This window comes from Methanosarcina sp. UBA411, from assembly GCF_002495725.1.
GTDB lineage: Archaea > Halobacteriota > Methanosarcinia > Methanosarcinales > Methanosarcinaceae > Methanosarcina.
On record NZ_DAGK01000024.1, the window covers coordinates 134,225 to 191,795 of the forward strand.

Genomic DNA, 57,571 nt, shown 5'->3' on the forward strand with positions numbered 1-57,571 from the left:
AGCGTCTGTTCTGTTGGTCTTGATATGATTGCAGTGCCTGGTAATACTCCTGCTTCCACCCTATCAGCTATTATCGCTGACGAAATGGCAATAGGTGTAATAAATAAAAAAACGACAGCAGTCAGAATCATCCCAGCACCTGGAAAAGGGGTTGGAGATTCCGTAGAATTCGGCGGCCTACTTGGAAATGCTCCTATTATGCCAGTAAGCGGTTTTAGTTCTGAAGTTTTTGTAAAACGGGGAGGGAGAATTCCAGCTCCAATCCAGTCACTTACGAACTGAAATTTTCAGGATGGGTGAACCTAGCCGGTAAATCCGGCAATTTATTTTTTGTATTTCAGGGGGAGTCGACCCATAATCATTATCTTTTCAATATGGGAATTAGTGAATTTTGCAATTGAGTAAAAATTTTTGAAAAATTTCTAGATTTATAATTTTATGTCAAACAATTTTGTTTAAATACAATTTTTTGAATAATTAATTTAAAATAATTTATATTACTCGTATATTCTGGAGTAAGGGAACAAACTGGGGTAATAATAAATTAACCTCCTAAGGCTGCTGATCTATCTCCTCGAAGAAACGTGTTTGGGGGAACACAATATCTTCGGCGAGGCTGTATTGGGGGATACAGTGAAAGGATTAGCGCCTTTGGACCTCTTCTTGTTATTCTTTTAATTTATCTTTCTTTTTGATGAAAAATTCCCGGTTTTCATTTGATGAAAATTCCTCATACCTATACCATTAAGATCCGTGTACTGATAACTGGATACAATACAGATTGCGGAGGTTAGACACATGGGAAATAACTCAACGAACATTGAAAAGTTATTGAGAAAATGCAAGAAGATTAAAGAGTCTAAGGAAATTGAAAAATCAGCAATTCGAGTTAAAAATCGCTTCCTTGACCTTAAGGAGGCATAACAATGGGTAGAACTGCACCGAAAACATATATCACATCTGGACACAGCGCCTGTCCGGGCTGTTGTGACGTTTTTGCTGCAAAATTTACACTCATGGGAGCAGGTCCCGATAGTATTATTGTTAACCCGACAGGCTGTCTGGAAGTTACAAGCACACCTTTTCCTTTGACTTCATGGCAGGTTCCCTGGATCCACTCCCTTTTCGAAAACGGAGCTGCAGTGGCTTCAGGTATCGATGCTGGCTTAAAAGCCCTTGGCAAAAAGAAAGATACTAAGATTATAGTTATCGCAGGCGACGGCGCTACGATGGATATAGGCTTCGGGGCAATTTCAGGGGCGTTTGAACGGGGTCACGACTTTACCTATGTCTGTATGGACAACGAGGCCTATATGAATACAGGTGCCCAGCGTAGCAGTGGAACTCCTTTTGATGCAAGCACCACAACTACTCCAGTCGGAAAATTCTCCTTTGGAAACCCTTTCCCCAAAAAGAATATGCCTGCCATCATGGCAGCTCATGGTTCTCCTTATGTTGCAACAACCTCTATAGGTTTCCCAAGGGATATGATGCGTAAAGTCAAGAAAGCGACCGAAATCGTGGGTCCAACTTATATTCATGCCCATGCTCCCTGTACAACGGGATGGGGCTTTGATACTTCAAAGACTCTGGAGATCGCAAAACTCGCAGTTGAAACTTGCCTTTGGCCAATGTACGAGATGGAAAATGGAGAAATTACCCAGGTAAGAAAGGTTAAGGATCCCAGACCGGTTGAGGAATACCTAAGAATTCAGAAAAGGTTTAAACATCTTTTTACTATGGAAGGAGGAGAAGAAGAAATAAAAAAGATCCAGGCTACTGCAGACTGGAACATAAAGCACTTTGGACTTCAGTGAGTAAACACTTCGAACTTTGATGAAATCCAAAGGAACAAGCATGAAATTAAACTATAGATTTTAAGGACTGATTTGAGACAGTACAATATAATAGTAGTATTATAATAGCATTTTTATAATATCTAAGCATCTTTGCCTTAGATGTATGTTTACCGATATTCTTCGAACTGACGACTTCCGACATTTAAACAGTATAGATGACTACAAGTGTTATGCCGGAGTTGGAACGGAGACGGAACACATACGGATGTCGGGAAAAGAGATTCAATAGATCTGTCACAGATTGGGGGATCTGTATCCGTTTCGTCCATGGTTTTGACAGGAAAGTTCTTTTAAACCAAATTGTCATTTTTGGGGGAATTAGCTTATGAAATATGGGTTAATATTACTAATGACCATCTCGGCGATGCTGGTATTTTCAACTACGGTCTATGCCAGTGAAAGTGCCAAAGATAATACCATAACAGATAATGCCATAGCTGTCATGAAGGACACAAAGGGCAATACTGTGGGGCTGGCCACATTTACCGAGGATGCCAGCGGCCTTGTCCGGATCAACGTAGATGTGCGTGGTCTAACGCCGGGATTACATGGTATCCACATTCACGAAAAAGGTGATTGCATTGGGCCGTCGTTTACTTCTGCTGGCGGACACTATAACCCACTGAGTAAAGAACATGGGCTCAATAACCCAAAAGGCCCTCATGCTGGAGATTTGCCAAACCTCGAAGTGGGCAAGGATGGGAAAGGACATATGAATGTCACCACTAAACTTGTGACACTATCACCCGGGCCAACCACTCTATTTACAGCCAACGGCACTTCACTGATTATCCATGCTGGTCCTGACGACCAGATGACAAATCCTGCCGGCAACAGCGGCGCTCGGATCGTCTGTGGAGTCATTGAGAAAAAATAACTTTTCATTTACCCTCGAAAAAAAGCTGCTGAATGAGTCGATAAGCACCGAGGTCACCAACTGCGCAGTGAATATTTAAAGAAACAAGAACCAAATTAGATAAGGGATTTCAAGAGTAACTTAACATTCTATTGGGTCTATTTAGAACTCAAGATTCTTTATTTAGAATCAGCCCAAAGTTATCTCATCATTTCCCTTATTGCTTCTATCTTTTTTATGTTAGCTTCGTCATTTATTATGTCAAGCTCATTGAAAGATTCAAGGGCTAGCTTAGCTGCGATTGAGACATCGTTCAGATATTTGCTTCCTGCATTGCTTACAATAGCCTGGAGGGCGGAAGCTGCCTGGACAACGGCATATTCCATGTTTTCTTCCTCAGCTTTTTTCCCAATTTCTTCAATAGAACTTGCGATACTTCTTACCGTATTCTGGAGATTTTCCTGCATGGCTGCGGCAGCCATCTCCTGAAGCATGAGTTCTACTCCCACTGCAGCCTCTTCAAGGCTTTTCTGAGCCGTAAGTTTTCCCACATCACCAAGACATGAGATACATATTGCCGTATTTTCCGAAAGATCAGGAAACTTCATCTTGGAAACCGATTTTCCAATTTCTCCAAGCCCGATTACAACTGCTATGGTTTCTCTTTCCTTATTATAGAGAGCTGCTGTATTCCCACTTTTCCCGAGCACTGAGGCCGCTAGCCTAGCTACTACTTCCATTTGCTGTTCAGCAGCCGTTTTTTCTATCGCTCCAAATGAAAGCAACACCCGGACAGTTGTACCCTGCATATTTAGCTCCATGGAACGTTCCAGCAGTTTTTCAAGGGCGCGGATAGCGTTGACTGCGACATTCTCCATTCCCCGGAGAGCAGTAGCCTTTCCAATCTCCTTTATGGAACCAACTATTTTATCGGCTTCTAGCTCCTTTCTCTCATTTAGATAGACTGTGCCGATTTCGGTTAGAAAGTTAAGGGCCTGGTTCACTCCATCGTCAAATCCATCATTAATAGAATTAAACCCTGAACTCACCACTTTTTCCTCTTCCTTAGAAAGCATGGTATAAGACACTTCTTTTCGGTCGGTATAATTCCTATCAAAAGCTCGCAAGAAGATCATTTAAAGCTCTTCTCATAAATTCTTTTACTCTCGTTTGTTCCAGCTTCCATATTTCTTGCACACTATTTTTCAGATACTTTATCATATACCTTTTTAAAAGACTCTTGATTAACTATTTTCTGATTCAAGTATCTTCAAGCAGCCAGTGAGTTCAGACGGATTAATAAGACATTAAATTGATAAACTCGTTAGATAAAATTGACAAACTCACTAGAAAAGGATAGTTAGTTTCCTTTTCTAGGCATCTGTCAATTCGCATTACTTGAAGGCTATTAAACAACAGGAGGAAGGAGCTTTATCTGATGCAGGAAAGAAAAACTCCGTCTCAACAATCCCGATGCCAGGCAGAGAAGGACTCATTCAAGTGTGAGCTTGTAAGCTTTAAGGAAGTTTTGCGGCTTTCCAGGATCCTTGCCCGAAAAATCAAAACTTCTTGTTATATGCCTGACTTGATTGTCGCTATCGGTAGAGGGGGTTATGTACCTGGAAGGCTAGTTTCCGATTTTTTACTCTTCAATGATCTTACCTCAATGAAGATCGAGCATTACACAAGAGCTGCAGACATGCGGGAAGAGACAAGGCTAAAGTTCCCTATTCCTGTGGATATAACCGGAAAAAAGATTTTGATTATCGATGATATTACCGATACCGGTGAGACACTCAAGCTTGCAGTGGATTACGCCCTGAGCCTTAATCCGGCAAGTGTCAGGACTGCAGTGCTCCAGCATAAGATCTGCTCGGCTTACACACCTGATTTTTACGCCCAGAAAATTCTCAAATGGCGTTGGGTCATTTACCCATGGGCGAGGTATGAGGACCTGGCAGGATTTACAGAAAAAGTTCTTGGAGACAGGACGCTGAACCTTTCTGCAATCATAGATGAATTCAAGGACAGATATGAAATAGAGATTGGAGAAACAGAGCTACTTGAAATTCTGGATGATTTGGCCGAAAGGGGAGAAATCGAATGCCTTAAAAGGGATAAACTGAGGTGGCGTTTGAGATCTAAAATATAAAATTTCTGACTCTTTTGAATCAAAAATCTAGTCCATAAAGATAGGAATATTAAATAAAATCAGGAAAATAAATATTGTTTGTATATCGATATTCTGCAATCGAGAGATATTTTTAAAAAGTCTGCATCACGACAGATAAATCCAAAAGTGTGTCGATATGAAACACAATAGACTATTGTTGGTGATCTTTTTTGTACTGAGTTCTCTTCTTGCTTTTTATGGAGTTTGGATTTTCAGCCAAAATTAAATGAAGAGGAACCCTGGACTTTCGCTGTAATTTGTGATACTAGGGGTGGTAGCGAATACAGTAACACGGGCGTAAACGATATTGTTCTAAAAGCTATGGCTAAAGATATTGTTGAAAATGGCTGTGACCTTGTTTTGATTCCTGGAGATCTGATCAACGGGTATTCAAAGGACAATAATCTCTCTACAGAGAAACAATTTGAAAACTGGAAAACTGCAATGAGTCCGGTATATAATGCAAGAATCAAAGTCTATACAGTTCGCGGCAACCATGAATCTGGAGACTCTATTGATCCCGCGTTTAAAGATGCCTATTTTCAGGCTTTTGGTGCCGATAACCCCGACAATGGCCCCAAGGGTGAAAAAGATCTTACCTATAGTTTTATCCATAAGAATGCTTTCTTTATAGGGATCGATGAGTATGCCGATCATCACACTCATAAGGTAAATCAGGAATGGGTCGACAGTCAGTTGAAAAATAACAGTCAGTTGAAAAATAACAGCCAGCAGCATATCTTCTTTTTTGGCCATGAACCCGCGTTCAGGGTTAACCACAAAGATTGTCTGGAAGTTTATCCTGAAAATCGGGATGAGTTCTGGAATAGTATAGGTGATGCCGGAGGTCAGGTCTATTTCTGCGGCCATGATCACTTCTATAACAGGGCGCGCATACAGGACGACTCAGGCAACGAAATCTACCAGGTAATTAGTGGGTCAGGCGGGGCACCCTTTGCAGAGTGGGACCCTTCAAAAGGCAAAGAAAACTCTAGGTTTAAGCTTGAGTATCATAATCAGGTAGATTATGGATATTCACTAGTTACAGTAGATAGAGATAAGGTAAATATTGAATGGAAAGCCTGGAATGGATCAAGTGACCCAATATGGGTCACGAAGGATAGCTTTCAGTTGGAATAAAGTAGTAACCCGCACTAACATATATCTTCCCTGATCAGAGGGGTTTTAGTAACCCCGGAGAGTCTTACATTACTGTTTCAGTGACCAGTTCCAGATTTCCTTTTGGAAAGATTCTGGATACCCGGACTTTCCAGTTTCCGTCTGAGGCTTCATTTTCTGCCTGGATCAGGTTGTAACACTGTGTGGTCTTTCCCCTGGTTTTGGAAGAACAGAAGGTACCTGCATTTACTACAAGCATGTTATTGAGGTTCCAGACCCAGGGAATGTGGCAGTGCCCACAAAGGACTAGATTCACCTTACAGCGGTTTAGAAGGTCAAGGACGTCTCCTGCATCTACAAGGACAGTATTTTCCCTGCCTGCCAGAGGGATAGGAACAAGATGGTGGTGCAGGGCAAAGACCTTGAAATCATCCCCTGAAAAAGCTTCTTTAATCCAACCATAGTTCTCTCTTCCTACATGTCCTTCATCACGGTCAGGCTGTGAAGAGTCAGCCCCGACTACTGTGATATTCTTGAAATTCCGCGAAAAGTACCGATCAGTGAAAAGATCTTCAAAATGAACATACCCTGCATTTTTCGAATCATGGTTGCCCGGGACAAGAATCTTGTTTTCACATTCAATCCTGTCAATAAACTGCTTTACTCCCTCATATTCCGCTGAAAACCCATTTTCAGTCAGGTCGCCTGTAATCACGACAAGATTAGGTTTCAGCTGATTTATGCTGTCAACCATAGATTCTGCAATCTCTGGAACAAAATACGCTTCTGAATAATGAAGATCTGAAAGATGTACAATCTGTATAATTTTTTCTTCCTCTTATTTCTTAATTTGTAGTATGAGTAGAATTTTTTATACTCAGAGCCCAGTAGTTCGGTACCAATATATATAGGTATCTCATAAAACCTACATATTTGACAGTATCTAATTATAATTCATTAAAAAAGGAAGATTATATCTCAAAACCCTTTTGGGCACTATAAATATGTATTTAATTATTGTTCATAGAAAATGATTATAAAAAATTACAAAACCTTAATTACTCGAGAATTACATAGTCCATTTCAGCCCATTTTCTCCCATTAGTCAGGCTTGCGACAGACTCCATGTCATCACATTGTCACAAAAATACCAAAATGGGTAGGCAGAAAGACTTAAACTTTTAAAAATAGACTACTTAACCGTAACCGTTTCGCCGGTTGATCACACCGCTACTTGGGGATTTTCGATCAAACTTTTTTAAAAAAGGTTTGCGCTCAAACATTATCTCAAAAGGCTTGCAGGCAAGCAATTTTTTGAAATGGCTTGCGTTTCAAAACATAAGAACTTGCTTGCCGAGCCCTTTACCTATAGCTCTCTCATAAACCAGATGCGCGCTTGCAACATCCTGAATAGCAAGGCCTGTTGAATCGAAAATTGTAATTTCTTCTTCACTTGTCCTGCCAGGCTTCAGGCCTACAATCACTTCACCGAGCTCGGCATGAATATCATTTTCCGAGATGTAGTGTTTGGATAGAGGAACATTTACTTCTCCGGAATGAAGGGCCTGGACAATATCATCCACAATTATCTTGGATCGAATTAAAAGTTCAGGGTCAAGTTCTTCTTTTCCTACCGCATCAGCTCCTATCGCATTAATGTGAGTGCCTTCTTTTATCCACTGGGCTTTTACGATAGGTTTTCTTGTAGGAGTGGTCGTAATAAGGATATCGCAATCACAAACCTTCTCAATGCTTTCTTCATAACGGATTTCACATGGGGTAACATCTGCCATTTCCCGGATAAATTTTTCAGAGCTCTCTTTTGTCCTGGAAGTAATTCTTACCAGTTCGGGCTCAAAAACTTCACAGAGAGCTTCAAGTTGGGTCTTTGCCTGGTTTCCGGCTCCAACAAGGCCTATAACCTTTGAATCCTTTCTTGCAAGGTATTTTGCGGCAATCCCCCCTGCAGCGCCAGTTCTGACATCGGTCAGGTAGGTTCCATCCATAATTGCTACAGGAGCACCTGTTTCCGGGGAGATCAGGACAATAAGTGCCATTACCGTGGGAAGTCCCCGAGAAGGGTTTCCGGGATGGACGTTTACAATTTTCACGCCAGTAATATTCTCATCTTCAAGATATGCAGGCATTGTCCGCAGGTCTCCGTTATAGGCCGTATAGTAAAGGTAGGATTTGGGAGGCATCTGGACCTTGCCAAGGCCATGCTGCCTGAAAGCCCTTTCCACGACCTGCATATCAGAATTCATATCAATAACACTTGTTACTTCTTCCTGAGTCAGCCATAATATTTCCATAATATAACCCTCCAGCCGGAACCGTGAGCTGGCCCACAGCTGAACATCAAGATAAAACTGAATAGAACCGGAATAAAACCAAAGAGGCAAACCGACGGCCTGAGATCATATTATTGTTTTTATTTACGTAAATATGTATATATAACATATCTTCACTCATTTAAAGAACTCCCTTCCTAAAAGGAGAAAATCGCTAATGAGAGATCCGCATGTAAATTCAACTAATTTTTCCGGTTCCTGTCTGAAAGATGAATTACTCAAAGAAAAATTACTCAAACCTGCACGGGATATTCGGAGCATACTCAGATGGGGCTATCCCAAGTTTTCGACCATTCGCTTCGTGGCTGACCACTTCCAGCTCAGCCTGGAAGAACGACACATTCTTACAAGGGTGATTATGCCTCCGAACAAGATAGTTTCCAGGATAAATAAAAAAGTAGCCTGTGAATGCATAAAAGATAGAGATCTTCTCCTTGACGGGTACAATGTTCTGCTGAGTGTGGATAGTCTGCTAAAAAAAGAGACCATGTGGTTCTGCGATGACGGGTACATAAGAGACACGCGCTACTATTTCAGCAAGGCAAAACAGGCCGAAGATATAGAGGAAGCCCTCAACGCAGTCCTCAAATTTCTTTCCGAAACAGGTCCAAAATCAGTCGTTTTTCTCCTTGACGTCCAGATCAGCCGGAGCGGGGAGCTTGCAGGTTTCATCCGCCACAAAATGAAAGAATATGGGATTCCAGGCGAGGCAAAAACCTCAAAAATTGCGGATTTCGAGCTGAAAACGGAAGGGGGAAACTCGGAAAAGAAAATAGTTGTGGCAACTTCTGATGGAATTATTGTAGATTCGGTTCTTGAGGTACTCGATATCCCTGCCTGTCTGATGGAAAAAACGGGGATTGAACCGATCAGGCTGTACTAATCGGTCACTAGACACTCAATTATTAGGCACTCCGTTTAAAGAACCCAACCTGCCTGTAAATTTCTTCGGCATCTGCGTACTGCCCTTTTTCTTTTAGCAAATCCGCATACCCGCTCAGGGTCTTGAAATGTCCGGGATCAAGCTCAAGGGCTTTTTTGTACTGGACTTCAGCTTCATGCCTGTGCCCGAACCTAGCTAGCAGCCTAGCATATTCGCAATGAGCTTCAACATCCTCAGGTTTCAGTTTAAGAGCATACCTGAAGTGTATCCTTGCCCCGTGAATAAACCCATGTTCTGCAAGCAAACGGGCATAGAAAAGATGTGGACGTGGATCTTCAGGATCAGCTTTGAGGGCTACTATGTAGTGCTTCTCGGCGTCAAGAGGTTCTCCATTTTCTTCAAGGAGACGAGCATAGCGAAAATTGGATTCCACATGGTCAGGGTCAAGCTCAAGAGCTCGAGTATAGTGATAGCTTGCTTCGACTGTTTGCCCAAGTTTTGAAAGTAAAGTCCCGTAGCCGCAGTGGGCGCTTACATTATTCCGATCAATAATCAAAGCTCTGCTATATACTTCTTCGGCCTCATACAGTTTTTTGAGCTTGAAAAGAAGGCAGCCATAGTTGCAAAGCGTATCGACGTGGAAAGGATTGAATTCCAATGCCTTTTCGTACTGAACCTGTGCAGCATCGTTTTTTCCCTCTCTAGCCAGAACCTTTCCACACCCACAAAGTGCCTCGACATTTTGGGGATTCTGCTCAAGTGTTTCTTTGAATTCCCGTAGAGCAAGTTCATTAAAACCCAGTAGAAAAGCTATTTTTCCTGCCTCCATAAGGGCGTCTTCCCGGGCTTTTCCTGAGAAGAGCGAAGCACAGGCTCTGGAAATAACATACTTCTCCCTGTACATAGAGTTTTTACCAAAAATAGATGAAAGTTTCAGCAGGGTTTCCTGGGAAAGCGAATGCTCATCTGAGAAGGAAACGACAAACTCAATGACCTTATCAAAGTCACAGTTATCAGCTGCAACCTGTTCGATTACACGAAAAACCAGCTTGTCTACAGCATCAATCTCCATGCTTAAAAACCTCCTGAAATTTACCTATAAAGAGAGGTTACTCAACTGGATATAAATAGTTGGCTGTAAAACTGTATTAATAAAAACCTCAAGATAAATTCTGTACAATATAGAAAAAATTGATAGCTAAAATTTAGAAAAAATAAGAAATCTAGTTTATTCAGGCCCTTTTTACATGTAAACTGTAACGTGTTTCTACGTCATATGTACCTTGAAGCTCCTCTTCAGTAAGGATTCCTTTTTCTATCAGTTTGCTAAGAGTTTTCCTGTCAACTGATTCGACTACATCCCAGAGATCTTTTTTCATAAGATACGCTTTTAACTTGTTGATACGCCAGAGCTTCCACTCAACCTTCTGCCGCCTGAGTTCCACATCTCCTATTCTCAGTACATCGATGTCTTTTTCCGTCAGGGCATTGAGGATACGCGTTCTTAGCTCATCTCTGCGCTTTTCGAGAACTGAGATTGCAGAGACAATGTCATCGTATTCAAGCACAACATCAGTAAGATCCATGTCTTCAGGATCTTGCTCATTGATATCAAGTTCCAAGAATATGCCTCCCATATATAACGGATAAAAATTTTATTTATTTTATGACTCAATCAAATTTTTGGGAATTTTAATTGCCTGGAATACTTATTGCCTGGCTTTTTGATTATCTGGATTTCTAATTGCCTAGACTACTAAGTTCATAATACTTGATTTTATACTTTGGAATTTATAAGCCTGCCTTCAAAAACGAAAAATTCAGAATCAGAAGGCATATATGGGTAGTGGAAAGTTTCTCTCTGAGACCCTGGAAATATTTATCGCGTAAAAATTCCCTGTATACAAAGAACATTTTCAGATTAGCTTCCCTATCAATCCATATAGAAAAATTGAAATTGGCTCCCAAAGAGGGCCTTGAACAGGGGTGAGTCCATGGTATCAGAAAAGGTCTCCAGGAAAACTGCCGCAAAGGAAGAACTGCTTCTTCTTCTCCCTAGAATAGACCGCGTTTTGGAGGCAGAACCTGCCGTGCTTCGAATTGACGCCGATCCGGTAATGATTATTGGAGATATTCATGGAGATTCGCAGGCCCTTGAATTCGTAATAGGAAAAAGGAAAGAACTGAATTGTAAGAATGTTCTTTTTCTCGGGGATTACGTAGACAGAGGACCGCAAGGTACAGAAGTCCTTATAAGGCTTTTCCGATTGAAACTTGAAGATCCTGACCATATATTTCTTCTAAGGGGAAACCACGAAACTGTGGACATGAATCTCTACTACGGTTTTTTTGAGGAAATAGGTTTAGATCAGGAGTTTCTCTTGAGAATCAGCCGAACGTACGATAAAATGCCTATAGCTACGGTACTTTCGGGGCACACCTTTTGCGTACATGGAGGAATTAACGGAGCCGGTAGCATTGATAGTATCAGGAAGGAAGAAGCCTTTGCCTTTCCATATCTCTGGAATGACCCTTCGAAACGTCCCGGACTTACCGCTTCAATCCGAGGTTCGACTGTAAAAGAATTCGGGCCAGATATTGTGGATGGCTTTTTAGAGACAAATAACCTGAAAAGGATTATTAGAGGCCACACCGCCCTTGAAAACGGATATAAGTGGTGGTTTGATGGAAAACTACTCTCTCTTTTTTCCTGTCCTGATTACGTGGGACTCGGAAATACGGCAGCTTTTGCGCTATTCGAAAAGAAAGAGATTAAATTGTTCATCTTCGGAAATTAGCATTGATAAGATAAAAGCTTACTCAGAAAGAAAGCTTATTCTAAGACAAAGTTGACTCCTGTTAAACCGTTAAGATCTACGAAAAACTCTACTTTAGTATGTTCCGAATATGTCAGCCCATACAGAGAATTAATCAAAAGTAGAAAAGAAAATGCCGGGGTTGGATGTTTTTGATCAGAAAATAAGATAGGGATATATTAGGTAAAGTTTCTAACATTAATCTAGTCCATTATGATCCAGGTTTCTGTCATTTTGCTTCCTATATCCGGATCTAGCTGCATGGCCTTTGTGTATTCCTTTTTGGCTTCGTTAAAGCGCCCCATCTTTCTCATAAGAAGGCCGTAACTGTAATGAAGAGGAGGATAATACGGATTCAAGACAAGAGCCTTCTCATACTGGTCCTGGGCTTCTGAGAAGCGCCCGATCTCTGAAAGGAGATTTCCGTAACTGTAGTGTCCCTCCGCACTCTCAGGGTCTAGACTGAGCGCTTTCTTGTATTCCATTTCAGCTTCATACCTCCTTCCAAAACGAGCCAGAAGATTTGCATAATTGGAATGGACTTTTGCATCATTCTGATCAAGAGCAAGAGCTTCCATGTACTGCGCTTCGGCTTCAGAAACTCTGCCTTCTCTTGCAAGGAGATTTCCGTAGTTAAAAAGAGTCCGCCTATGTCTCGGATTAAGAGAAAGAGCTTTTCTGTACTCATCTTCAGCTTCTGAGTAACGCCCTAGGAAGGAAAGTAAAACCCCGCAGTTGTGATGGAGGCTGGGGTCTTCAGAATCCAGTCCTATTGCAAGCCTGTATTCCTTTTCCGCTTCCCTGAGCCTTCCCAGTTCGAAGAGCAGGTTTGCGTACCCGCCTCTCGCAGGAACATAGTCAGAATCTGCCGTAAGCGCCCTTGAGTAGCACTCTTCTGCCTCCCTTACATACCCGTACTCAGTCAGGAGGTAAGCATATCCTGTGTTCGCCTTTACATGCTCTGGAGAGGCTTCAAGTACTCTTTTAAATTCCTTCTCAGCATCCTCAGACCTTCCGAGTTCTAAAAGTAGCTCGGCATAGGCACACCTTACATCTCCGTTATCTGGATTTTCTTTTAGAGCTTCCAGATAGCTTGCCTCAGCTTCTAGGGAAAAGCCCAGAACATGCGCTGCAATACCTAGCGCAAAACAGGCGTCTTCACGGAGTTTTCCAGAGGCCCGTAGTGAACAGGCTTTTGCGAGAACATATTCTTCCGTGATCATTTTCTGTTGCTTGCAAGCATTTGAAAGATCAAGCAAGATGTTGGGGGAAAGTGAGCTTTTTTCCGCAAGATCCAAAGCGAAATCAACTGCAGAACACAGATTTTTCTGATCGGATCCTGTAAATCCAATAATACTATATACAAACTCGTCAACTACATCAAAGTCCATATACCCGGCACCTCAGAAAAGTAAATGTTTTTTTAGGGGATAAATGAAACTATCTTTGTAACATCCGGAGTATATTTTACATTTAATAGAATATATTAGTGAGTGAGTAGTGCGTAAAATCTCGAGTATAATATTAGTTTTATGGATCGTGCGTTATATTATGAACATAGTGTATTATACCAATCATATAACAGACTATCCTCTTGTATCGCTAAATAAAAAAATTGCCTGCTTAAAGCAACAACACTTTCCTGACAAAGCGAAGTTTGCAGAATAAAAGTAGATTTGTTAAAGGAAAAATCAAGAAAAATAAATATATAAAAATTGAAGGATTAATATCTTCAACGGAAAAGAAGATAATGTTGAAGTTTAACAAAAGATATAAGAAAAGTAGTAGCTTCTTAATGTAAGACTTAAAAACGTACTTTAACTATTAATAATGTTTATTGATATTTGTTATTAAGTACATATCAGTACTATAATAATTCAAAATTCTGAAAATGATCAGCATGTTTTTTAAACTCTTCTCGGTTTTCCTGATTATCCCCATTATTGAGCTTTATTTGCTCATTAAGATCGGGGGAATGATCGGAGCCCTAAACACTGTACTTATTATCCTGATAACCGCAAGTCTGGGCGCTTACCTTGCAAAATCTCAGGGTTTTCGCGTACTCCGCGAGATCCAGGAAGCAACAAGCAGGGGATACATGCCAGGGAACGAGCTCCTGCACGGATTCTTTGTATTAGTTGGAAGCTTTGCCCTTCTAACTCCGGGCTTCCTGTCTGATATAATAGGGTTCTCTATGCTTATACCGCAGATAAGGGAAATCTATGTGGCAATGGCGAAAGGAATTATAAGAAAAAGAATACAGAATGGTCAGTGGCAGATGAGAATGTACACGAATTTCCGATAACCTGAAAAAATCCAAAAAAACATTGGTAAAAAAGTAGTATTAGAGTAGTATTTGCACCTGAAACTGGAATTCAATTGTTTAAGATCAGCCATTTGCCGTTTAAGATATAAGTCCGAAAATGTAAAAAAGCAAAGGAACCAGAAAAACCGTAAGCAAGCCTGCAATACCTATTGCAAGCCCGCTCATTGCACCTTCGGTTTCTCCAAGTTCTATTGCCCTTGTTGTCCCAAGTGCGTGTGAGGCAGTGCCGATTGCAACACCGACTGCAACTTTGTCTTTTATCCGGAAGCAGCGACATATAAACGGACCCAAGATAGCTCCTGCGATCCCGGTAAATACGATTGCGGCTACTGTTAATGCAGGCAAGCCACCTATCTGTTTTGAGATTTCTATTCCGATGGGAGTTGTTACGGATTTTGGGGCGAGGGATCGGCTTATGACCTCATCAAGCCCTAAAAGGTTGGATAGCATAAGAATACTTGAAATCCCGGCTGTGCAGCCTACAATAATCCCAGCAAGGATAGGAAGGGCATTACTTTTCAACAACCGGATTTTCCTGTATAGAGGAACAGCAAGAACTACAGTAGCCGGTCCGAGAAAGAATGAGATGTAATCTCCTCCACGGTTGTAAGTCTCAAAATCAACTCCGAAATAGAGGAGGAAAGTAATCACGAGTATCGATGCCACAAGAAGAGGATTAAGGATAGAGAGACGGGTCTTTTTATACAGCAGGGTACCTATCTGGAAACTTATCAAAGAGAGTAAGATTCCAAACAGGGGCGTGTTGAGAAATTCGTTCAAAAATTCTATCTTCACCTTCAACTCTCCTCTTCTGCTCTTTTCTCGCAGGTATGCATTCTTTTTGTGTTGATTCCAGATCGGCTCTTATTGCTATTGCTTTTACTGCCTTTATTGCCCCCGTTTTCTATGCAGCAGGCTGCCTTTGCAGGCTTTCTCGCGAGGAACTTTTTAACAAGTTCCACTGTAAGTCCTGTCACAGCCATTGTTACCACGGTAGAGATAAGGGAAACTACAATAATCACAGTCAATTTTCCTTCAAGCAGGGTAAAACAAGTTATAAGGCTAATGCCTGCGGGAAGAAAGAAAAAAGCCAGGTTATCAAGCAAAAACTCACTTATTTTACCAATAAGATTGAGTTTAATTATGCCTGTATACAGACCGAAGAACAGGATGAGCATTCCTATTACGTTGCCTGGAATTGGTATTCCTGAAGCTTTCTGTATTATTTCTCCTAGGAAATATATGCTCAGAATTATTGAAAATTGCTTTAACAAATTTATATTTTCCTCCACTAGATAGAAATGGGACTACAAAAACCTCATATATCTAATTTTCGGTTTATCAGATTATCTTGTATTCCCGTATTCGATGAAAATGAGTTTACCTGTTATTCAAAAAAGTGAAAGAAATATTGTGAGAGCAGGAGTGCTGCCCAGTCTGTTAACCGTAATTGTTTTACTCATTACTGTTAGGGCTTATGCATTTTCAAGACTTACTCATTTTTAGGACTTACGTATTTGAGGTACAAAATCAAGTACAATAAGCACTTGTTGTTTGAATTTGCGTTTTAGATCTTTAAAGGTTTAATGCTATTGGTTTTTCAGTTCAGCTACGTAAGTAATAAATATTACTGGTCTACCCGGTTTCCGGGCTGTGAACCAGGACCGACCACACCCTTCGCGCGCTCTCTTACTATCTCCTCAGCATCGGCAAGAATCTCTATCTGGTATCCTTTCTGGACAGATATTCAATCATCTCGTCCGGGAGTACTCCCTGGATCTCAAATGAACCGTCAGCAAGCTGCTTTGCCGTCTGGCCAAAGACATCAAGGCCGTAGAGGCGTTGAAGGTCACGCAGCCGATCCCATATATCGGTGCGAATCCTTACAATATAATGACCCACACAAATCATCCTTCCTCCAGGTAATGATTCGACAAGTTCTCCAGATCCAGTATATTCCTGAAAGAATCAACTGTGATAGGTCAGCTCTCCAGCAGAGATTGTCGTAGATGTTATACCCGATGCTACCCATTACCAGGTGACATAATACTTAGCGTTTAGATTCAGAACTTTATTTATAAATATGTTGGTTATTATATAAAATAGACTTATAAATAGCACCATTAGTAATATAGGATCATCATAATTCAAAAATAGTAAGATTGTTCAAGAACCTTAAGGTGATTCAAAATCATTAAAATGCCAGAAAAGTCAGGATAAGGATCTTCAATATTTATTATAATAAAAAATCGTTTACATTGAAAAGCCAGGGCTTCCTAAAGAGGAATGAAAATATTAAAAAAATCTTGTGATTAAAAAATTCCAGTAAGTGGAAACTTCAGAAAGCGAATGCAATAAATTCATATTGAGCAAAACCCTATTTTCATAGGGGGTTCTGATGAGAGAAAAGCGCTTTGTTTACATGGACCACGCAGCCACCACCTTCACGAAACCTGAAGTCATTGAAGCTATGCTGCCTTTTTTGAAAAAACATTTCGGAAACCCTTCTTCTCTGTACTCAATAGGGAGAGAAGGTAAAGAGGCAGTGGAAAACGCCCGTGAGCAGCTTGCAAAGGCTTTGGGAGCTAATCCTGAGGAAATATATTTCACCTCTGGAGGAACTGAGTCCGACAACTGGGCTATCAAGGGAACAGCTTTTGCCAGAAGGAAGAAAGGAAAACATATCATTACCACGCCGATCGAACATCATGCCGTGCTTTATCCCTGTGAGTATCTGGAAACTCAAGGTTTTGATGTGACCTATCTGCCTGTGGACAGGTACGGACTTGTAGATCCGGCAGAAGTGGAGGCCGCAATCAGGGAAGATACCATCCTAATATCGGTGATGTATGCAAATAATGAGATAGGGACAATAGAGCCAATTCCTGAGATAGGTAAGATTGCAAAAGAATATGGGATTCCTTTTCATACCGATGCCGTACAGGTAATAGGTAAGATTTCCCTCAATATGGAAAAGAAAGACAGGAATGTAGATATGCTTTCCCTTTCCTCCCATAAGTTTTACGGACCTAAGGGAGTAGGAGCACTATATCTACGAGAAGGAACAGAAATCGACAACTATATGCATGGAGGCGGCCAGGAACGCAACAAACGAGCTGGAACAGAGAATGTTGCAGGTATTGTGGGATTGGGAAAGGCGATAGAACTCGCAACACCAATGCTTGAGGAGCACAATGTGAAAATGAGAAAAATGAGAGACCGTCTACTTGCCGGAATCCTGGAAATTCCTAGTTGTAGGCTTAACGGGCATCCCGAAAAGCGCCTTTCGGATAACTTGAACTTCAGTTTTGAGTACATTGAAGGTGAGTCCCTTCTTCTCATGCTTGACGCGATGGGGATCTGCAGTTCTACAGGCAGTGCCTGCTCGTCAGGTTCTCTAGATCCCTCACATGTACTCAGGGCAATAGGATTGCCTCCAGAAATAGCTCAGGGTTCTCTTCGCCTGACCCTTGGGGATGAAAATTCCGAAGAAGATATTGATTATGTACTTGAGGTCTTGCCTGAAACCGTTGAAAAGCTTAGAGCTATGTCTCCTTTCTATAAACCTGAAACTGCATGTAAAAAATAAATTGAAAATGTACAGGAATGTGAGAATTGGGGGAGTTTTGTGTACAATAAAAAAGTCATGGATCACTTCATGAATCCGAGAAATGTAGGGGAAATTGAAGATGCTGATGGCGTTGGGGAAGCAGGAAACCCACATGGGGACCACATGAAAATTTTCCTGAAAATTCGGGACAATAGAGTTGAAGATGCCAAGTTCAAGACTTTCGGTTGTGCGGCAGCAATCGCATCCAGTAGCATGGCAACTGAACTGATAAAAGGAAAGACCCTCAAAGAAGCCTGGGAGCTTACAAACGAGGCAGTCGCTGAGGCTCTTGAAGGATTGCCTCCAGGCAAGCTAGAGTGTTCAGTTCTTTCCAGAGAAGCAATCCACAGCGCAATAAATGAATACCGAAAAAAACAGGGTCTTGATGCCCTTCCTGAGCAGACCTGATCAAAGAATAATAGAAGATACTAACCTCCGGGCTTACCGAAACGCCTGTTACCTTATTAAGTATTCTCATAATAAGGTCATCAAAAGCCTTTAATCTCCTGCATTCCATATTTTTGTACTTCTTTATCGCAAACTTGATCTGGTATTCTCCCGATGATGCTCTATGAAAAAAATAGGGATTGTCATCACTGACCCGGAGGACTGGACAACCAGAGCACTTACTGACGCAGCGAGAAAAAAAGGTTTTTCTCCTTTTGTTCTGGATCTCAGGGCTGCAGAGGTCAGCATAAATTCGGCAGCGGAGGAATCAAAAGCTGAGAAATCAGCTACAGTCTTCAAAGTAGGGGATATAAAGCTCTCTGACCTTGACGCGATAATTGTAAGAGATGCAGGTGCAGGGACTTTCGAAGGGGTATCTTTCAGGTTTGATATCCTGCGTGAACTGGAAGACGAAGGGGTTCCTGTCGTCAATTCCCCTGAAGCTATCCGGAATGCCGCAAATAAATACCATGCTTCTTATCTTCTGGCAAAAGCCGGACTGCCTGTACCTGAAACCGTAGCCGTGCAGGATTTCGAAGCAGCTCTAAAGGCAATATCAAGATTTGGAGATGCCGTCATAAAGCCCGTTTTTGGATATAAAGGAAAGGATATTGCAAGAGTAAAGAATGGTGAAGTCCAGTTTTCAGATAAAAAAGTAGAACCATCGTCCCTGGAAACAACTCTCAATAAGCTGCTTCAAGAAAGAGGTATGCTGTATATCCAGGAGTTCATAGAGAATCCGGGAAGAGATATCAGAGCTTTTGTCGTTGGTGGTAAGGCTATTGGAGCAATTTATCGCAAGGCAGCATCCGGCTCCTGGGTCAATAACCTGAGTCAGGGAGGAAATGCAGATCGGTGTGTGCTCACAAAAGAACAAAAAGAGCTTGCTGAAAAGGCTGCCTTGGCAGTAAGCACAACTTTTGCTGGTGTTGATATTATAGAAGGGTTGACTGGAGATCTTAATAATGAAATTGAGTTTAATTCCAGCCAAACTGAGGGAAGACCTAAAATTCTTGAAGTTAATGGAACACCTTCAGGAAAAGGTATTTTTGATGCCTGGGGAATAAATCCTGCAGATTATATCATAGAACATATCCAAAATACCTTATGAAATAATTATAAATGATGTTGGTCATAATATCAGCAATATATCGATTCGAATTTGTAGATTTCTAAAATTGCTTAATATTATAATATTTGGGCCCGGATCGATCAAAATACAGATAATTGGAAATAAATATAAAAATTGGGATATGAAAAAAGTTCGGAGATTATCATCGAAAACATTTAAGAAACAGACTGACCTTCAATAAGCCCGAGGCAAAAGATGAGTGAATATAAACAGTGTATAGTTACCCGGGATGACCTGAAGCTTTCCAAAGGTAAGTTTGCAGTACAGGTAGCTCATGCTGCCATTTCTGCTGCCGAGTGGGCAAGCAAAAGTGATCTTGAAAAATGGAAGGAAGGCGGGCAGAAAAAAATTGTCCTCAAAGTCCCTACCCTTAAGGACCTTTATGAGCTTAAGGAAAAGGCAAGAAGGGAAGGGTTACCTACTGCTCTTATACAGGATGCAGGACTTACTGAAATTCCTCCGGGAACGGTTACAGTCCTCGGAATAGGGCCGGCAAAAGAAGAGCTTATAGATAAAATTACGCGGGACCTTAAACTTGTTTAAGTGCGAGGAACCTGAAAACCATGTTTGGGAAAACTGCACTAAAATTAAACCGAGCCGAGGCTATCTAAACGATAGCTCCTCCGATTAGGAAAGAGGTTCTGTCTGTGTTCAATTCAGGAGGAGATCATGAAGAATTCAGGAGGAAAAGAGGCAGCCTCAATAATTGCTGTTTTATGCGTATGCCTTGTACTCGCAGCACTCACCGCTTCGGATTCTATAGAGAATTTTAGAGATGAGGTAACAGATTATATATCCTTAGGCCTGGGTTCCGGAAGCAAGAATGGCGCTTTTACACCTGAACCGACTTCATTTACTTTCCCGGCAACACCCACATATTCCCCCAGAGAAAGCGAACTAACTCCCATCTTGAGAACTCCATTGCAGCCTGGTTTTTCCCTGAACAGCAACTATCAGACTTCAGAATTTTTCCAGGGAGGAATGGGCTATGTTAAAATCAGCATAAAAAATGAAGGGCGAAACCCAATATTTATTGATAGGTACGGGGTTTCAGTTAATGCTTCCGAAAACCTAATTTATTCAGAGGACTGCGGAGTTTTGATCAATCCCGGTGAAGAGCAGAATCTCGGAGTAATTGCAGTTCAGATCCCTGAAGAAGAAAGAGCCAATTTCAATATTATCCTCTGGTTGCTTGCCTCGACCTCAGAAGGAAAATGGCACGACTACGGACCATATCCCCTTAAAAACTTCACTGTAAACCTGAAGCCAATGCCAGAAAAATCGAATCCTGTGTACCGATACAATCCCTCATCTTACTTTGAAACCATAAATAGACTTGTGGAGCCAGCCGAGCCTGATGTAAGGAGTAAGGCAGCCCAGGTGGCTCGTTCATATCCAGGAGCATATAATATTTATCAGGTATGTGCCCTCTTTGACATGGTAAATGAGAAAATAGAATATGTCAGCGATCCTAGAGGTAATGACATCTGGGAGCCTGCCAACGTGACTCTAAGAATAGGAGCCGGAGACTGTGAAGACCAGGCAATTCTCCTTTCGTCCATGCTCGAAGCTGTAGGAGGCACAACCAGAGTTTACCTGACCAACAGCCATGCCTTTTCAGCGGTTTACATTGGCAATGGAACCGATGTGACAAATGCTGCAGTCGAAGGGGTCAGGGCATATTACGGAAACGTTGATGTGAATTACCTGACCGATGAATACGGTTCCTGGCTTATGCTCGACCCGACTTCAAGCCTTTATGCAGGTGGACTTCCTGGAAAAACTGCCCAGGCAAGAGTTAAAGCCGCTGAAGGAAATGAAGCATGCAGAAGTTGGACTTTCGTAAACACGAGCGAAATAAAGGCTATAGATATCAACCCCAGATGGCCTTTATAATTTTCACCATATATGTAATAGAGGAGTGTTTTTAACCCATGCAGGTGCCGGAAATTGAAAAACAGATCGGAATAAATCTTTACTCCACAGATACTGACGGCCTAGGAGGGCAGCTTCGCCAGGAAGTGGAAGATTTTATTGTTAGAGAGATTACGAACCGAAAGGAAGGGCAAGAAGGGAAATACCTTATTCTTGAACTCGTAAAACGCGACTGGGATACACATCACCTGACCCGGACTCTCGCAAAAATCCTCCAGATAAGTCAGAAGAGAATCAGCGTTGCAGGCACAAAGGACAAACGTGCACTTACCACTCAGAAAATCAGCATTTTTGATATTGACACCCTGGAAATTGAGAAGATCCATTTAAAAGACATAGAGCTGAAAGTCCTGGGCCGCTCCCGAAAGTCCGTTGAACTCGGAGACCTGTGGGGGAACGATTTCAGAATTACCGTCCGAAATATAACCCATTCGCGGGAGGAAACAGACAAACTGCTTGAAAAGACTACAAATGAGATCCTGGCTCAGGGCGGCGTCCCGAATTTCTTCGGGATACAGCGCTTCGGCTCTGTACGCCCTGTTACACATCTGGTAGGAAAAGCTATTGTTGAAGGAGATTTTGAAAAAGCTGCCTTGCTCTATATCGCCGAACCCTTCCCAGATGAGCCGGAAGAAACAAAGGAAGCCCGCCAGTTCGTTAAAGAGACTCGCGACTTCAAAGAAGGATTAAAAACATATCCTCTCCGCCTTGGGCATGAAAGAGCAATGATGAACCACCTGATAGCAAACCCGGACGACTTTGCAGGCGCTTTTCTTGTTCTCCCGAAAAACCTCTACAGAATGTTTGTGCATGGCTACCAGTCCTATATATATAATACAATTCTGTGTAGACGAATCGAGAAGGGACTCCCCTTAGACGAAGCTGTAGAAGGCGATATTGTCTGTTTCAAGAATGAGCTTGGCCTGCCGGATTCTTCAAAGACCGAAAAAGTCACAGCAGAAACCGTAAATGCCATGAACCGCCTGATTAAAAGAAACCGGGCCTTCATAACCGCCCCCCTTCCGGGATATAATACGGAGTTTGCTTCTGGTATTCCGGGAGAGATCGAACAGGCAGTTCTCGATGAATTTAAAGTTCCTCTGCAGGGTTTCAATATAGAAAAAATTCCTGAAATGAGTTCTAAAGGCATTCGCAGGGAAGTTATTCTACAGGTTGAACCAAAATTTGAGGTTGAAGATGATGAACTGAACCCTGGAAAGTCAAAGGCTGTGCTTGAATTCATGCTGCCAAAGGGAAGTTACGCAACAACCGTACTCCGAGAGTACATGAAGGTAGATCCTCTGCAGATGAGTTAAGAGCCGATAACTCTAGCAAGCCGGATTGGAAAAGAATTTGTCCGTAGGAAAAACGGGTTGTTAAAGGCAGCTATCTATTCATTTTAGTTCGGGAAGCTATCAGTTTCCCAAAACTTGTTGTACCCTCAATGCTCACAATGGAAATAGTGGGCTATTATGACCTCAAAAAGGATGATGTAGTTTTTGCCCCCTTGGCACCGTTGTCCTTAACTACTTTATGCAGGGATTTCTGACGGTAGTGTTCTCGGGAGCATTGGTTCATTTTAGTTGTTGGGAGTTAATGCACTCTCAGAAGCAGGGCAATGACCTTCTTCACTTACAGGTTTTCTACTTCTGAAAAAACCAAACTCCTGCCAGAGCAAGCCCAATACGACTATTAAAATCAGGAATTCCGCAGCCGGGGTTGCGAGCCAGACACCATTAAGGCCAAGTAAGGGAGGTAAAATCAAGAGCAAGGGAAGGAGGAAGAGAAAAACTTTTCCGAGCTGGATGAAAAGAGCGGATCTGACCTTGTTTATGGACTGGAAATACACTGAACCGAGCATAACCGTCCCCTGGGCAAGGAGGGAAAACATGAAAATCTCCATACCGTTAAGGGTAATTTCCAGGAGTTCGGGGCTGTCGTGGTTGAAGATATGGATAACCTGTTCTGGAAATATTGAGAGGAACAGGAACCCGGCTGCTCCGGTCCCGAGGCAAGAGATGAAAGCCATCTTCAGGGTCCCGGCAACCCTGGAGTAACAGCGGGCCCCATAATTGAAACCAATAATTGGCTGGGTGCCGACTGCGATTCCTTCAAAGATCAGGGAAAAGATCGAGAAGACGTAACCTATGATACCGTAGCCTGAAACCGCAAGTTCCGAGCCGTATCTGAGCAGCATGTAATTGTTAGTAAAGAGTAGGAAGAAGGTTGAAAACTGCATTGCAAAGGAGGGGAGACCTATTTTCATGATCCTGATAATAGTTCTCGGCTCCAGGCAGAAAGCCCGGTGATTTAGCCTCAGTCCGGCCCACCTGCTGAAAAGGTAGAGTGACAGAAGTATTCCGGAAATGGAAAAAGCGATTACCGTGGCTACGGCAGCCCCTGTGACTCCCATTCCCATGCGCATAACAAAGATGTAGTCAAGACCGAGATTTATGAGAACACCCACAACCAGACATATCATGGCAAATCCTGGTTTTCCGTCGTTTCGAACAAGTGGATCAAGGGCAATTGCCAGGAGCATAAATACCGAACCTGCAAAAAGGACACGGAGATAAGCATTTGCCATTGCAAAGGCCGTGCCGGAAGCTCCCAGCAGGCGGAGATAAGAGTCCGAAAAAGCCAACCCGAAGGCAGTAAGCCCTATTCCTGCAAGTAAGAGCAGGGGAAAAGCATTATGTACAAGCCTGAGGGCTTCCTGAAGATCGCCTCTCCCACGGGCCAGAGCCACAAGACTTGAAGTCCCGATCCCAATCATATGGCCTACTGCAACTATGGCTATAAGTGCAGGAAATGCAAGAGTCACTCCTGCAAGCCCCTGGCTGCCCACCGCATTCCCGATAAAGAAACCGTCAATGACTCCCTGGATTCCAGCAACAATAAATCCAATAGTTGCCGGTAGAGCGAATTTCAGAAAAAGCTTTCCGATGCTTCCATACCTCATTTCCTGTTCATTAATCATGCTTTTTCCTCTTCGAGTCCAGAAGCGATTTTCTCAAAGATTCTTTCCAGAACCCCAAATTCTTCTTCATCCAGAATTTCCCGGATCTTTTCAATAAACTTCATATCAGCCCAACTTTCGATTTCAATGACCCTTTTTCCTTTATCAGTAAGCTCGAGCAAACAAGCCCTTCCGTCCTTCGGGGAAGCCTTTGTTTTCAGCAGGCCTTTATCCACCATTTTAGAAACCATGTTGCTGGCAGAAGGTTTGCTGACCTCCATAGCCTTTGCCAGTTCGGATATTGTGGGATTGCCCAGGGAATTAATTTTCCTTAGGTAGAGGAAGATGTTGTAGGTGATATCACTGTATTCTTCTAAAAATTCATGTTCTTTTAGATTTTTTTGATAATAATGATCCATTTTTTCAAGAAACTTGGAAATTTCCATTTTCGCTCTCCATAAAATGAAATTCAAGATATTTAGTTAGGCTAACTAACTTGTTAGTCGATTAATATATAAAATATTCTTCGGCTAAAAAATAGAATTGAAAATTCGCTTCTTCATTCCAGGACAGGTTCTGCAGGAAACAGTGTATCAAAAAACTCTCTCTTCAAGATTGAAATCTTATAGTTATATGACATCTACGAAATATAGGTAAAGTGGAATTCAAGAATATATTGGAAATTTACATTTTCATTCAGATGTAGGAAACTAATAATCCTATTGGGAAAATTAAATTCAAATATTTTTCTTAAATATCAACTATTTCTCTAAGAAGACAATTCAAGTTAACTGCCCAGCCCTCCAAATCTGACGATTTGTGAGAAAACTGTTTCCTTTGCTATACTTTATAATTTTGCTTACAAGTCTACAGACTCTTCTAGACAGTTGTATAATATGAAGCAAAACTGTCAAATACTTTATAATTTTGCTTACAAGTCTACAGACTCTTCCCCTGAAACCTAGATCCAAATTATTAATCAGTAGAATTATAATATTTTTACTATGACGCATGAAATTTTTTATTTGAATAAAGATATTAGAATGCATTTTTTATGTCAATATTTTCATAAAGTGGCTCATGTCAAGGCTAATTGAAAGTTTTTCAATTCCTTTTTAATATATACAACTTTAAATAGTATGAGTACATTATTAATTGTTGGAGATGAATAACCTTCTAATTATATACGTATACAGGTTTAATTGATCAATCTGTAAAGCCCTTCCCATCAATCTCATAAAACGGGGCTCTAGTAGTCGGTTATGAACATAAGCTGTTTGTTTTTAATAACCGGTTGTTGGACTTAAAACGGAAACAATCCGCTATATCACGTAAAAACGTTTTTTTATTAACTTTAAAATTTCAAAACGAAACAGGTTACCGTATAAATATATCAACAGTGTATATATTTAGCAATTGTTGTCAGTTTTGAAAGATAATTATAAAAGTATTCTTTAAAGGTCTAAAAATAATCATCTTAATATTTTTTAACTGACAAACATATCTATTAAATTAAAAGTATGAAGGGGTTATCATGAAAGACTATGAAGTAAAAGTGCTGGACGAAAACGACCACATTTTTATTGAAACGTTAAGAAACCTTGGAATGTCCAGAAATGTCGCTACAACTATGGCATATCTTATGAATGTTGACGAGGCTTCATCCCGTGAAATAGAAATCAGTACAGGATTAAGACAACCCGAAGTAAGTCTTGCAATGAGACTGATGCGCAACCAGTCCTGGGTTAGCGTTCGTTCGGAAAAGAAACCTGGGAAAGGACGCCCAATAAAAATCTATGCTCTTGCAGCTCCAGTTGACGAGATCATCAGTTATTACGAAGACAAAATATACAAAGAATCTCAGGCGACCATCTCAGCAATTAAGAAGCTGAAGGTTATGAGTAAAAAGGTGCCTCTTACTCCCACAAAGTAAAGACCCTCAAACTAAATTTACTCCATAATGGCTGACAATTCTTCTCTGGAATTCGACCATTATGGAAGTAAAAATCCTCTTAAAATTTTTCTCGTCATTTTTCGCCCCTGTTTTTACTTTTTTGGATTTTTCTGCTTCTAATAAACATTCGCGCTGAAAATTGACTTCATTTAAGACTTTTTTTACCTAATATCGTACCTTTTATTGTTATTTTTCTAGGCTTAATTACCTTTTACTTCTAACAGCTCTTTCTTTATGAATTTCTTTTTAGCTCCTTTTATCCCCCTTTAACTACATCTTAAATCGGTCTGCTTGAGAAAGGAGTGAAAAAAGAAATTGTGTTCCCAAAAAGGGAAAAGAGCAGCGTGCTGTTGTGATTATATAGAAACTCATAGAAAATATTTAATTTTCCATGATCCTGACACGCAATTTGGGAGGAAATAATGTTTAAACTCAAAGAAAAGCTTCCAATAATGAAAACTCTAAACAGGGACTTTTAAAAAAGGTGGAAAAAAGAAATTGTAATAAATGAGAGGTTCTGCCTTTTGCTGGCAGGTCAGCCCCCTGTGACAACTCGGAGGATTGTTAGCCTATCGGAACTGACTGCCCCGTCAAGGGGAACAGCATTCCCTTCATTTAATACAAGTACTGTTTCCTGATTTATATCCAAAGTATTAAGCAGGTCTTCGTAGGTAGCGCTTTCAGCTATTTCTACGGTCTGCTCAGAAATCTCTCCAGCTTGGATTGTTATGTGTACTTTTTTACTCACTCTATTGATCCACCGCCGCTTACCTGAATTTCGCCTACGATTTCCTTTATTAACTTCTGCTCCAGTTCATATTCTTTTCTGATGCCTTTCCGTTCTGCATTTCTCTTCTGGAACTTTCCTGTCATTTTAGATCTCCTTACGATTTTTCAGGTTTGCAACATAGTTGGTATAGATCTCTTCAAGCAGACTTGTCTCTCTGTCTTCTCGAGATGTATATCCAATAATTATAATGATTTTTTATTTTAATTAATTTTTTGGTTGACAATAAGTTGGTTAACATATATACTTTCAAACTCTATAGTAACCATTCACTCTAAACAAAAGGTTAAACCATAGGTTAACATTGAATAAGATATCATTCATAGTATTGACAATAAAAGACAAAATGTTAATATTTAGAGACTAAGTTAGTAGATAATTATTCAGAAACTAAAGTTTGTTTGAGTAACTAGTCAATATAATAAATATTTCAAACTCAAAGCAAAAAATTTTAATATAGGATCAGTCTGGAAAAATGGCGCTAAAAAAGAATAAGTAAGGAGAAAAGACAAAAAACTTTAAAAGCTTATTTTTTTCTTAAAAGTAAATAGATTTGGAAATTGACTCGGATAATATATATACACCAGCCGGGATTCGAACCCGGGTTCGAGCGTTGGCAACGCCCGGTGATGACCGCTACACTACTGATGTTCTATGATGGTGCCCAGACCCGGATTCGAACCGGGGACAACTGCCTCTTCAGGGCAGCGCTCTCCCACTGAGCTACCTGGGCAGGCAGATAAGTTTGATGTCTATGTAAGAGTAATAGCCTGCTTTCATTTTCCGAAAAAAGCTCCGGAAAATTTTTTAGTGGGCCCGCTGAGATTCGAACTCAGGACCTCCGCCATGTCAAGGCGACGTCATAACCGTCTAGACCACGAGCCCATTAGCTTGTTGCTTACGTTTTTCGCACCAAAGTGCAACTCCATAGTACGCATCATCATTTATATAAGTTTTGGGTGGTTTGGATTACTTCTATATCAATCAGCCTCGAAAGACAAAGGACTTTACACTCTTATCAAGTGTTTTTTCGCTGTTACCTCATACTTTGAAATCCCGGCTCAAATTTATCCTCTGCTCAATCCTTAAAAATCTTTCATTCCTTATTTCCTTCTTTACTTATTTTATTCTTTACTAATGGCCTCTTTTTAATCTGTTTTTTAAACACTATTCTAGGAAATCCTACCCCTTTAAGAACGAACATGTCACTAAAATAGGATGAATTCAATATCCCGGGTGAGGGAAACATGAACGGAGCATTTGATAATACAGGGACGTCCCGGACAATCTCGGAAATCCAGAATAAAATTGATGAGGGAAACGCAGTTGTTCTTACCGCTGCGGAAATTAGCGAGAGAATTCGAGCAGGAGAGGAGATAAAGCTCGAAGACGTGGATGTTGTAACAACTGCAACACGCGGCATTATGAGCGGAACTTATGCCGTACTTTCGTTCAAAGTTTCAGAGCCTGACTCATTTGTAAAGGCATCTGAAGTCCTGCTAAACGGCGTGCCGGCAGTTGTAGGTCCCTGCCCTAACGAAAGGCTTGGAATTTTGGACCTAATCGTACTCGGAACCGCTCACAGTAAGTTTGATCCTAATTACGGAGGCGGACACCTGTTCAGAGAACTGGTAGAAGGAAAAAACGTTAAAGTTGATGTGACTACCAGTGAAGGAAAACGCTTCTCGGTAGAAACGCGGCTATCCGATATCCCCTATGCGAAACTCAATGCAACAAGACATGCTTTTAAGAATTATAGGGCATTTGTAAATCCCGGAAAAGAGCCTATCAAAACTATCTTCCATGCCCTGCCGTTTGAAGGTGAGTTTAAGGAAATGACGTTTTGTGGCTGTGGCGAGTTAAATCCAATCGAAAACGATCCCAAGCTAGAGACCATAGGAATCGGAACAAGAGTACTTTTCAATGGAGCGGATGGATTTGTTACTGGGGCTGGCACTCGAAGCGCTCCTGATAATCCTAACCTGACTGGTTTTGCGGACATGCATGACATGACCCCTGAGTACATGGGAGGCTTCAAAACTTCTGCCGGCCCTGAAATAATCAATACCTGGGCTGTCCCGATTCCGATTCTTCACGAAGGAATACTGGAAAATATCCTGAAGCTGGATAAGAAAATCCCGCTGAAGCTCGTAGACCTAGCAGGGCGAATCCCACTTTGTGAAATCACCTACGGGGATGTATGGGATAATGTGGACATGAATATTAAGTACGAGCCCGAAAAATGCCTTAATTGTAAGGATTGCCTTGTAATCGAAGCCTGTCCCATGGGTGCGGTAAGCCGAGGAGAAAACGGAGCTGTACACAGTCCGGAATTTTGCTTTAACTGCGGGCTCTGTATCTCAAAGTGCAGGGGGGAAGCATTCAGTGCAAACCTGGGCTCTGTCAGGTGCGCAACCGGAGGCTGCCTCAGGGACATTAAGGTAACCTTGCGCCAGTCCGATCGCGCAAGGGCAATTCTGGCGGCCGAAGAACTCAAAGAGAAAATTCTCACAGGAAGATTTAGGCTTAGTGAGCCTGTAGAAAAAATAAGCTGGAGAGAGTGACAACGTTCTTCTCTCCTTTACATATTCTTGTAACTTGTGATTTTTATTTTTAGATGCTTGTTTTCATAATCCCTTTGTTTTTGAAATATCTTCGGCCTTCAGGCTTTTAAAGCCTCTTTAAAACGTTTTGTAACCTCTTCAGGGCTCAGGGGGATATTGGGAGCTTTTGTATTTCCAGGCTTCAGGATTACATGGATAAAGGAAAGTTCCTGCATGGCACGAAACTTCCTGAAAGCTTCTATTAACCCCTCTGGACTGTTTACTTTAGCCGTATTCTGAATTCCGCAGGCTGTTGCAAAAGTTTCCAGGTCAATATAACGAAGGGCGCAGGTTTCCTGCGAACCTGTAGAACCATATGCACCATTGTCAAGGCCGATAATTATAAGATTTTTCGGGGCTTCTCTGGCAATTTCGAGCAGGGCATTGGGATTCATAAGCAGGCTACCGTCCCCATCAAAGGTCACAACCGTCTTCTCGGTTAGAAGAGCAAGGCCAAGGCCTATCGACGAAACGAGCCCCATTGAGCCAAACATATAGAAATTGAGCTCCCTGTCCTTGCAGGCATAAAGTTCCTTGCAGGGAACCCCCAGATTTGTTACCGTAATTTCGTCATCAAGTTGAGAAGCAATTGCGCAGATAGCATCATTCCTGAGCATTACTGGCCTGAGTGTTTCCCTTGTAAGATTAAAACTGCAAGTTCTTTCCATAAGCTCCGGTTTTTCGGGCAGTCCCGCCGCTTCCCAGGCACAGCAATCCGAACCTTCCCAAACTTTCGGGGAAATCAGGGCTATATGTGGCCTGAGGTTCTCAAAAGCGTCTTTTATCACGGTTTCAAGGAGAGGGAGTTTTTCGGCTTCGTCAATTATTGTATATTCCAGCCCTGCTCCTTCAAGGATTGCCGGGAGATGGGACCCAAGCGGAACCTGGGCTTCGATTCCTTCAGCGTAAACCCCGCGCCAGCTTGCCAGAACAGGTAAGGGGATCCTGCAGATTACATTCAGGGATTCCAAGGCATTAATCATATTTCCAAGCCCTGTGCTCTGGATAAGCATCATGGGCTTCCCCCCTGCAAGGTAAACCCCGGCACAAATGCCCACACCGTTTTCTTCTCTTGTTAACCTGATTTCAGGAAAATTCTCAGAAACCAGGGGAAGCAGGTTTTTAATCCTGTCACAGGGAAGAGTTGCGGCAAAGTCGATACCTGCCTTTTTCATTATTGCTATGACTTCTTCTTCCGGATTTGCCATGCACATGCCTCTTCAGCTTTCTTTTTCATACATTTCTTCTTCAGAGTTATTTCGCATTCAGAGATTAAGTTCTTCTAATGGAATATCAGAATTTTTGGCAGTAGTTACTGGCTCGATCTGGTAAAGTGTGAAGTCTTCTTTCAGACGTTCGTATCCTCCGCCTGCAAGATTCAGAAGAATAGTTTCATCCTTTCCAACGTTTCCTGCTTCCACGGCTTTTAATAGGGAAGCGGTCGCAACTGCTGACGGGGGCAGGATATCGATTCCTTCCAGGGATTCAAAAAGGGCCTTAGCTTCAAGGGCTTCTTCTCTAGTAATTGAGTACATTATTCCGTCGGTATCGACAAGCGCATCGTATAACCCGCCCGTGACCCCATACGGAGGAGTACGGTTGGTAAGCACGGTAGCATAGGTTTCTTCTACCTGTTTCTTTGCATCCTTCATGTCAAGTTCTGGAATAATTTCTCTTCTTTTTTCTTGCCAGGCATTGTACATGGGAACAAAAGGAAGGTTTTGGGCAAGCTGAAGTTTCGGGAGTTTTTGTCCGAATCGTCCATCGGCCCTGAGGCGTATTGCAGCTTCCCATACTGAAATTCCTCCTGTACCGCTTCCTACTGCCTGGAAATAGTGGTCAGGCATTTTTCCTATAGTTAATGCTGCATCCAGCATTACAGTGCCCATTCCGTCTCTTCTGGCGATATTTCTTGCTCCGCCTTCGGAAACCATGCCAGGCAGCTTTGCAATCCGGCCTGCGAGATTAATAGCATCAGTGTAATCATTTCCTGGACTCATACTGATGAGATGAATAGATTCAGTGGGTTCTTCAGGCAGCCATAGATTCGAAGCTCCGGAATCCGGTACAACTATATAGACATCAATTCCTGTCAAAGCCGAGACGTGCGCAAAGGCCCGGCCGGTATTTCCGGCAGAGGCAAGTACTAAGGCTTTTCCTCCGGTCTCTTTCAGGAGCTGCATGGTTGGGTGGGCTTCTAGCTCTTTAAAACTGCAGGTTTTAGTGAAAGCCTCCCTTTCAGGCCAATAACCGCTGAACCCTATATAAAGGTTTGAAAGCCCGAGTTCTCTGGCAAAAGCTTCACTTTTGTAAGTTATAGGTCCTGCATCCGTAGTAAGTTCTTCCTGAACTGGAAGCCAGGAATGGAACCTTCCAATGCCTGGCTGGTTTCTTAGTTCCAGTCTTTTTTCGGAGTAGTTCGCCCGCAAAAAGGAGTCGTCATTCTCACACATGAGCCTGTATTCCTGGCCATATTCTTTTCCGCACTTCAGACATTTCAGTTTAAATCTTCCCATCGCTATCAAAGAAAATTGGGTTTCTTATTAAAAATACATTCCTGAAATATGTATAAAATGGCCTTTTTGTATTACATTTTTAAATTAGTTGCCTTATCCGGATATTAAACCTTACTAATGAGAAGAGAATCACTTTATCGGATTAACAAATGAGTAAAATAAAAAGAGGTAGTTGAGAGAAGAAAGGGTTGAGGAAGTAGAAGAAACTAAAAGTAAATGGGTAATTAATGTTAAGCAGGTAATTTATATCAACTCTTCTCTTTTACTTAATAAAAGACCGGCGGAGTAACTCTCACATTTTCATAACTCTTTTTCACGCCTTTGGGAGGATAAACAAAGGTAAGGCTATCAGATTGTATTCCTAATTCGTAAGGATCACACAGGTAGTTTCCGGCCTCTTTCCTAGAAATGTTTAGTATCTGGAGCGAAGCACTTGTTCTCCCTATCTCCTTGACTTCCACGTTATCAAAGTCAAAGAAAATATCTTTTATCTTGGGCTCCAGATGTTTGCTTCCGAAAAGAAATATGTAAGTCTGAGCAAAAGGACTCAGATGGTATTCAATACTGATGTCTGCATCAGTTTTACTGAATGCAATTTCCATACTGTCAAGGTGAATATACTTCCCTTCCCTGAACTGATCATTATCAATTCCCGGGGATACCCTTGCAGCCATCAGCACAGCCGAGATTAACAGGGCGATTGTAATCATAGCTTTTGTTTTCATAGCTCTTACGCAGTAATTATCTTTTATTCTAATATCTCTTTCCTCTGTTTTTGCAATAATGTTAAATATTGCCAGATTGAAGCTACCCCTGATTAACTGGCAATTTCCAGTGAGGTTCCAGTAAGATAAAAACGAGAATACAAATAAAGAGACTAAAAATAATGAGACTCAAATAAGGATACCAAAATAATAACGAGACCAGAAAATGAGCAAAGAATTTAACTTCGTGTGCCCCAAATGCGGGAACACCTCCTACGAAACCGGTGAGATCCGCACCACAGGCGGCTTTCTCAGTAAACTCTTCGATGTCCAGAACAAGAAATTCACTCATGTCACCTGCAAGCGCTGTAAATACACCGAATTTTATCAGACAGACAGTAGCATGCTGGGGAATATTTTCGACCTGTTCACATCGTAATGAGCCAATACAGGAGTTTTTTGGCGAAAATTATTTTTTACTCCTTTTTTGTTTTTTGACCGTCTATTACTTGGGACTAGAGAGTGGCGTCTTTACGGGAGCTTTTCACGCTCGACGAAGGAGAGCGGCCTTTTCATGAATAAAATCCAAGCAAAAGAATCAGTAAAAACAAAATAAATAGAGAAGATTGGGATTATTCTCACGAAGCCTACACATTATTAGTCCTGAGATTGATTTCAATTATTAGGGATGAAAAGAAAAAGACATTTTTCTTTTAATTCTTCAATTTTATGCTCATCAAGATTCTGAATATGTTTATTTGTTAAAGGAGAGAATTGTTTTATTAGGGAGATTTCAACATCCTCTGTTTTTTCTCAATACTTCCCCTTTCTTTTATAAGCATGCATTTCAATTCATTATGATCATTACAGGAGTTTATTCTGTTAATTAGTTCCACAAATTCCCTGATAAAATTCGTTAGCAGGATCTTTAAATAGAGATTCTTCTATAGCTTTTAAGGAAAGAACATGAATTTTCAAGGCTTCTTCGTACTCCCCCAAGGCCCGAATTATATGTCCTTTTATGGTTTGGACATTTAGAAAAATATCATTTGCTTTCGCTTTATTTGCATCTTTTTCAGCTAATTCCAGCTCTTTTAAGGCTTCCTCTGGCTTGACTGTTTGCATTAAGAATAAGGTCTTTTGAAAATGTCTTTCAGCTGAATCTCTCAAACTCTCTGACATAATGAAAAAATAAATTCAGGATAGCTTAAACATTGTGTTTTTTACTATGAAGTTGTAGCAAAAAATGTAAGAATAAGAGATAGTTTGCTTCTCTTTCTTTGCACACTGGGAAAAATCGCGCAGATGGCGCGTGGACAAATTCGGGTTCAGAAGACTGATTACAGTTGTCACGAATTAGATTTTAGACAATTCAATATTCTCCAGCTTGAAACAGGACTCTTTTTCTAATTTTTTAATTCCAGATCGTTTTGTTCAGATTTAAGGAGTCTCACTTAAACCCAAGTTTTCTAACAATTTGATGTTTATTGATTTCTAAAGAAGGTATTTGGGAAAAAGTAAATACGTAGATAGAGAAATAATTGAAGAAAAAGATCTAAAGAGTGAGGGGGAAGGGTAGAATCGAGATTCTTGAAATTAGAAAACGAGAAAAAATATACCTCCTGCTTGTGAGTATCTTTCTCGCAGCTATCCTCTTTTATACATTATATATCGGCCAGCTTCTCTGGGGCATAGTTATTGATGTTCTCATTCTGAGACTCTATTTCCTTATGAAAAGAGAAAGGAGTTACTTTAGGGAATGTCAGCTAGATGAAAAAGAAGCCGGAACTCCGCTAGATCCTCAGATGAGGAAGAGAGTTCGGCTTGCAAACATTCTTATTACTCTCTTCGTGCTTGGGCTGGTTGTTTATTCATACTTTACTTTCCAGTTTATCTCAGGAATCGTTGCAGGCCTGCTGATTTTGCTTTATGTGCACATGCTGCTGTTTTCAAAGGAGAACCTGTAAAAAGTTGAAGTGTTCGGATTTTTGCGGATTTTAAGAGATTATAGGCTCTATGGCGCTATCCTCTATGACTCAGCTCTCTATGATGCTGCCGGCGCATTTGAGATAAAAACCTTAAAGCCTTTCCGAATTTTCCGGATTTTCTTTTTCTTCCAAAGTTTCTGTTTTTTCCTGTTCTTCCAGGGTTTCCGGATTTTCCAGATTTTCAGGCTTTTCTTGTTTTTCCAAAGTTTCTGTTTTTTCCTGTTCTTCCAGGGTTTCCAGATTTTCCAGATTTTCAGGCTTTTCCTGTTTTTCCAGGGTTTCCAGTTTTTCAAGTCTCTCCCGGGTTAAAGCAATGGCATCTATAATAGTTGCGTTTTCGGGCTGCTGGGTGAGGATGTTTTCCTGCATGGAAAGAGCTTTTTCAAGGCTTCGTTTTGCAGTATCGCAGTTTTCCGGACTCTGCTGGATCAGGCATTTTCCAAGCTGACTGAGCGCGACTGCGAGTTCGGCTTGATAGCCCAGGTTGTCGGGCTTTTCTTCAAGAAGCTTTTCGTAGAGCTCAATCGCCTGCCTGAGGACTTCACATGCTTCTTCAAAAGAACTCATGTCCGTAAGGAGAGCTGCATAGTTGTTAAGGTTCTCGCCGGCAGCAGATCGGAAGACTGCATTTCCAGGCTCTTTTGCCAGAAGATTTACATAGGTCTCACGGGCCTGAGCATAATATTCGACAGCTTTCGAATTTTCGCCTTTCCTTTTAAGAAGGTTTCCGGTATTGCTCAGGGTTGTGCCCATGTAGTGCTGGTAATCGTTATTTTCAGGGTTAGTTTTAAGGAGTTCCGAACCTGCATCAAGCGCCTTTTCATAGGTTTCGAGGGCTTCATCATACTTTGACTCAGTATAAAAGATGCCTCCACGCATAAAAAGAATATAATATACGGCGTCGGTGGCTTTTGCTTTCCTTGCAGAGTCTTCGGCTTTATCTAGGGTTTCAAGGGCTTTATCCATCTTGCCTTTTCGGATCTGGGCTACGGCACTGTGAATTTGCTTTAGAAGGAGAAGATTTTTTACCTTGCTTCTGGACATAAGAGAAAAATGCCTCTTGTTTTTTTAAATAGCTGTCGATGCCGATTTATGAATAGCCGGCAGGACATAGCTTAGACTTATCTCCTAATTACCTCTAATTTAGCTCTGAAATGGGATGAGCTAGCGCTAAATCATTCTGAGCCAGTTTTGACTAACTCGGAATTAACTCGTATATATTTTTTAACTATTGGGATCCAAATCTAAATTGGCTCTAAATTAGCGAACAATGCTCAATGTATTTATAGAGGAATATCATAAAAGAGCTGAAACTATCATTAAGCAATGATTTGAAAATTGATTATCTATCGCGTTTTCGAGCCAAATAGGTAATTAGCAAATAAGTATATAATAAAAGGTTTCTATATTATACATTTAGTAGTAGGTTAATTTTATATACCGAAAGTCTATATAATTAGTCGAAATATGGATGGGGTCACAGTAAATCGAGAAATTCTTTATTGTGGCATCCCGCTTTTTGCCAATAATTTTATCATTAAATAGATCATTTTTTCGAAAACGTCAAGTATATATATCGATCAGTAACGTCTATTCAATAACGTTCGAATATGTGAGCTAACCATGGTATATAATAATAATCAGAACATAGACGAGTCTTCGGGGAAGATGGACGAACCCGCTCAAAATATTGGCGAGCCCGTTCAGGATGGAGACAAGTCTGCGGCCGACCAGAAGAAGGATGAATCCGGTGGGGGTATGACCGGGTTTGAATCCAATCAAGTTAAGGCCGAGTCTGAGTCCGATCAGGACATGGATGAAGATATTGATATCGGCTTCCAGTTTGAAAATACTTCTAATATCGATGTACCCAAACTTCTTATTGACCAAGTGCTGGGGCAGGAGCATGCCGTAGAAGTCGTGAAAAAGGCAGCTAGCCAGAGACGGCATATCATGATGATAGGGACTCCAGGGACAGGGAAATCCCTGCTTGCAAAAGCAATGGCAGAACTTCTTCCTAAAGAAGAACTCAAAGATATCCTTGTATATCCTAACATGGAAGACCTGAACAACCCCAAAATAAGGGAGGTTCCTGCCGGAAAGGGCAGAGAAATCGTCATGGCTCACAAAATGGAGGCCAGAAAGAAAGCCCAGGCCAGAAATATGCTCATGATGCTTTTTGTTGTGGGCATTATCATTTACTCATATTTTGTTGGTCAATTACTCTGGGGCATTATTGCAGGCATTATGATTCTCATGTTAACCCGCCAGTTCTTGCCTAAAGAAGAAATGATGATCCCGAAAATGGCGGTTTCAAATTATGACAAAGAGCACGCACCCTATATCGATGCCACCGGAGCTCACGCAGGGGCTCTGCTTGGGGATGTGAGGCACGACCCGTTCCAGTCAGGCGGGCTTGAAACTCCTGCTCACGACAGGGTAGAAGCCGGAGATATCCACAAGGCCCACAAAGGTGTACTCTTTATTGACGAAATCAATACTCTCAAGCTGGAATCCCAGCAGAGTCTCCTGACTGCTCTTCAGGAAAAGGAATACCCAATTACCGGGCAGTCCGAGAGAAGTTCAGGCGCTCTTGTCAAAACTGAGCCTGTACCCTGCGATTTTATTATGGTTTCTGCAGGGAACCTCGATGCCGTACAGAAGATGCACCCTGCGCTTAGGTCAAGAATAAAAGGTTACGGCTACGAAGTATACATGCGGGACTCCATGGAAGATACTCCTGAGAACCGGAAGAAAATGGTTCGTTTCGTTGCCCAGGAAGTTGTTCGGGACGGACATATTCCTCACTTCGATGAAGGTGCAGTGGAAGAAGTAATCCGGGAAGCCCGTCGGCGGGCAGGTAGGAAAGGCCACCTTACTCTCAAGCTTCGTGATCTTGGCGGGCTTGTACGTGTGGCAGGAGACATTGCCCACTCCGAAGGCGCTCCATTAACAACCGCAGAGCACGTACTAGCGGCAAAGAGAATCGCAAGATCTATAGAACAGCAGCTTGCAGACAGCTACCTGGAACAGCGCAAGGAATACGAATCATTCCTCAGAAGAGGGTCTGCTGTGGGCAGGGTCAACGGGCTTGCGGTCATGGGTGGAGACTCAGGAATCGTACTCCCTATCGTGTCCGAAGTCACCCCTGCAATTTCCGGAGCTGAAGGACGAATTATAGCAACAGGTAAGCTAAAGACAATTGCAAAGGAAGCAGTGCAAAACGTCTCTGCTGTGATTAAAAACATGACTGGTACGGATATATCCAGACATGATGTCCATATTCAGTTTGTAGGAACCTACGAAGGTGTGGAAGGAGACAGTGCATCGGTTTCCATTGCAACAGCTGTCATATCTGCCATCGAAAAGATTCCTGTAGACCAGACTGTAGCGATGACAGGCTCCCTTTCAGTGAGGGGAGATGTCCTGCCTGTAGGCGGAGTTACATATAAGATTGAAGCTGCGGCTCAGGCTGGGATGAAGAAAGTCATTATTCCAAAAGCAAACGAAGCTGATGTCCTTATTGAGAAGGCATACAAGGAAAAAATCCAGATCATTCCCGTTTCCTCCATTGCGGAGGTAATGGAACACAGCCTTGTGGGCCCGAAAAAGAACTCAATTATCGAAAAACTCAGAAATCTTACAAAGCTAAGCTTCGATATTCCTGAGGTTTCACCCGCTTCCGTACAGGCTAAGAATCTTTTTGGGTGCAGGAACTGATCATGACAGGCATTATGCAGGACATTAAATTTTATGACTGCAGGGTAATTGAGGGCAGCTCCACCTCAATTATTCTGGATAACGGAAAGATCGAAGAGATATCCAGAAACTTTACACGGGGGGCCGGTGTAAGGGCCCTCTGTGGTGGTTCTTGGGGTTATACGTCTGTGGAAGGAGAGATCGACCTCAAACAGGGCGTTGAGGCGGCCTCAAAACTTGCTTTTTCTATGAATGCAAATACCCCCAAGGAAGACGTAGAACTTGCAGCTATAAACCCTCCGGAAGTAGAGAATCTCCCTGAAGTCAGAATTGATCCAAGGGATGTCTCCATTGAGGAAAAAGTCGATCTTTTAAAAAGCATAGAAGCCAGCGCGAAAGTAAAGGGCATCAACAGTACCAAAGTAATGTACCTGGAATCCGAGTTTAAAGTTGAATACAGAAGTTCTGATGGTATTGAATGTGCTTATGAGCTTCAGAACGTCGGCTTTGCAGTTTCGGCAGTTGCTTCGGAAAACGGAGTATACCAGGCAGGCAGAGAAAGCCGCTTTGGATACGGATACGAACTCTTTGAGAAAGAGAACGTGCTGGAACTTGCCGGCAAAGCAGGAAATACTGCAATCGAACTCCTCAAAGCGAAGACCCCTAAAGGCGGAGAAATGCCTGTAATTCTTGACCAAGAACTGGCTGGCGTCTTTGCCCATGAAGCTGTTGGGCACGCATCTGAGGCTGATCTTGTGCTTGAAGGAGACTCAATCCTTGAAAACCGGATCGGAGAACAGATTGCATCCCCCCTTGTTACGATTATCGATGACCCTACCCTGCACGAGTTCGGATACTATCCTTTTGATGCCGAAGGGGCACAATCAAAAAGGACAGAAATAATCAAGGACGGAGTTTTCAATTCCTATCTCCACTCCCGGGAAACTGCAGCGAAACTTGGAGGAACTCCAGGGAACTGTAGATCTCAGGGTTATTCGATGCCTGTTGTCAGGATGAGTAATACCTTCATAGATAATGGAGATGCCAGGTTTGAAGAGATGCTGGAAGAGGTAAAAGACGGCATGTATCTCATAGGCTCGAGAGGAGGACAGGTGAATACCGGCGAAGGGATTTTCCAGTTCAATGCCGAAAAAGGATACCTGATAAGGAACGGGGAGCTCGCCGAACTTATACGGGACGTCTCTCTCTCCGGCAAAACTCTTGAGATTCTCAACCATGTGGCCCTTGTGGGCAACGACCTGAAAATGACTGCAGGCAGATGCGGAAAAGCCGGGCAGCTTGTATCCGTATCAGATGGTTCTCCTCACCTTGCGATCTCAAAAGCCCTTGTGGGAGGTGCCTGAAGATGTACGAGCTTGCAAAAAAAGCCCTCAGACTTGCAGAAAAGGCAGGGGCTGAAGAAGCCGAAATTTATTACGCTGCAAATCACTCAACAGGCGTGAATTTTAGAAAAGACGCCCTTGAGAATGCTAAAGACCGTTTCTCGGAAGGCATAGGAATCCGGGCTATAGTAAACGGAGCTGTTGGCTTTGCCAGCACGAATTCGGCAGCACAAATAGAAAGCGCCGTTGAAGTTGCCGTTGCCGAAGCTAGGGTCAGGGAAAGCGACCCTGACTGGGTAAGTCTTCCTTCTAACGAGAAATATCCCACAGTCTCGGGCATTTTCGATAAAAAAGTCGAGACTCTGGAACTTGAAGCCTGTATTGACTATGCCCTGGGACTTGTTGAAGGTACAAAAGAGATCCCAGGCACGCTTCCGACATCAGGAGGCTTTACCCGGGCGAAGGGCAAGCAACTTATCCTGAACACCAACGGCATAGAAATTGAAGAGGAATCGACAGCTGTTTCCGGCTTTGTGGATGTCATTACAGTAAACGGGCAGACCTCTACAGCCTATGATTTTGGAATTTCCCGTTCTCTAGATATTGATTTCTTTGCCCTTGGAAAGAACGCAGCCGAGCTTGCGCTGAGGTCCAATGGGGGAATAAAGGCCGAACCTCAAAAGACTGATGTGATTTTCCATCCATTTGCCTTCGCGGATATTATTGAGGAAGCGCTTGCTCCTTCGCTTGATGCGGATAATGTCCAGAAGGGAAGGTCAGGCTTGATAGACAAAGTAGGGGAGAAGCTGGCAGTTCCGGAACTCAGCATCTACGATGATGGGTTGATTGAAGCAGGGATTGAAACTTCTGCTTCGGATGACGAAGGTGTTCCCTCGCAGCGTACTACCTTGATTGAGAAAGGTGTGCTTGAAACTTACCTGTATGACAGTTATACCGCAGGAAAAGCAGGCTTAAAGAGTACAGGGAATGGCTCAAGGTCTTCTTACACAAACCCTCCTTCAGTAGGGCTCAGGAACTTTATTATTGATTATCCTCAGTCGGATGTTATTGCTGATACGCAATCAGGGGTTTTCGTAAATACAGTAATCGGTGCCCATACGGCGAACTCGATTTCAGGGGATTTCTCGGTAGAAGCCAGAAATGCCTTCACAATTAAAGACGGTGCTCTTGATAAGCCTATAAAATCCCTTATGATTTCGGGCAATGCCTTTGAGCTCTTGAAACAGATCACAGGGGCAGGCTTTGATGTCCGGAAAGTCGGAGGAATAATTACACCTTCTATCCGGGTTTCGGATATGAGTGTTATAGGTTAAAGGCTCTTAAAGAGCCTTCTCTTTTTTCAAGAATTGATAAGTTCACTTGATAAGTTGATTAATACTGGTCTGGGGATTTAATATAAATTATTTTACTTGAGAATCTTTTTTATTTTTTATATCCTGCTTTTGGCAGGCGTGATAAGGAGCTATACTATGAATTGCGTCACACTCTACCTTTTTCATTTGTGGTAATCCTGCTGTGACATGCATAAATGGCAACGTTTGTCTGTGGAGCTCAAATAATAGTATCTAGAAATCAAGAAACTTGACTTTGATAATTGGTTAGGACATGACCCTAATTTACAGAAGCATAAAACCCATTTATGCATTAAAATATGTGCTTCTGTCAAATTAGGTTTTAAAGTCTGCCTGCCGATACAGGTTATATGCAATTGTGACTATAGGTTCTTAATACATATTCTCCAGTAATTATATACTTCTAATTTTATATGGCAGCATACATAATAATTATCGTATTTTTTACAGGTAGACAAAATACGATCAGTAAAATACGGCTCTGTGTTGTTTCGAGTGGGAAATTGAGTGGGAGATTATTTTCCGAATTTGAACTATGTTGATCACACAGAATACTTGATTCGAAGAAACAATTTTGAATTTTTAGATTAGTTTTTAAATAAAAAGGTGAAGATAATGGAAACGAAAGCCAAGTGGACGTACATGGTTTATATGGCCGGCGATAATAGTTTATCAACGGCTGGAGATGAAGACCTTAGGGAAATGAGACAAGTCGGCTCGAGCCCTGACGTTAATGTTTTAGTTCAATTTGATAACGCGGGTAATAAAGGTACCAGACGTTTCTATATTCGACGCGGAGGAATCAATGAGAAGGTTGAAGAACTAGAGGAAACTGACTCTGGAGATCCGAATGTTCTCAAGGATTTCATAGCCTGGTCTTGTGATAATTATCCAGCCGACCGCTATGCATTGATTTTGTGGAATCATGGTGGAGGTTGGGAGCCAAGTGATTTAGATAGACTCGCTAGGTGCGAGAGAACAAAGAATTGGAATACCCGTGAAGCAAGTTATATGACTGCGTCAAAATTAAAGAAAACCTTCTTCAATACGACTGTCAGTGAAATCCTTAATCTGGATTCCTCGAATTTGAGGGCCATCTGTAGCGACGATGGATCAGGCCATTCTCTAGACACGATAGAGCTAGGTAAAGTCCTTGCTTATGCAAAAGAAAAGCTTGGACAACCATTGGATATTCTGGGTATGGATGCTTGCCTCATGAGTAACCTTGAGGTGGCCTATCAAGCAGAGCCATACGTAAAATATATTGTTTCATCTGAGGAATCCGAACCCGGAGAGGGGTGGCCGTATAGTTCTATACTTAATATACTGGATAAAAATCCGGGAATTTCAACACCAGAATTTTGTTGTGAGATGGTCAAGGCTTATACAAAAACTTACAATGAATGGGGTCAGTCTGATGTGACTCAGTCAGCTTTTGACCTCTCAAAAGTTAAGGATGCCGCAAAGAGTTTAGATTCACTGGCTGAAGCATTGATCGATAAGATGCCTGATGTAATCACAGCAATTGAAAGAGCTCAAAATAAATCGAAGAGTTTTTTTTACTATACGCTGTGGGATGCATCTAATTTCTGCAAAGTATTATCAGGTTTAACTCCGGACAGTAATGTAAATCAAACGGCACAAAATGTCGTCCAAGAATTCAAAGCTAATTCGGGAAAATTCATCATTGCAGAATCACATCTCGGAAAAGACTACGATCAATGTTGTGGGGCGTCAGTTTATTTAATTCCACGTCCTCATTGCGTTTCCAAATATTATGCAGACTTAGAGTTCGCGAAAGACTGCAAAAATTGGCCACTTATGCTTCAAAAATACCACGATTATTGATCGGGAAAAATTGAAAATTTATTTTTTATACTGAAGGCCCTGGTCGTGCATTATTAGGTGGTTGATATTTTGTCTTTGAGTGTTTTTGCTTAGTTTCATCTGTTTTCTAAGCTTACCGGTGTACAGGAAATTGAATGTGCATAAAGTAGAAAATTAAAGCGGAATGCGAATAATGAATACTCGGAAAAATATCAACCGATTATTTGTGGATCGCCAAAGATCTTTTAATGTGTTTAATATTCAGTGCATTCCAAAATCAATTTATTTTCAACCAGTAAGAGTTCCAAGGCTATTTTTCATGATTAAAAACTCAACTGGTTTCCGGAATATGGGCTTGAGAGAAGCAATTTTGAAGCTTTGGGATGAGCTCACAAGATATCATTCTTTAAACGTTTCGTATCTTAACTGAATATAAATGAAAATCTTCTAAATGAAAATCTCTTATTGTTATTATTTTTCAATTTTATTTCTCAGCTTAGCCTTTTACAACCATTACCGGTATCTTTGAATGCCTTACTACCTTTTCAGCTATACTTCCCATAAGGAACCTGTCAAGCCCGGTTCTTCCAAGTGTTCCCATAACTATAAGGTCCATACCTTCCTGTTCTGCGAATTCCAGAATTTTGTCTGCAGGATATCCCTCAAGAATTACAGATTCTACATTAATACCTGAAGCTTTTCCAGCCTCCTCAACAGAAGTAACAGCTTTTTTAGCTTCAGCCTCAAGAAATTCTCTCAATGAGCCTTCCCATCCGAAATCTCTCGGAGAATAGCCTGTCTGGACAATCACATATACGGCATAAAGCTTTGCTCCAGTGAGTTTAGCAAGCTCAACTCCTGCCTCAATTGCTTTTCCTACCTGTTTTGAGCCGTCGGTTGCAATTATTATCTTTTGGTAATTTTTACTTTCCAACTAAAATCCCCCATTATAACAACGGAAATTTTTCATATAAGATTTTTACATAGAGTTTTTACATACAATTTTCATTATATCATTTTCATTATATTATACAAACTTATATCTAAGAAATTTTCAATTGTACCTCCGGATATATTCTCATATGTAAATATCTTCTAGATTTGTCTACGCTTTCCGGAAATATATAATAATCCCTTATGGGGTATAATTGTTATATAAATTACTCTTTAGTAAACTTTTTGTTAATTATTATTAAAATTACCCGAATAGAACAAAAGAAATAAGTACTGTTTTAATATTGTTTATTTTAGTTATATGTGGACAAAAAAATCCGTAAATTTGAATATATTCCGGGTCACTCTGGCACAAAAGGGCATTAGATTTTTTATGCACCAAAATACTTATATAGCATAATCATTAGAGAGAGGATTAGTGAACGGGTAAGCTCAAAATCAAATATTATTGACAATAATTATATCCAACATATTTTAACCTCCTCCAAAACCCCCGTTCACTGTTATGGTTTTTATATTTTTTCTTAAGTATACACAAGTAATTTTTAGTTATTTTTACTCTATTTTTATTTCCTTTCATCTACTTTTTAATCATATAGACGTCTCTTATTTTTTAAAGAAATTTCTTTCATTACGATTGGGTATGCGACAATCTTAAGGCTAAGTTTGAGTTCCAAAAATAAGCAGACTTAGTGGTAATTATCATAAAGAGTAAAACCTTCCAATATAGATAGGTGATAGATATCCCCAAGAAAAGTCTGGACTCCCATCCTGAAAAATTTGATCCTTATATGCGTATCTGACATATTAAACAGCTTTTTCCCTTACCACAAGTACCGCTTTTTTTGAGTGCCTTACCACATTTTCGGCCACGCTTCCGAGCAGGAACCTTGGAATTCCAGTTTTTCCTAGTGTACCCACGACAATAAGATCAATATCATTTTTTTCTGCAAAATCGACAAGCTCATTCGCAGGGCTTCCTTCCAGAATTACAGATTCGACCTCAACATTTGCAGCTTTCCCGGATTCTTCAACGTAAGCTGTGGCCTCCCTGCCTTCATTCCTGAAGTATTCGAGAGTGATCCTTTCCCACCCTACATCCTTGGGATAGGGCATTGAAAGTCCTCCCAAAGTAATCACATACACAGCATACAGTTTTGCTCCGGTTATCTTTGCAATTTCAACTGCTGTCTCGACCGCTTTTCTGACAGATTCCGAACCGTCAGTTGCAACCATTATCTTTCTGTAAAGACTGTTAATAGTATCTGACTCCCCATTTTCTTTTAAATTTTTCATATTAATATGCAAGGTTTGTTATATATTACCATCCAGTAAGGAAGCGGTGGCGCAGATAGATCCAATTGCTTGTAGCATGCGCCAGCGCAATTCTGTTTATCTTGCAATTTCCAAAGCAGTCTAATTATGCTTTTTCTTCAAATCTCGTTAACTTCAAAGAGAATAAGAGCATGTGTTGGGCAAGCCTCGACACAAGCAGGTAAATCCCTGCTCTCGCAGAGATCACATTTTATCCCCACTTCAGCTTGCCTGCTAATTACCCCACGATTGTGATTCATGGAACTTGTCCAGCAACCCATAACAAGAATCAATTGATATAGAGAACTGAAGCGGGAACATACCGTAGAACATCTCCAGCAATCTACGCAACGGTCCGGGTTATGAATTACAGTGCTAGTAGTTTCGTCCTGGTAGAGAGCTTTTGTAGGACAAACCGAAACACAGGGCGCATCTTTACAGTGACGACAGGTGATCGGAAGAGAAACTCCAAGGTCAGGGACATGCTCCAGGTAGATGCGTTTTTTTGGAGCTGGTTTTTCCCCTATAGCTGAAAAAAGGCTCTTACTCTCGGAATGTGCAACAGCACATGCAATCTCACATGAGCGGCAGCCCAGGCAGCGTTCAGGCCGAATCATTACGTCCTTCATTGTAAACCATCTCTTAGTCCAGGCCTAATGCCTTTCTTTTTCCATCAATATGCTCAAGAATCAGATCTGCAGCTTTAAAGGGATCAGGCTCAACTGCAAAGCTTGCTCCGACCACGCCGTTCAAGCCCCCTGTCAGTAGGGACGTAACAGCCTGACTTCCAAGAACAGCCGGAATAGTACCGAGCACGGTAAATACGCCTGATGAAACCACATAAGCTCCGATACTGACTGCCTTTTCGCTCATCCATTCAGGGGCTGCTCCTGCTGCTGGAAGATCGCTTATATCCACACCCAGACGATTTGCAATCACGGATGAGAGCACAAGAATACGGCTGATATCAACACAGGAACCCATATGCAGGACAGGGGGTATGCCCAGAACCTTACAGACGGCTTTTAGCCCATCTCCCGCAAGTTCGGAAGCTTCTGGCAAAAGCAGCCCTGCTTCGGCACAGGCAATTGCATTACAACCGGTTGTGACCACAAGCACATTGTTTTTAATCAGTTCTTTAACGAGGTTGACATGCCCGTAATTGTGAGCTACTTTTACATTATTACAGCCGACAACAGCCCCGATTCCCCGAACTGCACCGCCTTTTATGGCTTCAATGAGAGGATCAGGGCTTCCTCCGAGGGCATTGAGGATAGCCTCGGCACTGAAACCGATCATACACTCCTGCTTTTCATCAGGTATGGTAACTTTTTCCGGAACTCTGTTAGGGAAATTTTCAACGGCGGCCCTTACGATCTCTTTTGCGGTTTCATAAGCTCTGTCCTCATGGAATTCCATTCTTACGGTATTAGGAAAATCAGCTTTTGGGGATGTAGATATGAACTTTGTGTGGTAACAGCCTGTAAGTTCTCCAAGCGAGGGCATGACACACTGGACATCCACAACCATAGCTTCCACAGCACCTGTAATCACTGCTAGTTCCTGTTGAAGGAAGGTTCCTGCTATAGGAGTCCCATGCCGCATCAGGGTCTCGTTACCAGTACAGCAGATCCCGGCAACGTTGATGCCTGCTGCACCCTTTTCCTCTGCAAGTTTAAGGAGCTCGGGATCTTCTGCAGCTTCCACGATCATTTCAGAGAGAATAGGTTCGTGCCCGTGAACGATTACATTTACTTTGTCCTTAGACAGTACCCCAAGATTAACAGTACTTCTTCTAGGCTGCGGGGTTCCGAAAAGTATATCCTGGACATCGGTGGCGATCATCGAACCTCCCCAGCCGTCGGAAAGTCCTGTGCGCAGTCCTTGCAGCAGAATATGAACCGCATTATTATCCACACCCATATGAGTCCTGTGCATGCATTCCACGATTTCCCTGTCAATTCCCCTGGGCTCTATTCCAAGCTCGGCCCAGAGTTTGAACCTTGATTCGGGAGCTCTTCTGGTACACAGGAGGTGACCATTCTGTTTCCCAAATTCCTGAAGAAGTGTGTCTGCGAGTCTGGATGCAATTTCTTCCAAACTTCTCCCTTCCGAGGAAATTCCATACTCCGAGGCGAGAGATAGCAGTTTTGCTTCGTCTTTTATCTTGTAACTTCCTGCCTCTCCCTCACTCATTTTCTTAAAGGTCAGTACAGCATCTCTTGCATGGTCGGAATGAGCCGCTGCGCCTGCGGCAATCGTTCTAAGGAGATTTCTTGCAACTATGACATCTGCAGTAGCGCCGCAAATTCCCCTTTCAGCTCCTTCCCCAAATGGATCTATCCTGCAGGGGCCCATATTGCAATTCCGACAACAGACTCCTAGCTGCCCAAAACTGCACTGAGGCAATTGCTTTTCATACCTGTCCCAGGCAGTTTCAATGCCTTCTTCTTCGGCTTTCTGTAGCATTTTCTGGCTTGCAAGGTCAATAGTTCTCTCACATATTTCCAGCTTCATTTAACATCCCACAATTTTTTATTCCTTTTGGAACTATCCAAAATTTAGGTTCAAGCTTCCCGGATTCAAGCTCCCTGATGAAGAATGAATCCTGAAATCCATGACCTGAATTAGTCTAACCTGACTGATTCTTTAATTCTTGATTTCCAGCCCAATCTATCTCAAACTGGAGAATCTGGAAAAAAACACTTTAGAAGTATCAAATGTTATTGTTTTATAAACTTTCTTAAAAATGTCGCGATTAAATTAAGATTAATTAAGATTAAATTAAGATACAACGAATAACATTCAATAAGACAGATAAGATTCAAATCATAAGTGTCAAATCATAAGTGCCTGTAAACATATAGATTACCTTAAAATAGGAGGATGAATTGAATACGGTTAAATAATGGGATAAAGTTTACATCCGCATGGTGGAAAAGTGAAGATTAGAAACAACTATCTATCTTTACTATAATGAAACTCTGTCTCATCATATCGGAAAAGCGGTTTTAACGGTGAATTTTGGTGAAAAAAGATCTTATGGATATTCTGGCCTGCCCTGTATGTAAGGGCGACCTAATTTTGAACGTTGTCGAAGAAAACGATGAAGAGGTCATATCTGGAACTCTCTACTGCCCTGTATGCAAAGAGCATTATCCTATCGATGAGGGAATCCCAAACTTGCTTCCTCCTGACCTCAGAAACTGACGTGAGGGTAAAACTTGCAGCAGATATTCCAGAATGTTATTATCAACCGACAGGAGATAAACTCAATTGAGTTTGAAAAGGAAAGCGTTGAGATTTCTCTTTCTCCCGGCGAAGAAGAAACTTTTGAAATCCTGATAACAAACTACGGGTCTCCAACTCATATACATTTCTCAGTAAGTGAGGAATTAAAAGGCCAGATAACTTTCCTGAGAGATAATCCATATGTGCTTCAAAAAGAGTATGTTTCCGTAGTTGTAAGAATTCCGCAAGAAGGCAGGGTGCTTACTGAAGGGCAGATCTATATTACAGCGGGTTATGGTTCAAGAAAGAAAGGTTTTCCAGTCCAGCTTGGAAAAATTGATCCAAAGCCACAGGAGCACTCAGAAGATGAGTCCTATACAGGGAATGAAAATGAAGAATTGAGTTCTCAAAGGCCCTCATTCGCACTACCTATAAAGAGGAGTTTTCACCCAAAATCAGGAAAAGGGCAAGGTTGGCTTTCATCTTCTATCCGTAGAAACTTTACAGTAAGCTCTTCAGATTTCACAGGAAGAAAAACCCACAGTAACGTAAGTGGGAACGAAAAACGTTCTCTGAATATAGCTTTTGGAGGGCTTTTACTACTTATATGCTTATTCTTCCTCTACTTTATGCTACCATCAGGCCTGCAGTTTAAAGTCAGTTTTGCTCAGTCGCTTTTGTTTTCAATACTTTTCGTGACCTGTATGATATACACCTTGCTAAAAATTGCAGAAGAAAATTAAATTCTTTATGATAACAATAATTTTGAACCCAGAATTTACATTCTTTTTGAACCTGACATTTACTCAATTCACCTCAGGTTCATAAGTGAGGATCCTTTTAGATTCATAATATAGAAAAGCACGGAAAATCCATTTCAAATGTTAAAATTGTGGAAGCGTTGAAAAAGGGAAAATTAAACTTTTCTCGACTTTTTCTTCCTCATTCCGAGCTTTTCCGGCTGCCGGTACTTTATGTCAGTAATTATAAATTTGTCATTTTTTACTCCGGTCTGTTCTTATACTTTCATTTTTTATTTGAGCCTGTTCACGTTTAGAAGTTGGGAGGAATTTTTATACCATAAGGATATTGGTATTGTGTTCTTATAAGAGGATAAATTACAGACTTCTTACTCGTTATAATTTGATTATTTCCTGTCTACCACATATTATACATTTAGTAGTCTGAAACCGCTATTAGGAAAACTATTGAGGAAGCTTATCCATGAAGTATATCGTAGTTACCGGTGGGGTGATGAGCGGTCTTGGAAAAGGCATTACCATCGCATCCATTGGCAGAAACCTTAAAAACAAAGGTTATAAAGTTACGGCTATCAAGATTGACCCTTACATCAATATAGATGCAGGCACCATGAGTCCCTACCAACATGGGGAAGTCTTTGTGCTTAAGGATGGAGGGGAAGTTGACCTGGATCTTGGAAATTATGAGCGGTTCCTTGATACAGAACTTACAAGAGACCATAACCTTACTACAGGCAAGATTTACCTGGAAGTAATTTCCAAAGAAAGGAGAGGGGACTATCTCGGAAAAACTGTTCAGATCATTCCCCATGTCACAAATGAGATCAAAAACAGGATCCGAAAGGTCGCAGCCAGGAGTGGGGCTGATGTCTGTCTTATTGAGATAGGAGGGACTGTTGGAGACATTGAGAGCATGCCTTTCCTTGAGGCTGTACGCCAGATGCACAGGGAAGAACCTTCAGAAAATATTGTATTTATTCATGTGACCCTGGCTATGGAAGACCTTCAGGGTGAGCAAAAAACCAAGCCTTCCCAACATTCCGTAAAGGAACTTCGGGCCCTTGGTCTCAGCCCTGAAGTAATCGTTGTAAGGTCAAAGTCTCCTCTTCAGGAAAGTGCCAAAGAGAAAATCGCCCTCTTTTGTGACGTTCCTCAGGAACTGGTTATCAGCGCTCATGATGCCGATGATATTTATGAAGTGCCTCTTGAGATAGAAGAGCAGGGATTAACCACCCAGCTAATGAAACATCTGCAACTGGACTCCAGTGTCGAAAATGGTGCGTGGAAAGAAATGGTCGCAAAGATGAAGTCCACAACCAATACGGTCAAACTGGCAATCGTCGGAAAATATACTAATCTTGAAGACTCATACCTCAGCATCCTTGAAGCTGTCAAACACGGAGGAATTAATAACGGATGCAGGGTTGAAGTCAATATGGTTGAAGCTGAAACTCTGGAAGAAAATCCAACCGAGATTGAGAAGCTAATACAGTATGATGGAATTCTGATCCCAGGCGGCTTTGGCGAACGCGGCACAGAAGGCAAAATAATGGCAATTAAATTCGCCAGGGAAAACGATATTCCATTCCTCGGTATCTGCTTGGGCATGCAGCTAGCGGTCATTGAATTTGCTAGAAATGTAGCTAAACTTGAAAAGGCAAACAGTACGGAATTTGACGAAGATACTCCTTACCCTGTAATTGATCTCCTGCCTGAACAAACTGGTGTTTCAGACATGGGTGGAACTATGCGCCTTGGGGACTATGAGGCTATCCTTAAAGAAGGATCTGTTGCCGCAAAAATCTATGGAACCAATTACATAATCGAGCGTCACCGCCACAGATATGAGGTTAATCCTGAGTTTATTGACAGGCTTGAGTCTTTTGGCATTCTCTTTTCCGGCAAAAACAAAAACAGAATGGAGATTGCCGAGATTCCTGGAAAGCGCTTCTTCTTTGGTTCTCAGTTCCATCCCGAGTTCAAGTCAAGACCTGGAAGGCCATCTCCACCATTTAACGGTCTTGTTGCGGCAATGTGCAAGTACAGTAAAGGAAGAGAAGGACGATAAAACAGTTAAAAGCCATTTGAGGGAATCTATCTTTTTTAATTCCCTTCATTACAATTATTTTAATCCTGTGTTGAATAAACTTCAATCTTTAACCAAACCTGACACCCGGTCAAAAAGATTTATTTGGCGGGAAACTGATAAATACATTTACAACTGAAAGTTGATAGTGCGAGATCTGTTAAGGCATCTCACATCACTAATGCTGTAAAGCTCTCGCAATTTCACCGATATTTATGAAGGTACGTATTATGGCAATGTCTAAAAAAGATTTGGAGAAGAAGAAAAGCGCTAAGAGAGAAAAGCTAGAGGAGCTAGAAAAAATGGCTTCTGCAGGCAGCAAGGACGCTAAGAAGAAACTTGCAAAGGAAAAGAAGAAAAAATAATTCCTAATAAGTTTTTCTTTTCTATATAGCGTGTGAGAAGATCCGGGGACTATTCACCCCGATCAACACCAATTTTTAAGTGATAACTGCAAAGCAGTATTATCAAATATAGAATCTCTTCTTTTCTCATCTTGAACCCTTTACTTTTCTATCCAAAGATTTCTTGGTTTATCTTTCCTCTTCCCTGATTTTTATCGTCTTTTTGTGACTTTATTCTCTGCAAAAGACACGTTGCTTAAGCATATTCTCTTTTAAACATGAAAATTATCCAAAAATAATAAGCCTCAGGTAAAAATTAAAACCTGAAGGGAAACCGAGGCGTAATCTCCGTCTGTAATTTAAGATTTAAACTTAATAAAATAAGTATAATTAAATAGAGTCAATAATTACATAAGCCCATTACTTAAGCACATTGAGCTCTTATTTAGGCTCAATATATAGTTCAATTAATTAAGTCCATTTTCAAGTAGATGTTAGCCATACCTAATTAAAAGCAGGTTAAAACAGCGAGCACAGGTTATTGGTATGTTCTGCGGGGCAAATTATGAAGAGAAGTAAAGAGTCCAGTAATATCAGAAAGTTGAGTTCTCTCAAGAAAAAGACAAAATTGACATAAAGAGTTGATACCACGATTGAGCTGATAATTAAAGCATTCTGGCTGATGCTTCCAGCATACCTTCCCAACCCATTTGCAGCTGTTTTTGGCGGCGGAAAACCAATTGACGGAGGCAGGACTTTAAGGGATGGAAGAAGGATTATAGGAGATGGAAAAACCTATAGAGGGCTTTTTTCAGGTATTTTTTTTGGAGTGCTTGCAGGTGGCATCCAGATCTGGCTGAATTCAAAGGGCTTTGAGATTCTGGGAATCGAGATGCCAGCTTTCGGCCCGAACTATACTGAGGCTTTCAAAGTTGTCCTTGCTCTGGCCTGTGGTTCGCTTTTTGGAGACATGTTCAAAAGCTTCTTCAAGCGCAGGATGGGAATGAAAAGGGGAGCTCCTCTTCCACTTGTAGACCAGCTGGACTTCGTAATTGGAGCCTGGGTCTTCGCATACCTTACAGCCCCAGAATGGTTCGTGAGCAATTTTACGCCCTCGATAATGATAATTATCCTAATCACGACGCCTCTTATGCATCTTACAACGAATATAATAGGATACCTCACAGGTATAAAAAAAGAACCTTGGTAAGCTTATTAGCTTTAACCGGGTTCTTAACAAGAACTTTTCAAAAAATTAATCAAAAATATGAAGGTTTAATCCATTTACTCGGTACATTTAATAGAAAATAGCTAATAAGGCTGCAAACAGGTAAGACCATGAACGAATCGGAAATAGATACGGAATTAGAAGCACAAAAACAGGAACTGATCGCAGCCCTCAAAGCCTGCGGAGCCATCCGCTACGGAGATTTCACACTTGCCTCGGGAAAGAAAAGCAAGTATTATATAGACATAAAAAAGGCCAGTACTGACCCTAAAACTCTGAAACTTATAGCACGGCAGGCAGCATCCAGGATAAAACAGATGGATGTAAACATAATAGCAGGAGTGGAACTTGGAGGTGTGCCGCTGGCAACTGCAGTTTCTATGGAAACCGAACTTCCCCTACTTATAGTCCGGAAAGCTGTAAAGGACTACGGTACAAAGAGCAGATTTGTAGGAGACATTAAACCTGAAGACAGGCTTGTAATGCTCGAAGACGTAACGACAAGCGGCGGCTCGGTCAAGAACGCAATTGAGGTTGTCAGGGAAACCGGGGCAAATGTCAAATACGTCATCAGTGTCGTGGATAGAGAAGAAGGAGCAATAGAAAACTTAAAAGAGACAGGTACGGAACTTGTGCCTCTTGTGAGTGCAAGCGATCTTTTAAAGTAAGGAAGGTGCAAGAGCATTTTCCTTTACTAAATTTTTAGATTTTACTTTCAAACCCATTTGTCGCTGCAGGAAGGCACTCAAGAACGTTAGCAAAACTGGAGTGATATAGGTTCAAGACGACTACGTCAATAATTTCTTCACGAGACGCACCCTTGTTCTTTGCCATTACTATGCAGCTGTACTCTCCGTGGATTTCAACTATCAGTTTGAATGGCTATGACCAATTACTTTGTTTTAGCATCAAGAAAGGTTTTCTAGGCTTCGATAAGCTCATTAAAACGTGCCGCTAGCTACTTCTGGATACTCTCGCTACTTCTGGACACTCTCTTTGGAAGATTTCATATATGGATTTTGGTTCGTGATTTCATTTTTTGAACGAGCCTAACCATTTCAATCTAATAAGTTTCGATTATTGGAGACGTTGGAGTAAAATTTTAAAAAATATTCTTAAAAAGAGAGATTTTTAGTTAAGTTTGAAGCCTGACAACAAGAAGATATTTATTATAAGAAATAGAGAACTAGGAAGTCCTTCAGTATGTTTCTGATTAAAGAGTATTGTCAATATTGTCAATAAAAACAGATAGCTGTCCAAAGCAGCATTGAAAGGTTTTAAGGACTGGAAATCCATTACCTTTTCTTATCCATCTTACTTCATCTTATTTCAGTACATAAAAAAACCCATACTAATACTTGAATATAAAATTAACCTTTTTAAAGTCAGGAGAATAAAAATGAGAATTTTGCTTATTGGCGGAGGCGGAAGGGAACATGCAATCGCCAAAGGTATCAAGAAAAGCGAGCATAATCCCTCTCTTTATGCGTTAATGGCGAAAAAAAACCCCGGAATAGCCGCCCTCTGTGAGGATTTTCTCCTTGAGAAGGAAACCGAAGTTGAAAAAGTCGTTGAGTATGCAAAAGCCAGAAAGATCGAAATGGCTTTTGTAGGGCCTGAAGCCCCTCTTGCAGCAGGAGTTGCAGATGCTCTCTGGGATGCCGGAATTCCGGTTGTAGGGCCTAAAAAAGCCTGTGCAATAATAGAATTTGACAAGGCTTGGGCAAGAAATTTCATGAAAAAATACGGAATCGAAGGCTGCCCTGCTTATGAGGTTTTTACAGAGAAAAAGCCTGCACACGCTTTTATAGAAAAACTGGGAGATGTAGCAGTCAAACCCTCAGGCCTGACAGGGGGTAAAGGCGTAAAAGTTATGGGAGACCAGCTTCCTGACCTCGAGGCTGCCAAAGCTTACACAAACGAACTTCTTGAGAAAGGAGCTGTGGTCATCGAGGAACGCTTTATAGGAGAGGAGTTTACGCTTCAGGCCTTTGTGGACGGAAAAAGCCTTGTTTTCTTCCCTGCCGTGCAGGACCACAAAAGAGCTTATGAAGGAGATGTCGGACCCAATACAGGCGGAATGGGTTCATATACCGATGCAGGGGAAATCCTGCCTTTTATGCTCCCTGAAGATATTGAGAAGGCAAAGAAGATTATGCAGGATACTGTAAAGGCCCTCTCTGAGGAAACCGGAACAGGATATCAAGGCATTCTCTATGGACAGTTCATCCTTACAGCCAGCGGCCCCAAAGTTGTTGAATTCAATGCGCGATTCGGCGATCCCGAAGCCATGAACGTGATCCCTCTAATTGAAACCGACTTTGTAGAAATCATGTCTGCGGTGGTAAAAGGAACACTTGAGAATTTGCCTGTAAGCTTCAGTAAGAAAGCAACTGTATGTAAATACGCAGTTCCTGCAGGCTATCCTGATAATCCTGAAAAAGACAGCGAAGTAATTGTCGGAGATATAGGAGAGGCTTCCATTTATTATGCCAGCGTCTATGAAAAAGAAGGAAAAGTTTACACAACCGGCTCCCGCGCCATTGCAGTTATCGGAGTCGCTGATACTATAGCCGCAGCCGAAAAAATTGCTCAGAATGCCCTTGAAAATCTCCACGGTAAGTTGTTTTTCCGAAAAGATATTGGAACTGCTGCCCTTATCCAGAAGAGAATTGATCATATGAAAGAGCTTAGAGGTTAACTGCACTGAAAAAAATAAGACAAATTGACGAAAAATAGTGAGGCTGACTGCCTGAAATATACCGTAAAAGTACGGCGTGAAAATAAGTACTATGCGGTAGTATAAAGTTTAAGTTCAACCAGAATGAGGTAAATTCAGCTAAAGTCGAGAAATTCAGCTAGAATAGAGTAAATTCAGCTTGAATGAAGTAAGTTTAGCTAGAGTAAAGTCGGGGTTGAAGTGATGAAGAAGGATGTACTTTCGATAACTGACCTGTCCAGAGAAGAGATTTATGAACTCCTCGAATCGGCCTTAGATCTGAAAAAAAAACGTAAGGCTGGAGAACCTACAGAGTTCCTGAAGAATAAAAGCCTCGGGATGATTTTCGAGAAAGCTTCCACAAGAACCAGAGTCTCCTTTGAGGTTGCAATGACTGATTTTGGAGGACACGCCCTTTACCTGAATTCCAGAGATATTCAGGTAGGAAGAGGCGAGACTATTGAGGATACTGCCAGAATCCTCTCAGGCTACCTTCACGGGATCATGGCCAGAGTTATGAGCCACGAGACAGTAAAGAAACTAGCCGAGTATTCAACTATACCCGTAATTAACGCGCTTTCGGACCGGGAACACCCCTGTCAGATCCTTGGCGACTTCATGACCATAATGGAATATAAGAAAAAATTCGAAGGCCTGAAGTTCGCTTGGGTAGGAGATGGAAACAATGTCTGCAACTCAGCCCTGCTCGGCTCGGCTATTATGGGAATGGAATTTGTCGTTGCATGCCCGAAAGGATACGAGCCAAAAGCCGAATTCCTTGAAAAGGCAAAAGCCATAGGAGGCAAGTTTACAATTACGGATGATCCGAAAGCTGCTGCAAAGGATGCTGATATCATTTATACGGACGTCTGGGTCTCCATGGGCGACGAAGCCGAACAGGAGAAACGTTTGAAGGAATTTGCCACTTTTCAGGTCAATACTGAACTCCTGGAAGTCGCAAAACCTGATGTAATAGTTATGCACTGCCTGCCAGCCCGTCGAGGCCTTGAGATTACGGATGAAGTTATGGACGGTCCGAATTCCGTAATTTTTGATGAGGCTGAAAACCGTCTGCATGCTCAAAAAGCACTTATCTTGAAATTGATGAGATGAAAATTTCATCAATTTTAACTTACTTTATGTTGCTATAAAAATATTCATGGATTTTTCGGCTTCTGCGGTTTTAAGTCTGTTAAAATCTACTTAAAACAGCTTTCAAGAAAGGAAATTATTAAAATAGTTAAGACAAATTTCGCCCTCTGAGCAGGCTTTCAAGGAAAAAGTATAAGAACAAAGAGAACTACTATTGCTCCTGCGACATAAGCTACATCATGCGAGAGTTGCCCAGCCAGGTCAAAGGCGCCAGGTTCAGAGCCTGGTCTTGTAGGAGTTCGTGCGTTCGAATCGCACCTCTCGCATCAAACTTTTTTAATCAATTAATTTTCTTTTAATTGCGTTTTTACTCAGCTATTCTACAATCTATTTGCTTTTTATGGAGTTTGCGACAGACAACCAAACAATAAGCGATAGATTCAGAGTAAGAAATGAAGAGTATATTATTAAGAATCCTCCACAATGTGAGAAGGTGCTGAGCCATGGCATAGGTGTCGGACTAAATGGTAGCGCGAGAAAAAAAGAACAAAAAGTGAAGAAAAAATCAAATTGCGTGCGGCC

The 57,571-nt window shown here is 41.5% G+C and carries 55 protein-coding genes and 4 tRNA genes (1 of these 59 only partly in view); 33 read left to right on the top strand and 26 right to left on the bottom strand.

Features of this window, described 5'->3' with window-relative positions; all coding sequences use genetic code 11:
• From BP861_RS09175 to BP861_RS09190, 4 genes are all read left to right on the top strand, one after another.
• A protein-coding gene (locus tag BP861_RS09175) for a PFL family protein (RefSeq protein WP_292374609.1) crosses the window boundary here: on the top strand, nt 1-282 show its final stretch. The gene continues 1,080 nt to the left of window position 1, outside the view; only the last 282 of its 1,362 coding nucleotides appear in the window; its start codon lies off the left edge, out of view; the stop codon is at nt 280-282.
• A gap of 516 nt (nt 283-798) precedes the next feature.
• Nucleotides 799-924, top strand: coding sequence for a hypothetical protein (locus BP861_RS09180; RefSeq protein ID WP_292374611.1), 126 nt, complete (start codon nt 799-801; stop codon nt 922-924).
• 2 nt (nt 925-926) lie between these two features.
• Nucleotides 927-1,817, top strand: coding sequence for a thiamine pyrophosphate-dependent enzyme (locus BP861_RS09185; protein ID WP_292374613.1), 891 nt, complete (start codon nt 927-929; stop codon nt 1,815-1,817).
• A gap of 484 nt (nt 1,818-2,301) precedes the next feature.
• Nucleotides 2,302-2,736, top strand: coding sequence for a superoxide dismutase family protein (locus BP861_RS09190; RefSeq protein ID WP_292374704.1), 435 nt, complete (start codon nt 2,302-2,304; stop codon nt 2,734-2,736).
• Between the two features lie 179 nt (nt 2,737-2,915).
• On the opposite strand, the gene BP861_RS09195 is transcribed toward BP861_RS09190, so the two are convergent.
• Nucleotides 2,916-3,851: a hypothetical protein gene (locus BP861_RS09195; RefSeq protein WP_292374615.1), complete on the bottom strand. Its 936-nt coding sequence runs from the start codon at nt 3,849-3,851 to the stop codon at nt 2,916-2,918.
• A gap of 302 nt (nt 3,852-4,153) precedes the next feature.
• On the opposite strand from BP861_RS09195, the gene BP861_RS09200 reads away from it, so the two are divergent.
• The gene (locus BP861_RS09200; protein WP_292374617.1) at nt 4,154-4,867 is read left to right on the top strand and encodes a phosphoribosyltransferase; all 714 of its coding nucleotides are present in this window, start codon (nt 4,154-4,156) and stop codon (nt 4,865-4,867) included.
• A 225-nt stretch (nt 4,868-5,092) separates the two neighbouring features.
• Nucleotides 5,093-6,028 (top strand): metallophosphoesterase family protein, encoded by a 936-nt coding sequence (locus BP861_RS09205; protein ID WP_292374619.1) that lies wholly within the window; start codon nt 5,093-5,095, stop codon nt 6,026-6,028.
• Between the two features lie 64 nt (nt 6,029-6,092).
• Here the strand turns inward: BP861_RS09205 and BP861_RS09210 are convergent, their stop codons facing one another.
• Nucleotides 6,093-6,830 (bottom strand): metallophosphoesterase family protein, encoded by a 738-nt coding sequence (locus BP861_RS09210; protein ID WP_292374706.1) that lies wholly within the window; start codon nt 6,828-6,830, stop codon nt 6,093-6,095.
• 508 nt (nt 6,831-7,338) lie between these two features.
• Complete coding sequence (ala, locus tag BP861_RS09215) at nt 7,339-8,319, bottom strand: alanine dehydrogenase (protein ID WP_292374621.1); 981 nt, start codon at nt 8,317-8,319, stop codon at nt 7,339-7,341.
• 196 nt (nt 8,320-8,515) lie between these two features.
• On the opposite strand from ala, the gene BP861_RS09220 reads away from it, so the two are divergent.
• Nucleotides 8,516-9,241, top strand: a complete 726-nt coding sequence (locus BP861_RS09220; protein ID WP_292374623.1) for a DUF434 domain-containing protein — start codon at nt 8,516-8,518, stop codon at nt 9,239-9,241.
• Between the two features lie 22 nt (nt 9,242-9,263).
• Here the strand turns inward: BP861_RS09220 and BP861_RS09225 are convergent, their stop codons facing one another.
• Both BP861_RS09225 and BP861_RS09230 read right to left on the bottom strand, forming a co-directional pair.
• Nucleotides 9,264-10,313: a tetratricopeptide repeat protein gene (locus BP861_RS09225; protein WP_292374625.1), complete on the bottom strand. Its 1,050-nt coding sequence runs from the start codon at nt 10,311-10,313 to the stop codon at nt 9,264-9,266.
• 160 nt (nt 10,314-10,473) lie between these two features.
• Complete coding sequence (locus tag BP861_RS09230) at nt 10,474-10,863, bottom strand: hypothetical protein (protein ID WP_292374627.1); 390 nt, start codon at nt 10,861-10,863, stop codon at nt 10,474-10,476.
• Nucleotides 10,864-11,235: 372 nt separating this feature from the next.
• On the opposite strand from BP861_RS09230, the gene BP861_RS09235 reads away from it, so the two are divergent.
• Nucleotides 11,236-12,039 carry a serine/threonine protein phosphatase gene (locus BP861_RS09235; protein ID WP_292374629.1) on the top strand — a complete coding sequence of 268 codons (804 nt, stop codon included), beginning with the start codon at nt 11,236-11,238 and terminating at the stop codon, nt 12,037-12,039.
• Nucleotides 12,040-12,260: 221 nt separating this feature from the next.
• On the opposite strand, the gene BP861_RS09240 is transcribed toward BP861_RS09235, so the two are convergent.
• Complete coding sequence (locus tag BP861_RS09240) at nt 12,261-13,448, bottom strand: tetratricopeptide repeat protein (RefSeq protein WP_292374631.1); 1,188 nt, start codon at nt 13,446-13,448, stop codon at nt 12,261-12,263.
• A gap of 509 nt (nt 13,449-13,957) precedes the next feature.
• On the opposite strand from BP861_RS09240, the gene BP861_RS09245 reads away from it, so the two are divergent.
• Nucleotides 13,958-14,362 carry an FxsA family protein gene (locus BP861_RS09245; RefSeq protein WP_292374633.1) on the top strand — a complete coding sequence of 135 codons (405 nt, stop codon included), beginning with the start codon at nt 13,958-13,960 and terminating at the stop codon, nt 14,360-14,362.
• A 99-nt stretch (nt 14,363-14,461) separates the two neighbouring features.
• Here the strand turns inward: BP861_RS09245 and BP861_RS09250 are convergent, their stop codons facing one another.
• From BP861_RS09250 to BP861_RS09260, 3 genes are all read right to left on the bottom strand, one after another.
• Nucleotides 14,462-15,178: an LrgB family protein gene (locus BP861_RS09250; protein WP_292374634.1), complete on the bottom strand. Its 717-nt coding sequence runs from the start codon at nt 15,176-15,178 to the stop codon at nt 14,462-14,464.
• Between the two features lie 2 nt (nt 15,179-15,180).
• Entirely contained in the window at nt 15,181-15,657 is a 477-nt protein-coding gene (locus BP861_RS09255; protein ID WP_292374635.1) for a CidA/LrgA family protein, read from the bottom strand.
• Between the two features lie 445 nt (nt 15,658-16,102).
• A complete protein-coding gene (locus tag BP861_RS09260) occupies nt 16,103-16,294 on the bottom strand; it encodes a hypothetical protein (protein WP_292374636.1) in 192 nt (63 codons plus the stop codon).
• A gap of 487 nt (nt 16,295-16,781) precedes the next feature.
• Here BP861_RS09260 and nifS point away from each other — a divergent pair, with 487 nt between their 5' ends.
• From nifS to truD, 6 genes are all read left to right on the top strand, one after another.
• Nucleotides 16,782-17,972 carry a cysteine desulfurase NifS gene (gene nifS / locus BP861_RS09265; protein WP_292374637.1) on the top strand — a complete coding sequence of 397 codons (1,191 nt, stop codon included), beginning with the start codon at nt 16,782-16,784 and terminating at the stop codon, nt 17,970-17,972.
• A 39-nt stretch (nt 17,973-18,011) separates the two neighbouring features.
• Nucleotides 18,012-18,401, top strand: a complete 390-nt coding sequence (gene nifU / locus BP861_RS09270) for a Fe-S cluster assembly scaffold protein NifU (protein WP_292374638.1) — start codon at nt 18,012-18,014, stop codon at nt 18,399-18,401.
• A gap of 163 nt (nt 18,402-18,564) precedes the next feature.
• Nucleotides 18,565-19,551 (top strand): tetrahydromethanopterin:alpha-L-glutamate ligase, encoded by a 987-nt coding sequence (mptN, locus tag BP861_RS09275; protein WP_292374639.1) that lies wholly within the window; start codon nt 18,565-18,567, stop codon nt 19,549-19,551.
• A gap of 216 nt (nt 19,552-19,767) precedes the next feature.
• Nucleotides 19,768-20,115, top strand: a complete 348-nt coding sequence (gene pth2, locus BP861_RS09280; RefSeq protein ID WP_292374640.1) for a peptidyl-tRNA hydrolase Pth2 — start codon at nt 19,768-19,770, stop codon at nt 20,113-20,115.
• 126 nt (nt 20,116-20,241) lie between these two features.
• A complete protein-coding gene (locus tag BP861_RS09285) occupies nt 20,242-21,468 on the top strand; it encodes a transglutaminase-like domain-containing protein (protein ID WP_292374641.1) in 1,227 nt (408 codons plus the stop codon).
• Nucleotides 21,469-21,506: 38 nt separating this feature from the next.
• A complete protein-coding gene (truD, locus tag BP861_RS09290) occupies nt 21,507-22,823 on the top strand; it encodes a tRNA pseudouridine(13) synthase TruD (protein WP_292374642.1) in 1,317 nt (438 codons plus the stop codon).
• A 263-nt stretch (nt 22,824-23,086) separates the two neighbouring features.
• Here truD and BP861_RS09295 read toward each other — a convergent pair whose 3' ends face one another.
• Nucleotides 23,087-24,487, bottom strand: a complete 1,401-nt coding sequence (locus tag BP861_RS09295; protein ID WP_292374643.1) for an MATE family efflux transporter — start codon at nt 24,485-24,487, stop codon at nt 23,087-23,089.
• Nucleotides 24,484-24,912 carry a MarR family winged helix-turn-helix transcriptional regulator gene (locus tag BP861_RS09300; RefSeq protein WP_292374644.1) on the bottom strand — a complete coding sequence of 143 codons (429 nt, stop codon included), beginning with the start codon at nt 24,910-24,912 and terminating at the stop codon, nt 24,484-24,486. The genes BP861_RS09295 and BP861_RS09300 overlap by 4 nt, the downstream gene beginning before the upstream one ends.
• Nucleotides 24,913-26,000: 1,088 nt before the next feature.
• Between BP861_RS09300 and BP861_RS09305 the strand changes: the two genes are divergently transcribed.
• Nucleotides 26,001-26,399 carry a transcriptional regulator protein gene (locus tag BP861_RS09305; RefSeq protein ID WP_048105677.1) on the top strand — a complete coding sequence of 133 codons (399 nt, stop codon included), beginning with the start codon at nt 26,001-26,003 and terminating at the stop codon, nt 26,397-26,399.
• A 556-nt stretch (nt 26,400-26,955) separates the two neighbouring features.
• On the opposite strand, the gene BP861_RS09310 is transcribed toward BP861_RS09305, so the two are convergent.
• From BP861_RS09310 to BP861_RS09330, 5 genes are all read right to left on the bottom strand, one after another.
• Nucleotides 26,956-27,168, bottom strand: a complete 213-nt coding sequence (locus tag BP861_RS09310; RefSeq protein WP_292374648.1) for a MoaD/ThiS family protein — start codon at nt 27,166-27,168, stop codon at nt 26,956-26,958.
• A complete protein-coding gene (locus BP861_RS09315; protein ID WP_292374649.1) occupies nt 27,165-27,293 on the bottom strand; it encodes a hypothetical protein in 129 nt (42 codons plus the stop codon). Before BP861_RS09315 ends, BP861_RS09310 begins: the two co-directional genes overlap by 4 nt.
• A gap of 493 nt (nt 27,294-27,786) precedes the next feature.
• A tRNA-Gly gene (locus tag BP861_RS09320) sits at nt 27,787-27,858 on the bottom strand.
• Between the two features lie 7 nt (nt 27,859-27,865).
• Nucleotides 27,866-27,940: transfer RNA gene (locus tag BP861_RS09325), tRNA-Phe, on the bottom strand.
• A 78-nt stretch (nt 27,941-28,018) separates the two neighbouring features.
• A tRNA-Val gene (locus BP861_RS09330) sits at nt 28,019-28,092 on the bottom strand.
• Between the two features lie 362 nt (nt 28,093-28,454).
• Between BP861_RS09330 and BP861_RS09335 the strand changes: the two genes are divergently transcribed.
• The gene (locus BP861_RS09335) at nt 28,455-29,771 is read left to right on the top strand and encodes a methanogenesis marker 16 metalloprotein (RefSeq protein WP_292374651.1); all 1,317 of its coding nucleotides are present in this window, start codon (nt 28,455-28,457) and stop codon (nt 29,769-29,771) included.
• Between the two features lie 98 nt (nt 29,772-29,869).
• On the opposite strand, the gene comE is transcribed toward BP861_RS09335, so the two are convergent.
• From comE to BP861_RS09350, 3 genes are all read right to left on the bottom strand, one after another.
• Nucleotides 29,870-31,018: a sulfopyruvate decarboxylase subunit beta gene (gene comE, locus BP861_RS09340; RefSeq protein ID WP_292374653.1), complete on the bottom strand. Its 1,149-nt coding sequence runs from the start codon at nt 31,016-31,018 to the stop codon at nt 29,870-29,872.
• 57 nt (nt 31,019-31,075) lie between these two features.
• Complete coding sequence (locus BP861_RS09345; protein WP_292374707.1) at nt 31,076-32,326, bottom strand: cysteate synthase; 1,251 nt, start codon at nt 32,324-32,326, stop codon at nt 31,076-31,078.
• Nucleotides 32,327-32,592: 266 nt separating this feature from the next.
• Nucleotides 32,593-33,051 carry a hypothetical protein gene (locus tag BP861_RS09350; protein WP_292374654.1) on the bottom strand — a complete coding sequence of 153 codons (459 nt, stop codon included), beginning with the start codon at nt 33,049-33,051 and terminating at the stop codon, nt 32,593-32,595.
• Between the two features lie 205 nt (nt 33,052-33,256).
• Here BP861_RS09350 and BP861_RS09355 point away from each other — a divergent pair, with 205 nt between their 5' ends.
• The gene (locus BP861_RS09355; protein WP_292374656.1) at nt 33,257-33,469 is read left to right on the top strand and encodes a zinc ribbon domain-containing protein; all 213 of its coding nucleotides are present in this window, start codon (nt 33,257-33,259) and stop codon (nt 33,467-33,469) included.
• Between the two features lie 443 nt (nt 33,470-33,912).
• On the opposite strand, the gene BP861_RS09360 is transcribed toward BP861_RS09355, so the two are convergent.
• Nucleotides 33,913-34,212, bottom strand: a complete 300-nt coding sequence (locus BP861_RS09360) for a hypothetical protein (protein ID WP_292374657.1) — start codon at nt 34,210-34,212, stop codon at nt 33,913-33,915.
• Between the two features lie 380 nt (nt 34,213-34,592).
• Between BP861_RS09360 and BP861_RS09365 the strand changes: the two genes are divergently transcribed.
• Nucleotides 34,593-34,997: a hypothetical protein gene (locus BP861_RS09365; protein ID WP_292374659.1), complete on the top strand. Its 405-nt coding sequence runs from the start codon at nt 34,593-34,595 to the stop codon at nt 34,995-34,997.
• Between the two features lie 111 nt (nt 34,998-35,108).
• Here BP861_RS09365 and BP861_RS09370 read toward each other — a convergent pair whose 3' ends face one another.
• Complete coding sequence (locus BP861_RS09370) at nt 35,109-36,062, bottom strand: tetratricopeptide repeat protein (protein ID WP_292374662.1); 954 nt, start codon at nt 36,060-36,062, stop codon at nt 35,109-35,111.
• A 579-nt stretch (nt 36,063-36,641) separates the two neighbouring features.
• Between BP861_RS09370 and lonB the strand changes: the two genes are divergently transcribed.
• From lonB to BP861_RS09390, 4 genes are all read left to right on the top strand, one after another.
• A complete protein-coding gene (gene lonB, locus BP861_RS09375; protein WP_292374664.1) occupies nt 36,642-38,738 on the top strand; it encodes an ATP-dependent protease LonB in 2,097 nt (698 codons plus the stop codon).
• 2 nt (nt 38,739-38,740) lie between these two features.
• A complete protein-coding gene (locus BP861_RS09380) occupies nt 38,741-40,081 on the top strand; it encodes a TldD/PmbA family protein (RefSeq protein WP_292374666.1) in 1,341 nt (446 codons plus the stop codon).
• Between the two features lie 2 nt (nt 40,082-40,083).
• Entirely contained in the window at nt 40,084-41,394 is a 1,311-nt protein-coding gene (locus tag BP861_RS09385; RefSeq protein WP_292374668.1) for a TldD/PmbA family protein, read from the top strand.
• 654 nt (nt 41,395-42,048) lie between these two features.
• The gene (locus tag BP861_RS09390) at nt 42,049-43,281 is read left to right on the top strand and encodes a clostripain-related cysteine peptidase (RefSeq protein WP_292374670.1); all 1,233 of its coding nucleotides are present in this window, start codon (nt 42,049-42,051) and stop codon (nt 43,279-43,281) included.
• A gap of 475 nt (nt 43,282-43,756) precedes the next feature.
• Here the strand turns inward: BP861_RS09390 and BP861_RS09395 are convergent, their stop codons facing one another.
• The 4 genes from BP861_RS09395 to cooS form a co-directional block, all read right to left on the bottom strand.
• A complete protein-coding gene (locus tag BP861_RS09395; RefSeq protein WP_292374672.1) occupies nt 43,757-44,194 on the bottom strand; it encodes a universal stress protein in 438 nt (145 codons plus the stop codon).
• Between the two features lie 827 nt (nt 44,195-45,021).
• A complete protein-coding gene (locus BP861_RS09400) occupies nt 45,022-45,510 on the bottom strand; it encodes a universal stress protein (protein WP_292374673.1) in 489 nt (162 codons plus the stop codon).
• Between the two features lie 137 nt (nt 45,511-45,647).
• Nucleotides 45,648-46,157 (bottom strand): 4Fe-4S dicluster domain-containing protein, encoded by a 510-nt coding sequence (locus BP861_RS09405; protein ID WP_292374675.1) that lies wholly within the window; start codon nt 46,155-46,157, stop codon nt 45,648-45,650.
• A gap of 13 nt (nt 46,158-46,170) precedes the next feature.
• On the bottom strand, nt 46,171-48,045 hold the full coding sequence (cooS, locus tag BP861_RS09410; RefSeq protein WP_292374677.1) for an anaerobic carbon-monoxide dehydrogenase catalytic subunit: 1,875 nt from the start codon (nt 48,043-48,045) through the stop codon (nt 46,171-46,173).
• A 510-nt stretch (nt 48,046-48,555) separates the two neighbouring features.
• Between cooS and BP861_RS09415 the strand changes: the two genes are divergently transcribed.
• The 6 genes from BP861_RS09415 to pyrE all read left to right on the top strand — a co-directional run bounded on the left by BP861_RS09415 (nt 48,556) and on the right by pyrE (nt 53,846).
• Nucleotides 48,556-48,738 (top strand): methytransferase partner Trm112, encoded by a 183-nt coding sequence (locus BP861_RS09415; protein WP_292374679.1) that lies wholly within the window; start codon nt 48,556-48,558, stop codon nt 48,736-48,738.
• 14 nt (nt 48,739-48,752) lie between these two features.
• Nucleotides 48,753-49,502, top strand: coding sequence for a DUF7524 family protein (locus BP861_RS09420; RefSeq protein WP_292374681.1), 750 nt, complete (start codon nt 48,753-48,755; stop codon nt 49,500-49,502).
• 481 nt (nt 49,503-49,983) lie between these two features.
• On the top strand, nt 49,984-51,588 hold the full coding sequence (pyrG, locus tag BP861_RS09425; RefSeq protein ID WP_292374682.1) for a glutamine hydrolyzing CTP synthase: 1,605 nt from the start codon (nt 49,984-49,986) through the stop codon (nt 51,586-51,588).
• A gap of 248 nt (nt 51,589-51,836) precedes the next feature.
• On the top strand, nt 51,837-51,971 hold the full coding sequence (locus BP861_RS09430) for a hypothetical protein (RefSeq protein ID WP_292374683.1): 135 nt from the start codon (nt 51,837-51,839) through the stop codon (nt 51,969-51,971).
• Between the two features lie 640 nt (nt 51,972-52,611).
• Nucleotides 52,612-53,160: a CDP-2,3-bis-(O-geranylgeranyl)-sn-glycerol synthase gene (locus BP861_RS09435; protein ID WP_292374709.1), complete on the top strand. Its 549-nt coding sequence runs from the start codon at nt 52,612-52,614 to the stop codon at nt 53,158-53,160.
• A gap of 128 nt (nt 53,161-53,288) precedes the next feature.
• The gene (gene pyrE, locus BP861_RS09440; protein WP_292374684.1) at nt 53,289-53,846 is read left to right on the top strand and encodes an orotate phosphoribosyltransferase; all 558 of its coding nucleotides are present in this window, start codon (nt 53,289-53,291) and stop codon (nt 53,844-53,846) included.
• 34 nt (nt 53,847-53,880) lie between these two features.
• Here the strand turns inward: pyrE and BP861_RS09445 are convergent, their stop codons facing one another.
• Nucleotides 53,881-54,012, bottom strand: coding sequence for a hypothetical protein (locus BP861_RS09445; protein ID WP_292374686.1), 132 nt, complete (start codon nt 54,010-54,012; stop codon nt 53,881-53,883).
• 565 nt (nt 54,013-54,577) lie between these two features.
• On the opposite strand from BP861_RS09445, the gene purD reads away from it, so the two are divergent.
• The 4 genes from purD to BP861_RS09465 all read left to right on the top strand — a co-directional run.
• On the top strand, nt 54,578-55,879 hold the full coding sequence (gene purD, locus BP861_RS09450; RefSeq protein WP_292374688.1) for a phosphoribosylamine--glycine ligase: 1,302 nt from the start codon (nt 54,578-54,580) through the stop codon (nt 55,877-55,879).
• Between the two features lie 222 nt (nt 55,880-56,101).
• Nucleotides 56,102-57,010: an ornithine carbamoyltransferase gene (gene argF / locus BP861_RS09455; protein WP_292374690.1), complete on the top strand. Its 909-nt coding sequence runs from the start codon at nt 56,102-56,104 to the stop codon at nt 57,008-57,010.
• Nucleotides 57,011-57,230: 220 nt separating this feature from the next.
• Nucleotides 57,231-57,315: transfer RNA gene (locus BP861_RS09460), tRNA-Leu, on the top strand.
• Nucleotides 57,316-57,389: 74 nt separating this feature from the next.
• The coding region (locus tag BP861_RS09465) for a hypothetical protein (protein ID WP_292374692.1) at nt 57,390-57,571 on the top strand (182 nt) is incomplete at its 3' end.

Excerpts from the sequence above, each read along its gene's own strand:
- BP861_RS09180 (WP_292374611.1), top strand. The coding sequence starts at position 799 with ATGGGAAATAACTCAACGAACATTGAAAAGTTATTGAGAAAATGCAAG.
- BP861_RS09185 (WP_292374613.1), top strand. The coding sequence starts at position 927 with ATGGGTAGAACTGCACCGAAAACATATATCACATCTGGACACAGCGCC.
- BP861_RS09190 (WP_292374704.1), top strand. The coding sequence starts at position 2,302 with ATGAAGGACACAAAGGGCAATACTGTGGGGCTGGCCACATTTACCGAG.
- BP861_RS09195 (WP_292374615.1), bottom strand. The coding sequence starts at position 3,851 with ATGATCTTCTTGCGAGCTTTTGATAGGAATTATACCGACCGAAAAGAA.
- BP861_RS09200 (WP_292374617.1), top strand. The coding sequence starts at position 4,154 with ATGCAGGAAAGAAAAACTCCGTCTCAACAATCCCGATGCCAGGCAGAG.
- ala (WP_292374621.1), bottom strand. The coding sequence starts at position 8,319 with ATGGAAATATTATGGCTGACTCAGGAAGAAGTAACAAGTGTTATTGAT.
- BP861_RS09220 (WP_292374623.1), top strand. The coding sequence starts at position 8,516 with ATGAGAGATCCGCATGTAAATTCAACTAATTTTTCCGGTTCCTGTCTG.
- BP861_RS09225 (WP_292374625.1), bottom strand. The coding sequence starts at position 10,313 with ATGGAGATTGATGCTGTAGACAAGCTGGTTTTTCGTGTAATCGAACAG.
- BP861_RS09235 (WP_292374629.1), top strand. The coding sequence starts at position 11,236 with ATGGTATCAGAAAAGGTCTCCAGGAAAACTGCCGCAAAGGAAGAACTG.
- BP861_RS09240 (WP_292374631.1), bottom strand. The coding sequence starts at position 13,448 with ATGGACTTTGATGTAGTTGACGAGTTTGTATATAGTATTATTGGATTT.
- BP861_RS09245 (WP_292374633.1), top strand. The coding sequence starts at position 13,958 with ATGTTTTTTAAACTCTTCTCGGTTTTCCTGATTATCCCCATTATTGAG.
- BP861_RS09260 (WP_292374636.1), bottom strand. The coding sequence starts at position 16,294 with ATGATTTGTGTGGGTCATTATATTGTAAGGATTCGCACCGATATATGG.
- nifS (WP_292374637.1), top strand. The coding sequence starts at position 16,782 with ATGAGAGAAAAGCGCTTTGTTTACATGGACCACGCAGCCACCACCTTC.
- mptN (WP_292374639.1), top strand. The coding sequence starts at position 18,565 with ATGAAAAAAATAGGGATTGTCATCACTGACCCGGAGGACTGGACAACC.
- pth2 (WP_292374640.1), top strand. The coding sequence starts at position 19,768 with ATGAGTGAATATAAACAGTGTATAGTTACCCGGGATGACCTGAAGCTT.
- BP861_RS09285 (WP_292374641.1), top strand. The coding sequence starts at position 20,242 with ATGAAGAATTCAGGAGGAAAAGAGGCAGCCTCAATAATTGCTGTTTTA.
- truD (WP_292374642.1), top strand. The coding sequence starts at position 21,507 with ATGCAGGTGCCGGAAATTGAAAAACAGATCGGAATAAATCTTTACTCC.
- BP861_RS09295 (WP_292374643.1), bottom strand. The coding sequence starts at position 24,487 with ATGATTAATGAACAGGAAATGAGGTATGGAAGCATCGGAAAGCTTTTT.
- BP861_RS09300 (WP_292374644.1), bottom strand. The coding sequence starts at position 24,912 with ATGGAAATTTCCAAGTTTCTTGAAAAAATGGATCATTATTATCAAAAA.
- BP861_RS09305 (WP_048105677.1), top strand. The coding sequence starts at position 26,001 with ATGAAAGACTATGAAGTAAAAGTGCTGGACGAAAACGACCACATTTTT.
- BP861_RS09315 (WP_292374649.1), bottom strand. The coding sequence starts at position 27,293 with ATGACAGGAAAGTTCCAGAAGAGAAATGCAGAACGGAAAGGCATCAGA.
- BP861_RS09335 (WP_292374651.1), top strand. The coding sequence starts at position 28,455 with ATGAACGGAGCATTTGATAATACAGGGACGTCCCGGACAATCTCGGAA.
- comE (WP_292374653.1), bottom strand. The coding sequence starts at position 31,018 with ATGGCAAATCCGGAAGAAGAAGTCATAGCAATAATGAAAAAGGCAGGT.
- BP861_RS09345 (WP_292374707.1), bottom strand. The coding sequence starts at position 32,326 with ATGGGAAGATTTAAACTGAAATGTCTGAAGTGCGGAAAAGAATATGGC.
- BP861_RS09350 (WP_292374654.1), bottom strand. The coding sequence starts at position 33,051 with ATGAAAACAAAAGCTATGATTACAATCGCCCTGTTAATCTCGGCTGTG.
- BP861_RS09355 (WP_292374656.1), top strand. The coding sequence starts at position 33,257 with ATGAGCAAAGAATTTAACTTCGTGTGCCCCAAATGCGGGAACACCTCC.
- BP861_RS09360 (WP_292374657.1), bottom strand. The coding sequence starts at position 34,212 with ATGTCAGAGAGTTTGAGAGATTCAGCTGAAAGACATTTTCAAAAGACC.
- BP861_RS09370 (WP_292374662.1), bottom strand. The coding sequence starts at position 36,062 with ATGTCCAGAAGCAAGGTAAAAAATCTTCTCCTTCTAAAGCAAATTCAC.
- lonB (WP_292374664.1), top strand. The coding sequence starts at position 36,642 with ATGGTATATAATAATAATCAGAACATAGACGAGTCTTCGGGGAAGATG.
- BP861_RS09380 (WP_292374666.1), top strand. The coding sequence starts at position 38,741 with ATGACAGGCATTATGCAGGACATTAAATTTTATGACTGCAGGGTAATT.
- BP861_RS09385 (WP_292374668.1), top strand. The coding sequence starts at position 40,084 with ATGTACGAGCTTGCAAAAAAAGCCCTCAGACTTGCAGAAAAGGCAGGG.
- BP861_RS09390 (WP_292374670.1), top strand. The coding sequence starts at position 42,049 with ATGGAAACGAAAGCCAAGTGGACGTACATGGTTTATATGGCCGGCGAT.
- BP861_RS09400 (WP_292374673.1), bottom strand. The coding sequence starts at position 45,510 with ATGAAAAATTTAAAAGAAAATGGGGAGTCAGATACTATTAACAGTCTT.
- BP861_RS09405 (WP_292374675.1), bottom strand. The coding sequence starts at position 46,157 with ATGAAGGACGTAATGATTCGGCCTGAACGCTGCCTGGGCTGCCGCTCA.
- cooS (WP_292374677.1), bottom strand. The coding sequence starts at position 48,045 with ATGAAGCTGGAAATATGTGAGAGAACTATTGACCTTGCAAGCCAGAAA.
- pyrG (WP_292374682.1), top strand. The coding sequence starts at position 49,984 with ATGAAGTATATCGTAGTTACCGGTGGGGTGATGAGCGGTCTTGGAAAA.
- BP861_RS09430 (WP_292374683.1), top strand. The coding sequence starts at position 51,837 with ATGGCAATGTCTAAAAAAGATTTGGAGAAGAAGAAAAGCGCTAAGAGA.
- pyrE (WP_292374684.1), top strand. The coding sequence starts at position 53,289 with ATGAACGAATCGGAAATAGATACGGAATTAGAAGCACAAAAACAGGAA.
- BP861_RS09445 (WP_292374686.1), bottom strand. The coding sequence starts at position 54,012 with ATGGCAAAGAACAAGGGTGCGTCTCGTGAAGAAATTATTGACGTAGTC.
- purD (WP_292374688.1), top strand. The coding sequence starts at position 54,578 with ATGAGAATTTTGCTTATTGGCGGAGGCGGAAGGGAACATGCAATCGCC.
- argF (WP_292374690.1), top strand. The coding sequence starts at position 56,102 with ATGAAGAAGGATGTACTTTCGATAACTGACCTGTCCAGAGAAGAGATT.